This is a genomic window from Pelomonas sp. Root1217, assembly GCF_001425705.1.
Classification (GTDB): domain Bacteria; phylum Pseudomonadota; class Gammaproteobacteria; order Burkholderiales; family Burkholderiaceae_C; genus Pelomonas.
The window spans coordinates 56,133-103,891 of record NZ_LMDC01000032.1 but is presented as its reverse complement, the minus strand read 5'-3'; the positions used below and the strand labels follow the sequence as shown (position 1 = coordinate 103,891).

The following is a 47,759-nucleotide window of genomic DNA, read 5'->3' as shown; positions in this document are numbered from 1 at the left end:
AGCGCCTGCTTGAAGGCGAGCTCGGTGTCACGCTGCTGGACCTGGGCGAGCAGCGACTGCACGGCTTGCCGCGTCTGCGGGTCCAAGGCGTCCAGTTGCTGCGCACTGATCATGGACAGCCATCGTGCCGCATCGTCGCTCTCAACACATCGGCACATCCAGCAATTGCCCGTGCCAGGGCATTGCACTTCAGATCGTGCGGATGACGCCGGCCTCGCCCAGACGCTGCCACGGCAGGCCCAGCACCAGCGCGTCGAGCTGCACGCGCGTCAGGCTCTGCGTGCTTGCGTCATCCAGCGGCCACACGAACTTGCCGGCGTTGAGCCGCCTGGCTGCGAGCCACACGCCGATGCCGTCATGCACAAGGACCTTCATGCGGTTGGCGCGCCGGTTGGCGAACAGGTACGCATGGTGCGGATGCGCGGCACCGAAGATGCCGACCACGCGGGCCAGTGCTGCTTCCGTCCCGAGTCGCATGTCCAGCGGTTGCACGGCCAGCCAGACAGCGTCGACTCGGATCAACCCAGGACCTCGCGCAGCCAGGCGGAACTGYGCGCATCCAGCGGCAGCTCAGCCTGCACCGTGGTGCTGCCGCGGCGGATCTCCACGGAGATGCGGCTCGRCACTTGCACCGATGCGGACGGCAAGGCGGGCGGCACCTCTTGCGGCATGGGCAATTGAACGAACGCCGGCACCCCGGCCGCATCCTTGTGTGCTCGGCNCACTTGCACCGATGCGGACGGCAAGGCGGGCGGCACCTCTTGCGGCATGGGCAATTGAACGAACGCCGGCACCCCGGCCGCATCCTTGTGTGCTCGGCTCGGCACGCACTCATCAGCCTCCCGAACCCAGCGGCGCAGCATGTTCGCGTTGAGGCCGTTGGCCAGAGCCACCGCCGCCGTCGAGACGCCGGGCTGGCGCGCCAGCTCGATGACTCGTGCCTTGAACTCTGCCGAGTGCCGGCGCCAACTCCGCCCGGCCGGTGCCTGCGCCTTTATCAGGCTGAACGCGCCCAGTCGCTGCAGAAGGTGCTGGCGTCCGCACCNCGTTGGCCAGAGCCACCGCCGCCGTCGAGACGCCGGGCTGGCGCGCCAGCTCGATGACTCGTGCCTTGAACTCTGCCGAGTGCCGGCGCCAACTCCGCYCGGCCGGTGTCGTCGGTTCCCCTGTGCTCAAGTCTGAAGTGCCCATATGTCCACGCATGTCGTCGTGGACACAAGCATCCAAGTCCGGCTACCGGACATCAAGGTGACTTGGGCGGACGCATACGTTGGTGGGCATCGAGCGTGTCGAGATCGTCGGCAATCACGAGTGGTGATCCTGCCTGCCGTTGGCCTCGCCAACCATCGGCAGATGCAGCAATGGACGCGGCCTAGAGCAGCGTGATGACGCCGGCCTCGCCTACGTGCTGCCAGGGCAGGCCAAGCACCAGAGCGTCGAACTGAGTGCGGCTCAGGCTCAGCGTGCCGGTCACGTCGCGAGGCCAGACGAAGCGGCCCGCGTTGAGGCGCCGAGCTGCCAGCCACACCCCGATACCGTCATGCACGAGCACCTTCATCCGGTTGGCTCGACGGTTGGCGAACAGGTAGGCGTGGTGAGGGCGCGCTGCGCCGAAGACAGTGACCACGCGCCGCAGAGCGGCCTCGGTGCCGGCGCGCATGTCCAGCGGTTCGACCGCCAGCCACACGGCATCCACCCGGATCAACGCGGCATCTCGCGCAGCCAGGCGGCGCAGGAAGCAGCGCCCGCCATGGGCCAACGAACCCGAACATGGACCGGACCGCGCTGCAGTTCCAGTTCGATGGGCTGCGGCGGCTCGCACGGTGGCGCCTCGGTGACCACCGATACCGGGACGAATGCTGGGGAGCCAGCAGGCTCGCCATCGTGCCCAGCCAGGCGCCGCCACTTGTGCACGAGGTTGGCGTTGAGGCCGTAGCTCATCGCCACCTGGGCCACGGACGCGCCAGGTGCCGCACATGCGGCGATGACTTGACGCTTCAGGTCTGCATCGTGACGTCGGCGACTGGCCGGCTTGGCGTCTGACATGGTGTCCACCTAAATGACTTTGGTGGACACCATCCTGGTCGTCGTCGACGAGACGTTCAAGGTGAGTTGGCCGGACGCATACACAACTTCTTCACGAATCTCCGTGGGTTGATTCGATGTCAGTGGGTGATCGCAAATCAAATGTTCGAGCCGATCATCCTCGGGACACCGTCGTCCCAATCGTCGCCGATGAAGACCCTTCGCCCACTATCCACGCCGGCGCCGTTGCGCATGCGTGACGTCTTTGAACTCGAGCGTGGCACGGAAATCCTTTCGGATGATCCCTACATTGGCACCTATCCACACCTGCTGGCGTTCTTCGAGCGCAAGTCGTCCTTCGACGCCAGTGATGTGGTCTGCGGCGCGCACATGGTCTACGGGTGGATGCCCACGATCCTGGAGCTGTACCCCGACGCCGACCGGTGCGACCTGGCCGCGGCCGCGGCGATGCTGACAAGGGCCAAGCAAGGCCATCGTCTGGATGCCTGGGAGCTGGAGGCGTTGGCAGGCCTGGTGAACAACTCGGTTGTCGGCGTCTCCAAGCTGCTTCATTTCGTGGCGCCGCAGACCTACGCGATCTGGGACTCCAAGGTCTTCGCGTTCGTGCGCGGCGAGAGGCCGCATCACTACCGCGTCAACAGTGTCCACTTCTACCAGAGCTACCTTGAAGAACTTCGCAACCTGGTGGAGCGTCCAGGCTTTGAGCAATTTCACGCGTCGATGAACAAGAAGATCGGCTACGCGGTATCGCCGCTGCGCGCGCTCGAACTTGTCATGTTCCTGAACGCACCGATCTATCGGGCATAGTTGCTGTCCAGAGCACTACCTCCACTCTCTCCGTTAGCTCCCACAAGCGTCAGGTATCACGACCAACGACAACGAATCCCACCTGACTGAATGACTAGCTCCTTGGTCCCCAAATGGCTTTTAAAACTGCTGGATTTGGTGCCACGAAGTGATTCTCTGAAGGAGATTCAAGAGGCCAAAGATGCGCAAGCAGACGCGGAGGCCGAGGCTGATGCGGAAAGGAAGAAACGCTGGGAGGTGGAGCGGCGCCTGGAAAAGTTGATTGCCGACAAGTCGCGGGTCGATCGCAGCTTGAAGCTCAGCGAATGGATGGCCTCCCACCTGGTGGACTTCTACTCATCGAGCGAGCTTCCCCAAACCTATATCGACCACACGTTGAGGGTGCGGAAGGAATTCGTTCCCTTGGACATTGGCGGAAAGCTCCATGAGGTCGATGGCTATCTGGGTGGATCCAACGTAGCGGGCCTGTTTTGGGCATTGACGCACGCCTCGAAGAGGGCCTACGACGACATCCGCAGGCTGCTCGACGAGAACACATCGACCTTGAAATTCGTCGAGGGTCTCAAGGAAGAGATCGCGACTGCCCAGCGCCTGCTCGGTGCTGACTTGCAGGTCGGCGTGGGCCAGATCCTCAGTCATCGTGTGCCTGCGCTCAAAGAGGCGTCCGTAGGCGCCGATCTTCTGCTGCTGATTTCAGGAAGCGGGCTGGTTCCCGACGGGGGTGTGCGATTGTTCTGGATCCAGTTCAAGCTCGCTGACACTCCGAAGTCGCTGAAGCTTGATGTCTATAGGAACAGGAACGCTAAGAACCAGTCGCAATTCGAGGCGCTGACAGCTGTGCACCGCCCAGCAAGGGGGTCTTATTCCTTGTATGCGCTCGGCTCGTCGGGCTACCCGTTCTATTCGGCCATCCCGGTCAGCCACCTTCGTGACGTGAATCCAGACGATCCTGCCACCTGCAAGGTTGACCTCGGAAAGAATGGCCTTCGCTTCCAGGAGCTGATGGTCTACCTGGCGGCATACAAGCAAGGTGCGCTGGCCACGGGCAACAGCGGTGCTGGACACGCGGTCTTCAACTCCTTTGTCAACGAGACGGACGTACTGCAGTTTGTCGACGCCGCCGCCTCAGAACAATCCATCGTTCCCCTGTCGGTTTTGGGCGTGGCTTCCGGCGACGAACTGGTGAATAGCAAGAAGCTGGTGAAGCAGATCGCTGCTGCTTGGGACCGTCGACTCGACGAGTACGTGAGGTCACAGCCGAGCGCCGACCGCCCGGATCCCAGCCGACCCGGTCCGCGCAGACCGGCGCCCGGGCGCGGAGGCTGGGAGAGGTAATCCGGCAGCCTCTCGCCGGCACCTCCGGCACGGGGCTCGCTGCCGGCCCACCGGCAACTTCGAAGACCAGGGCAACGGCCGAGGGTTATCTGGTGCTGATGGGCATGCTGGACCTGAAGGTCGAGGACCATCAGATCCTGGTCGAGCGGATGCTGCAGCTGCTCATCGAGCGTGGCCGTTTCGACCAGGCCTACGAGTTCGCCCGGCGGGCGCGCATGCTGTCCATCGAGCATCGGCAGCAGATACGCGACTTCATCCATCAGGCTTGGCGGGCGCCAGGATCCGTGGCCTGGACGCGAGATATCGCGCCGCGCCTGAACGAGGCGCGGCAGCACATCCACGCCCGCCAGGAAGAAGACCGGCGGATGGAGGAGTCGGTCAGGGAGCAACTCATCCAAGTGACGGATCCGCAGGCCCGCCAGCAGCTGGGGCGCCTGGATGAGGTCTTGAAGAGCGCCAGCAGCGTGCGTGCCCATCTGCAGGTCGACGTCACGGGCGCGGGCGACAAGTTCATGAGCGCCCAAGCGGGCGCGTTCCGGTCGCGCAGGCCGTCCTCGTTCCCCGATCTCGAGACCGGGTTGCTACCAGACGCGCTGGCGACCTCACAGCATGAGCTGGTGAAGCATGTCGACGAGCTGGTGCTGAGCCTGTATCCGGCCGTGTTTCCCAAAGCGCCGGACCTCTCCGACCTGCTGGCTTTGCTCCTCACCAAGCGTGAGTTCGATGCGCCAAGCGACGAGATTGGCGAGGTCGGCGAGATGCTGCCGTTTGTGGTCTATGAGGACCCATTCCCGGAAGAGATGGCGCAGGCCGTACAGGCCTGGATCGGCCGGAAGTTCGCCATCGGCGGCAGCTGGACGATCGACGAGCTTCTCGCCGCCGCTGAGGACGAAGACATGTCGCTGCTGGAGCGGCAATGCATCGTCTACGCGCTGTATCGCAGCTTCCCCGAGAGCGAGAACCTGTTCGGTGGCATGAAGGCCCGGGCCGATGGCACCTTTGATTCGGATGTCGCCGCGGGCGACAACCTTCGCTTTGATCCTGTGGAGACACGATGAGCAGCACTCACCGCGACGCCAACACCTTGCTCTACAAGGCGATCAACTTGACGGGGTCTCCGTCTCGTGACGTCGAGTACCGCGAGCTCCTGTCCAGGTACCGGTCGGACACGGCGTTCGCCAGCGCCGTGCAGGAATCCGCCATCGGCCTGCAGCTGTCGATCCTTGACGTCAGCGAGCGGGGGCTCATCGTCGCTCCGTCATCGAAGGACAGTCGGTTTTCACTGCGGATGTCGGACCTGCGCCAACTGTTCACTCCCGAGCAGCGGGTGGCGCTCGCGATGGCCCACTTGGCAATCGCAGCGGTGTTCTTTCCGACGACGGACCGCCTGGACGACGACGTGAAGGCCCCGCTGCCAGCCACCTTGGCGCGCTTTAGGGACACCCTCCTTGCGGTGGTGGGCCGCCTTTCGGACAGCCACGAAGCCGGGGAGGGCGGAGAGCAGGCGGAAGAGTTCGTGCCTGGCTGGCAGTACCTCAAGCGCCTGCCCGCGGTGAACCCCAAGGCCGAGCGAGCCTCTTCATCGTCGGTCGACGGGATCGTGCGGATCGCCGTCAACAAGATGCTCGAGTACGGCCTGCTTCGGCTGGTCCGCGACAGTGAGGACGAGGCGCAGTCTTTGTTCGGCCCCACCTACCGGCTGCGAGTTCACCTACGTGAGCTCACGTTGCCACGTTTGTTCCACGTGACCCGCGACGCGGCCCTGGCCGCTGGAGGCCACTGACATGCAACGGATCTCGCGAATCCACGTCAGCCACTTCGGCAGCCCGACGGCCTGGTACGACAACCACGTGTTCGACCTGAACGATCCCGACACCGATGAGCCGACGGACACGGTCTTCAACCTCGAGAACGCCGGCGGCAAGACGTCCCTGCTGTCGTACATCTTCAGCTGCTTCGAGCCCAAGCTGGATCGCTGGCTGCAACACCTGCAAAAGCGCAACCACCGCTTCCACGAGTACTTCTCACGGGATGGCCGTCCATCCTTCATCCTGATCGAATGGCACATGCCGGGGAGGGCGGCGAACGCGCCCGACTACAAGCTGCTGATCGGCCAGGTGGTCACGATCAAGGACACCGTCGAGAGAAGCGCGGAGGTGGACCGGTCGTTCTTTGCCTTCGAAGTGACGGATGGCTTGTCGCTGGACGACGTGCCCGCGCCTGGCCTGACCGACACACCGGCCCGGTCGATGCCGGAGTTCCAGCAATGGATGCATGAAGCGACATCGCGGTCACGGGGTGACTTCTTCCGCACCAAGACCCAGGACGACTGGGTCAAGCATCTGGCCAACGTGCGCATGCTCGACATGGATCTGCTGCGCATGCAGGTCGACTTCAACAGCAATGAAGGGGGCATGGAGGAAGGCTTCCTCACCTTCAACACTGAGGCCGACCTGCTGCGCCGCTTCCTGATCCTCACCCTCGATCCGGAGCGATCGGCCACCGTGCGCGATGGCCTGGCACAGACGGCAGACAAACTCAAGGCGCGGCCGCGCTACGAGAAGCAAAAGACCCAGCTGACAAAGCTGCACGGAGTGATGTTGCCCTTTGTCGATGCGGCTGCTGATTACGAAGCGACTCAGCGCGACCATGATGAGACGCGGCGTTCCGCGGCCAGCCTGGCCGCCGCTTTGCGACGCACCGGGCAAGAGAAGTCGGAGGCGGCCGAGAGGGAGCAGAGTTACGCCTCAGCCCAGGACGGCGTTGCACAGGCTTCGGAGAAAAATGCCGAGCACCACCTCGCGTTGTCGGTAGCCATGAAGGGCATGCAGCTCGACCGTAAGGTCGTGGTCGCAGAAAAGGCCAAGAACGACGCGGCGGATGCCCTTGCTGCCGGCGAGACCCGGTTGAAGATGCTGTACGGGGCTAAGGCGTTGGGCCATCTGACGGCGCGGATCGCGGACGCCAGTTCACCGTTGGCCACCCAGCGCGAGGTCGCCAGCTCGCGCACCAGCTTCGGATCAATGGAGGGCTGGGCCTCGAACTCGAAGCCCTCCAGCGTGCGCACACAGGGGAACTTGGCGATGGACATGCCCATCTGGATGCGCCGCTCGTCCTTGCGGGCCACCTCGGCGGCGCACAGCATGGTGAGCGCCGCCGGCCTTCAACGGCAAAACCGGGGTCACGAAGGCGTTCCAGATGGTTTCCTTGAACGTCCCCAACTCCACCATCGACGTGTCGGCCGAGAACTTGGTTCGTCTGGATCGCGTCGCTAGTCAGCAGGGGTTGCCGCTGGAAGTCTGCCGAAACGCCGATGGCAGCGCCACCCTGACTAACATTCAGGTGCTTTGGCACACGTTGGGCGACACGGGTTTGGTGGAGCTGTGGTCGGAGTCGTCCGATCCAAGGACGTACGATGAATCGCATCGGCCTCAGTTTCAGACATCTCCGTACGAGAAGATTTTTCGTGTGCTGGGCACCACGGGCTTGCGTGTACCACTGAAGAACAGCGGGCTGCAGGTGAGAACAGGCAGCAATCTCCACTGCCTGGAGCTCAGTGGGCTGCACTTCGAAAGCAATTCCGCGGTGCTAAGCGAGGACGCGAAGAAGGACCTGGCCCAGCAGTTGGCGGCTTTGAGGGACTCTCTTACTGCGAACAAGGCGAAGGACGGCAAGGTGGTCGAACAGGCGGCGCGCTTCGAGATCGTCGGTCACGCCGATCCCCGCAAACGACAGAATGGCACCAACGAGGAGTTGGCCAGCAAGCGAGCGGAAGCCGTGCGCGACATGGTCGAGGTCTGGGTCAAGGACAACGCGCCGCAGTGGTCCAAGGCCACGATCAGGTTCCGTTCGGAAGGCGCCCGGGAGCAAGCGCGAAAGTGCGACGCCATGACCGGCACGGAGAGCGAGGCCTGCAACGCTTTCAATCGGCGCGTTGTCCTCCGGCTTACGACAGTGGGACCCAGCTGATTGGGACGTTGGTTGTGGGCAACTCGCCGATGTTTTGCGGCGGCGAAAATCTGCCAGGTGGTCTCGGGAGGGTCGACCTTTGGCAGATTTCTACCGCTGCGGTCTCGACTTTTCTCGGCGCTGCGCTGCGTGTGGGACGAGGATTCCGCCAGCGCCGCTGGCCGGCTCCGGAGCGTCTGCGTCGTCGGCTTCATCGAACACAAGGCGCAGCGCATAAGGCACCGAGCGCGGCCGGGTCGTGCCAGCGAACATCACCAGCAGCCGCTGGACCTCGTGGCGGAAGAAGCCCGCCGGCGGCACATGCAGCTCCAGCCGCGCGGTGAGCATGTTGTTGTCGTCCAGGGCGGGATCCTTGCGTTCAGCCTTCCCGCGGGCCTGGCGTAGCTGCGTGGCTAGGGAATGGGGCGGGGTGCCGTGGCCTGGGGACGCGACCGAATCGGCCAGGCGCTGCTCAGTATCCGGCGGCTGGGGCGCCGGCAAAACATCTTCCAAAACTGGCCGCCGGACGCCGCAGGCCCGTCCGGCGGCTCCGCCGCTGAAACCGGACGGACGGCTGTGACGCCCTCCAGTGGCGGCTTGCCTAGCGAATACTGAACGCAACCGCAGTAGCAAATGGCATATCGGGCGGGCACACGATGACCAAGCCGTCGGCCTCCTGGCGCCAGGTGAGTGCCTTGCCCTCGTAGCCGACCAGTGACACCGAGCTGACTGGTTTGCCCAGCAGGTTCGCGTCCGACCCGAGCGAACGGATCTTGAGCGTCGTGCCAGGCGCTGGAACCATCATGGTGAACGCGTACAGGGAACCGTCGCGACCGACCGTGAAGCGGAAGTCGTGGGGCCCAAACTTGAAATCGGCCTGGGTTCGATCCAGCTTCCCGCCGGGCAAGGTGCGCAGCTTGCCACCCTCGCCTTCGCCCAGCTTCACCCAGGCCTTGCTGCCATAAATCCCTTCGCCGTTCACGCGCATCCAGGCACCGACTTCCTTCAGCATGCGGAGGCTGCCCTCGTCCAGCGATCCGTCCGGCAGCGGAGAGATGCAGAGGGCCACATTCCCGTCGCGCGCAACCTGCTCAAGAAGGTAGCGAATGACGGCGCCCGAGTCATAAGTGAACCAGGGGGCGTAGTACCAATCGCCCACAGGCGTTTCGGCGATCCACGCTTCATCGTCCCTGATGCCTACCGGGATCGTGCCTTCTTCCGTGTTGACGGTGCCGTTGAATTTCGGGTGGAACTTGACGACGCTGAACGTATCGACCTTGCCGCGCTTCTTCAGCGTTCGATTGTAGAAATCGGCCATCACGAGCTGCATGGCATCGGACTTCATCCCGGTCCCGGTCAAGTTGCCGCTGAAAGGCTCGTCGCTGGTGCCATCGGTATAGATGAAGTCCGGGTCGTAGCGCTCAGCCACATCCATCATGCGCAGCGCCCAGCGCTTCGCGTACCACTCGGCATAGGCCGTGTGGCGGCTGAAGATGCCAGCGGGCGGTGGATTCCAGTCCGAATGTGCCGCTGCCGTCACGCCCTTGTATTCCCGCAGATCCGGGCCATAGAGCAGGCGGGGATCGAGCCCTTCCCACCACTTGCCCTTGCCATCCTCAAGGGTCAATGCGCCGTCGTACGGCTTACCGGCGTAATCGCCTGTCGGATCGCTGCCGAAGGCGGTTTGCCACCACCACCAGGTGTACTCATGGTGAAACGCCACGCCATAGCGCAGCCCGGTCGCCTTGGCCGCCGCCGCCCATTCCCCAAGCAGGTCACGTTTGGGACCGATGCGCATTGAATTCCACGGCTGATAACGGGAATCCCACAAGTCGAAGTTGTCGTGATGCACACCCTGGATAAGGAGGAAGCGCGCGCCGGCTTCCTTGTACAGCGCCACCAGTTTGGCCGGGTCCAGCTTGCGCGGGTTCCAGTCCCGCAACAGGTCCTTGTAGCCGACCTGCGACGGATGGCCATAGTTCTTGAGGTGGCTGGCATGGGCGGTCGTGCCGGGAACGTACATCCGGCGCGCGTACCAGTCGCCGCTCATGCCGACGGCCTGTGGACCGAAGTGGACCCAGATGCCGAACTTTGCTTCACGCAGCCACGCCGGCGTTCCCGGGTACTGCTTTGCGATCGATTCCCAGGTCGGCTTGAACGGGCCGGCAGTAATCGGCAAGTCCAGATGCACGACCGGCGAGGATTGCGAGTCGCCCATGGCGACGCTGTCGGAGGGCAACGGGACCGGCAGGGACGGCATCGGACCCAGCTCCGGCAGGGCCGCATGAATGGGGAGAGCAGCGAACAGGATGCTGGCCAGCGCCAGTTGTCCGGGCAGGGAGGCGAACCTCTTGAAAATTGGCTCCACGGGGATCAGACCGCCGACTGCCGCGACAAAGTTATTTGTGCTCATTTGCTTGAGAGTCATTACTTCACATTGAATGCGGACCAGCGCTGGCAACCGACGCACATGAGTGCGGGAAATGCACGGCGAGTCAACATCAATGTCTCCAGTCTTGTACTCCGCCTGGACGCGCACCTCAGGTGCGCGTCGGCGGTTCATCTCCGGCACAGGGTGCGGATGGTGTTGGGGGCTGTAGCGGTGATCAGGCCCAGCCGACGGCCCACGCGGCGAGGCAGAGCCGCAGGCCGGGAAAGAACTGCGCGTTCAAGCGGTTGGCGGCTTTACGAGGCCGCATGCTATGGCCGGGCCGGCCATCCGCTGATGAAAAGCGCTCGAGGTCCGATGCCGGTTTTGGCATCGCCTTAGCTTGATTGCGTCGCTGGCAGTGGCGCCGCTAGCTTGCCGCCGTCGCCCGGTAAGCGGGGCGTGTCGGTGATGGCAGCCTCTTGAACGAGGCAACGTCGGTGACACGGGCGAGCGTCATCGCCGCAGCGTAAAGGCTGCACTATCGGGCAAACGGTACCGCCCGAACCCTTGCCAACGACCGAGCGAATGCCATGCTTTTCGTCCACTGCCAAGACGCCGACGGCAGTATTCGATGGAGGGCAGAGCTGTAGAGCCCGAACTTGAGCCAATCCGTTGACAGCACGCGGCTGTGCGCGATGCTGTATGCAAATACTGCTGAGGCAAGCGGGGGCTTGGCAATGGTGCTGACGCTGCCCAGGTCGAATCTTTACCCAGGCTAACCTTGGCATAACGCAGCTAACGGACGCCCTTCCTAGCATCGCCGCTTCGTCAGCAGTTATAGCGAAGTGCGATGAGAAAGCTCACCCCCCCGCCCCATGCCTTCTGGCGGGACTAGCTGTTGCTGACCGCACGAATCTTCATGCGAATCCTGCTCTGCCTGTGCGTGGGCTGTTCGCTGTTCGCTTGGCTCCTCCCCCCATTCGCTCTGCCGCCGCCTCCAGCGGCGTTCTCTTCTGACACCGGCCTTGATCCTGCGCCTGCGAGGCAGGACGAGTGAACGCCGCGATGGTATTGCCGCTGGGCCATCTGAGCCGCGGCGGCCCAAGCATCGCCGCTGGCTGCGTTTGCCGTGCTCGGTGCGCATCTGGTGCTGCTATGGGCGCTGTGGCAGCTCAATCAGCCGGTGCGGCCTGACAGCCAGGTCAGTATGTCGATCCCGCTTCGCCTTGTTCCCGATCGCAAGGCACGTATCCAGGCTGCGAGTGAACAGGCGACGCCGACGCCCGCACGCATGCGGACGTTTCCAGTCCGCTCGCCGATGACGGTCACACCGGTGGTGCCCAGTGTTGAGGCTGCCGCTTCGACGGATGGCGAAGCGGCCCCGTCACAAGCGGCGATCGGCCCAAGCGGACCATCGGCATCAGCGCCGGGCAGTTCAGCCTTCGCGTCGGGAGCGCTGACGCTGACGCCGAGCCGGGAAGTGATGCTCGGCTCGTTGTCCAACCCTGCAACCAGCGATCCGCGCAGCAACACGCCGAGGCCGACGTTTGAGGAGCGCATCGCGATGGCGCTTGATCCCGAGCGTCAAGCTCGAGCGATTGCCGAACGGTGAGATCCGGCGCCGCATGGGCAAGATGGTCAACGCGCAGTCGGCCATCCAGAACACCCATGGCACCGGGCCGCACGGTATCAAGGTGTGCCAATGAAGGAGACCACCGATGCCTCGATCACAGGAGGCCCGCGGCCGCGCTCTTCCAGGAAGCGAAGCGACTCAAGCCCACCAATGACTCCTCACGTATACCGAGCAGGGCGAAGGTCCAGGCTGCAATGCTATGCAAAGGACAGGCGAAGCTCTCGGCGATGGACTCGAAAGTGAGGCCTTGATCCACGAAGCGGTCACCGTTCCTGCGTGCGAAGTTGAGCCCCCGCTTCTTGAACTCGTCCCTTTCGTGACCACATTAGCAGGTCGTCCACACAGGTGAACACCACCGGAATGACGAGCAGGCTAAGAAATGTCGACGTCACCAGTCCACCGATGACGACGATGGCCATCGGCTGGCGGAAGCTCGGCTCGGCGCCCAGGCCCAGCGCGTTGGGCAGCATGCCGGCGCCCATCGCGATGGTCGTCATGACGATGGGGCGGGCGCGCTTGTGGCAGGCGTCGACGATGGCGTCGAAGCGCGTCATGCCGCCTCTGCGCGCGACGATGGCGTACTCCACCAGCAGGATGGAGTTCTTCGTCACGATGCCCATCAGCATCAGCACGCCGATGACGACCGGCATCGAGAACGCCTGGCCCGTCATCCACAGCGCCAGCAGCGCGCCGCCCATGGCCAGCGGCAGCGCGCACAGGATGGTGGCGGGCTGCAGGAAGTCGTGGAACAGCAGCACCAGCACCGCGTAGATGCAGAAGATGCCGATGGCCATCGCGACGCCGAAACTCGTGAACAGCTCCGACATGCGCTGCAGCTCGCCCTGGTCGACGAAGCGCACGCCGGTGGGCAGCGAGCGAAGCGCCTGCAGCGCCTTGGCCTCCTTCTGCACCTCGCCAATGGCGCGGCCGTTCAGTTCCACGGTCAGCGTCACGTTGCGCGAACGGTCGATGCGGTCGATCTGCGACGGGCCGCTGCCCATTGAGACGTCGGCCACCGACGCGAGGCTCACCGTGCCATTGCTGCCGGCCACGCGCAGCTGGCCGATGGCGGCCAGGCCTTGCCGCACCGTGTCGTCCAGCCGCACGCGGATGGGGATCTGGCGCTGCGGCAGGTTGAGCTTGGGCAGCGACGTCGAGTAGTCGCCGTAGGTTGCGAAGCGCACCGCGTCGGCCAGCGCCTCGGACGTGACGCCCAAAGCGGCGGCCTTGACGGTGTCGGGCCTGATCTGGATCTCGGGGCGCTGCAGCGCGGCGCTGGACGTCACATTGCCGATGCCCTTCAGCGTACGCAGCTGCACCTCGGCCTGCGTGGCGGCCAGCGTCAGCGCCTCGGGGTCGTCGCTGGCCAGCGTCAGCTGCAGCGACTCGCCGCTGTTGCCGCCGCCGACCGAGATGCGCGCGCCCGGCAGCGTGCGCAGCAGGCTGCGCATCTGGGCCTCGACCTGCGACTGCTTGAGCTTGCGGTCGCCGCGGGCGACGAGGTCGACGGTCAGCGTCGCGCTGGTCAGGTCGGCCGCCGACGAGGCACCCATGCCGCCGCCGGTAGAGGCCGTGCCGGCCGACACGAACACGCTCTGCACTTCGGGCAAGGTCTTCAGGAGTTCGGCCGCGCGCACGCTGGTGGCGGTGGTCTGCTCCAGCGTCGTGCCGGGCGCCATCTTGATGCTGATGCTGCTCTGCGCCTTGTCTTGCGCCGGGATGAAGGCCGTCGGGATGAAGGGCGCGACGGCCAGCGACAACACCATGAACAGCGCCGCCAGCGCAACGGTCGTCTTGCGGTGCTTAAGCCCTGCGCGCGCCCAGCCGAGGTAGCGCGTCATCGTCGGGCCGTCGGTGGACACCTCGTGGTGACCCGGCTTCTTGAGCTTGAGCAGGTAGGCGGCCATCATCGGCGTCAACAGCCGCGCGACCAGCAGCGACGCGAGCACGGCGACCGACGCGGTGATGCCGAACTGCTTGAAGAACTTGCCCGGTATGCCGCCCATGAAGGCCGTGGGCAGAAATACGGCGACCAGCGTGAACGTCGTTGCAATGACGGCCAGGCCGATCTCGTCGGCGGCTTCCATCGCGGCCTGGAACGGGCTCTTGCCCATCAACAGGTGGCGTTCGATGTTCTCGATCTCGACGATGGCGTCGTCCACCAGCACGCCGACGACCAGCGACATCGACAGCAGCGTGATTGTGTTCAGCGAATAGCCCAGCAGCCACATGACGAGGAAGGCCGGCACGATGGACAGCGGCAGCGCCGCGGCGGACACCAACGTGGCACGCCAGTCGCGCAGGAACAGCCACACGACGATGACGGCCAGCACGGCGCCTTCCAGCAGCAGGTGCATGGAGCCGTGGTAGTTCTCCTGGATGGGCTCGACGGTGTTCGATGCTTCTCGCACCGTCACGTTCGGGTGCGCGGCGGCGAAGGTCTTCACGGCCGCGCGGATGTCGCTGGCGACGCCCGTGTCCGAGAAGCCGCGCGAGCGCGTGACCTGGAAGCCGATGACGCGCTTGCCGTCACGAAGGGCGATGGTGGAACGCTCGGCATGGCCGTCGGCGATCTTCGCGATCTGGTCCAGTCGCACGATGCGGCCGTCGGCCAGCGGCAGTGTCAATGCGGCGATGTCGGCCGGCCGGCCCACGGTGGCCAGCGTGCGCACGGACTGGCGCTGACCGCCTAGCTCGCCCTGGCCGCCGGAGCTGTCCTTCTGCACGGCCTTGAGCTTTGCCGATACGTCGGACGGCGTCACGCCCAGGCCGGCCATCAGCGTGGGCTGCAGCGTCACCAGCACCTCGCGGTCGACGCCTCCGACGCGCGCGACGGAGGCCACGCCCTTCACGGCGAGCATGGCCTTGGCCACGTCGTTATCGACGAACCAGGACAGGTCCTGCTCGTCGAGCTGCGTCGATTCGACGGTGAAGGTCAGCAGCGCGGAGCCGGCACTGGTGATCTTGGATACGGTGGGCGAGGCCATGCTCGCGGGCAGGTCGGCCTTGGCGCCGTCGATGGCGTTGCGGACCTCGCTGAGCGCTTCCTCGGAGTTCTTGTCGATGTCGAAGGTGACGCTCATGCTCACCGAGCCATCGGTGATCGTCGTCGTGACATGGTCCAGCTTGGACAGCGACGCGAGCTTGTCCTCCAACTTGCGCGCAACCTCGGTTTCCAGCTGGGCCGGCGCCGCGCCTTCCAGCGAGGCCGACACCTGGATGGTCGGCAGGTCCATGTCGGGGAAGTCCTGCACCTGCAGCTTGCTGAAACCGATCAGGCCGACGACCGTCAGCAGGATGAACAGCAGGATGGACGGGACCGGATTGCGGATCGACCAGGCGGAGACATTCATGGTGCGGCTCCGATCAACGCGAGGCCGCTGACGCTGCCGCAGCGGCCACCGTCACCTGGGCGCCGTCCGATAGGAACGCGCCGCCACCGGCGACGACGCGCGCGTTCGCCGGCACGCCGCCCAGCACCTCGACGCGCTGTTGCTGGCGCCGGCCCACCGTGACGACGACGCTGTGTGCCTTGCCGCCACCGTCGACCGTGTAGACATAGTCACGGCCGTCGCGCGATACCAGTGCGCTCTGTGGCAGCGTCAGTGCGGGTGTGGACGGCAGCTCCACGCTGCCGCTGGCGAACATGCCCACTCGCGCGGCGCTGTCGGTCGGCAGCGCGACGTAGATGAGCGCGCGGCCGGTGTCGGTGCTCAGCACCGGGCCGAGCAGGCGCACCTTGCCGTCCACGGTCTGCGCGGTGGGCAGCGTGACGCGGGCGTGCTGGCCTTCCTTGATGACGGCCAGCTGGCGCGCATCGACCTCGGCGCGCCATTCGACGCGGCCCTGCCCCACGAGGCGGAAGAGCTCCGTACCGGCTGACACGACGTTGCCGAGCACGCCGGTGCGCGTCGACACGAGGCCGTCGTCCGGCGCGACGATGTGGGTCTGGCGCAGCTTGAGCTGCGTCGCGTCCAGGTCGGCCTTGGCCGACGCCAGCGCGGCACGCGACGTCGCCTCGGTGATGCGGTACTGCTCGATGGTCTGCGCCGACAGGCCGCCGCTGTTCTCGGCGGCCTTGGCGCGCTGCACGTTGGACGTGGCCTGGTCCAGCGTGGCCTGCGCCTGGGCGACGAGCGCCTGCTGCTTGTGCAGGTCGTTCTGCAGGCTGTCGTCGGCCAGGCGGGCGAGCAGCTGGCCCTTGCGGACGCGCGTGCCCACGTCCACCGCCAGTTCGGCGATGCGCAGGCCGCCGGTCTCGGGGCTGACGATGATTTCCTGCCAGGCTGCCAGCGCGCCGTTGGCCTCGATGGTCTGCGGCCACTGCAGCGTGCTGGGCGACGTGATTTCCACCGTCAGCACGCTGGGCGCGCTGGCGGCAGCGGCGGGGCCGCCGCCTTCGGGCTTGCTGCAGGCCGTGAGGAGGAACAGCGCGGCAACGATGGCGCCGGGTGCGTGGATGCGGGTGGGCCGGTTCAAGGCTGGGCTCCGTTCTTGTTCGTGGAGACCGTGGCGCCGGGTGTCCAGCCGCCGCCGAGGGCCTTGTAGAGGGCGATCCAGTAGCTGACCTGGCTCTGTTTCAGCGTCAGGTCGTCGATTTCGGCGGACAGCGCGGAGCGCCGCGCTTCCTCCAGGTTCAGCAGGCTGGCCGTGCCGGCGCGCCAGTTGGCCTCGGTGGCGTTAAGGTAGCGGCGGTACTCCTCGGCGGCGCGGTGCGCCTCGGTGGCGCGCTGGCGCGTGCTGTCGAGGTTGACGAGCGCCTCCTCCACCTCGCGCACCGCGCTGCGCACGCCCTGCCGGTAGCTGGCCAGCGCGCTGGTGTAGCTCGCGTTGGCGCTGTCCACCGCAGCGCGCTTGGCGCCACCGTTGAACAGTGACGCCGCCAGCGCCGGCCCGAACGACCAGGTCGTCAGGCCCTGGCCGAGGCTGCGCGTGATGGAGCCGCTCAGCGACAGGCTGGGGTAGAGGTCTGCCTGCGCGGCGCCGATCTCGGCGCTGCTGGCGGCCAGCTCGCGTTCCAGCGACGCCAGGTCGGGCCGCTGGCGCAAGACCTGGGCCGGCACGCTGTCCACGCCGAGATGCGCGGGCTGCGGCACGGCCGTGCTGCCACCGGCCATCGTCGCCAGCAGCTCGGGTTCGTCGTGGCCGGTCAGGTAGACCAGCGACTTCAGCAACAGTGAGCACTGCGCGCGCTGGCGCACGGCCGAGGAGCGGCTGCTGGCGAGGGTGGCCCGCGCGAGCGCGCCGTCGGACGGTGCCGTGAAGCCGGCCTGCACCATCGTCGCGGTGGTGGCTTCCGTCTTCGTCACGGACGCCAGCTCGCGCTCGTAGGCGTCGGCCAGCAGGCCACAGGCGCGGTACTGCACATAGGTGTCCGCGACCTCGGCGGCCAGCGACACGCGGGCCTCGTGCCAGTCCGCCTCACGGGCCTCGATGCGTGCGCTCGCGGCCTCGGCGTTGCGGCGCACGCGGCCGAAGAGGTCGATCTCCCATGACGCGTCAAGCCGGGCGCTGCGCGTCGTCGTGCTGGTCGTGCCGGAAGCGCCGCTGCGCGCCGCGCTGCCGGAGGCGCTGGCCGCGGGCAGAGCGCCAGCGCGCGTCGTCGTCAGCGTGGCGCGGGCTTGCTCGATGCGAGTCCACGCCTGTGTCAGCGTGGGGCTGTCGGCCTCGGCCCAGATGATGAACTGCGTCAGCGCGGCGTCGTTGAACTGGGCCCACCAGTTCTGCAGCGTGGTGGACTGGCCGTCGTGCGGCACGGGAGCGTGCCAGGTCGTCGCGGCGGCGGGCGTGGGGGCCTGGTAGGTGGGCCCGACGGCGCAGCCGGCCAGCGCCAGCAGCAGTGTGGCGCAGGCAGTCGAAAGGGCGTGTGGAGTCAGTGCTTTGGGCATGGGATACCTGTGCAGCCCATGCTAGGAATCGGGTCGGTTAAGCGCCTTCCGACAGGGTTAAGGTGGGTAAAACGGCTCGCCGGGCGCGCGTTGCGACGCGGATACTCCGGGCCGATGAACAAGGTTCTGCTGGTTGATGATGACATCGACCTTACCGCCATGCTGTCGCAGTACCTCGTGCGCGAGGGCTTCGACGTGCATGCCGTGCACGACGGCGAGGCCGGTGCGCTGGAGGCGGTCAGCCGGCCCTACAGCATCGTGGTGCTCGACATCATGATGCCGCGCGTGTCCGGTACTGAGGCGCTGCGCCGCATCCGTTCGACGAGCCAGGTCCCGGTGCTGATGCTGACCGCTCGCGGCGACAACATCGACCGCATCGTCGGCCTGGACATGGGCGCCGACGACTACGTGCCCAAGCCCTGCACGCCGGGCGAGCTGGTGGCGCGCATCCGTGCCATCCTGCGCCGCACCGAGGGTCGCGAGCCGGCGTCCACGCCGGTGGCCAGTGGCGCGAAGCAGCTGCAGGTGGGGCCGCTGATCCTGTCCCCCGGCAGCCGCAGTGCGACCTGGCAGGGCCGGCCGCTGGAGCTGACCGGTACCGAGTTCACGCTGCTGGAAGTGCTGGCGCGACAGGCGGGGCAACTCGTCAGCAAGCAGGACATCTCGCTGCAGGCCTTCGGCCAGCCGCTGGCGCGATTCGACCGGCGCATCGATGTGCACATCAGCAGCATCCGCCAGAAGCTGGGCCTGCGCAGCGACGGCCAGTCGTGGATAGAAAGCGTTCGCGGCCGCGGCTACCAGCTGCTGGTCGACTGACGATGGCGACCTCGCGCCGCCCCGGCCGACTGTTCTGGAAGTTCTTCCTGTCGCAGTGGATCGGCATGGTGCTGACGCTGGTCAGCGTCGTCAGCTATTTCCACCTGACCGGCCGGCCGCCGCCGCCCGACAGCGGTGATCTGCTGTTCGGCGTCGTGCCGCTGGTGCCGTTCACGGCCGGGGTGCTGACGATGCTGCTGACCAGCGCCGGCCTGGCGTGGTACCTCTCGCGACCCATCCGCCATCTGAGCTGGGCGCTGCGCCAGATTGCCGACGGCAACCTGGACGCACGGGTGCGGCACCGCATGGGCGGGCGCGATGACGAGATCGTCGACCTGGCCGGCGACTTCGACCGCATGGCGCGCCAGCTGCAGCGGCTGACCGAATCTCGCCAGCAGCTGCTGCACGACATCTCGCACGAGCTGCGCTCGCCGCTGGCGCGGCTGCAGGTCGCCATCGGCCTCGTGCGGCAGGACCCGGCCAGCTTCGCACCCATGCTTGACCGCATCGAGCGCGAGAGCCAACGCCTGGACGGCCTCGTCGAGGAGCTGCTGACCTGGCACCGCCTGGAGGCCGGTGCGGCCGTGCCACCGGCCAGCTGCGTCGATGTCATCGAGCTGCTGCAGGCCATCGCCGAGGACGCGCAGTTCGAGGCCCAGTTGCAGGGCAAGAAGGTCCGTGCCGACCTGCCTGGCGAGTTCGTCATGCACGCCCATGGCGAGCTGCTGTACCGGGGCTATGAAAACGTGATCCGCAACGCAGTGAAGTTCACGCGGCCAGGCAGCCTCGTCAGCGTGACGGCGCGCATCGACGAGGCATCGGCGTGCCTGACCTGCACCGTCGAGGATCACGGACAGGGCGTGCCGGCGGACATGGTCGAGGCCATCTTCGAACCCTTCGCTCGTGTGGCGGGCTCGGAGAACGTGCAGGGGGTTGGCCTGGGCCTTGCCATTGCCCAGCGGGCCTTCGCGCTCCATGGCGGGAGCATCCGGGCCGAGACGCGGCAGGGGGCGGGGCTAACGATGGTGATGGTGCTGCCCGCGTCGCTGACAGACGTCAGTCGGGCCAGCGCTAAGCCGGCGACAGCGCCTGGGCCCTGGTGATGATCTTCTAACGCAGCCGCTGCTTGGGCGAATCGAGATCGCGGTAGCGGTTCCGCTGCAGCGTCCCGAGCAGGCGTGGCGCTTCGAATCGAGGCGAAGCGTGTGCATGTCCCGAGACGATCAGATCAAGTGCGGCACGGTTTACCCGTATACGGGTTTGCATGAGGTCCATGACTGAAGTCGTCGCCTAGTTTTGCGCCCTACAGCCTCCTAGCATCTGTCGCATTGACGGTAGACAAGAACGCGGCGAATAGCCGACAAAACCGGAGACAACGATGACCCAGAACTTCCACTGCCGCAGCGCTCAATCTCGAACTGACGTCGGCTCTTGATCCTCCGAGCCGCTGCTGGCCTGGCCGGTCAGGCGAGCGACTCGGCGCCTTCATCCAAAACAAGGTCCTGCCCGGTCAGCGCCCGTCGCCGACCGAAGGGCGGTGTTGACTATTAAAAGGAGACAACGATGAAACAACGATATGCCAAGGTGAGTCGCCGTGCTGCGCGCAACGGTTGGCCGACGCTTCTGCTGACAGGCGCCTGTTGCGTGCCAGCCTATGCACAGGAGGTTGCGGCAGCTGTGGCTCCGGCCGCTTCTGCCCCTGCGGCTGATGCCCCGGCTCCTGCGGCTGACGAGGCCGCCTCCAGTGCCAAACTCGAGACGGTCGTGGTCACGGCTCAGCGGGTGAGCCAGAACCTGCAGAAGACCTCGATTTCCACGGCCGTGGTGAGTGGCAAGGAGATCCGAGAGCAAGGGTTGAACCGCCTGGACACTGTGATTCAGGGCACGCCCGGCGTGGTGGTGCAGACTCAGCCGCGCGGTTATCTCGTGGCGGTGCGTGGCCTGGGCACCGACCTGTCGCCGGGCGTGGGGGACGGCGCAGTCGCCATCAATGTGGATGGGGCTTACAACGCCCGCCCCGAGGGTACGCAGGTCATGTACGACCTGGCCCGGGTGGAAGTGCTGCGCGGCCCGCAGTCCACCTTCTATGGCCGCTCCGGCCCCGGTGGCGTGGTGAACATCATCAGCAATGACCCAGGGTTCCACAACGAAGGTGCACTGGCGCTTGAACTCGGTTCCTACGGCACCCGTCGCGTGGAGGGCATGTTGAACCGCGAGTTGACGGACAACGTGGCCATTCGCGTGTCGGGCAGTGTGCTCAAGCACGACCCGTACTACAACAACGGCACCAGCGATGCCGACCAGAAATCGCTTCGCGCCAAGCTGTTGTTCGAGCTGAGCGAGGACATCTCCGCCCTGTTTGGCTTTGAGTACGTGGATCTCGGTGGCGCTGGTGCGGGCTACGTGCCCGCCTTCGCCGGCAACTCGGTGAAAGACCCGTGGAAAACGGCGAACCCGATCACGGGTCCGTCTGAGCGTTACATCGGCACCAAGTACTGGGCACAGCTCGACGCGAAAACCAGCCTTGGCAAGCTGACGATGCTCACCGCGACAAGCGGAGGCCATAACCACCAGTTCATCCCCACAGGTTCTTGGCTCATCGATGACGACGGGGAAGACCCCCACTCGCTGAGGCAGAACACGCTGGAAGTTCGCTTGGCGTCGCAACCCGTCGAGCACATGAAGACGCTTGTCGGCCTGTACTACTACGACAACGACATGCGCATCATCCAGCGACCGCTGACCGGTCCATTGGCTGGTGGGACGATCCACCAGAACTCGGGCGCCCGCTCGAAGGCAGTCTTCGGCAACGCCACCTACTCACTGACCAGCACCACCCGCGCGGTCGCGGGCGTGCGCTACACGATCGATGACAAGTGGCAGACAACGGACCGTTTCCCGGCCACGCCCGGCAACTCGTCGGGAACTTGGAAACGCACGGACTGGAAGCTCGGCCTCGAGCAAGACTTCGGCCCCAAGACCATGGGCTATGCCACCATTTCCACGGGCTATCGCCCCGGCGCCTGGAGCACGATGCCGCCGGACTACCCGGGCATCCGGCCGGAAAAGCTGCGTTCCTACGAACTGGGATGGAAGACCCAAAGTGCAGATGACCGTTGGCGCTTGAACACCGCGGTGTACTACTACGACTACCGCGACTATCAGGTACAGGACTTCTACGTCGATCCGGCGCTTGGCCCGGTGCTCGCGTTCTCCAACGCGCCCAAGGCGCGCAACATGGGCGCCGAAATCGAGGCGCAATGGCGGCCTGCCGAAGCCGATGCGCTGGGTGCTCGTGTGGGATACATCAACTCGCGCTTTCGCAGCACGATCGTGATCCACCCGGACGGCCAGAACGTCAGTGTCGACCTCAACGGCAGCACCCTGCCGCACTCGCCGACCTGGACGATCGGTGCGTATTACCAGCGCACCCTGTCTTTCGACAGCGGCAAGCTCGTGGCACGCCTTGATGGTCGCTATGTGACCAAGTACTACGTGTCGCCCAACGAGCAACCGCTTTCGATGCAGGACAACTTCTGGACAGGCGACTTCAACCTGACTTGGCGTCCGTCCCAAGGCGACTGGTCGATCAACGGTTACGTGAAGAACATTCACAACGTGTTCGTCAAAGACTTCTACAGCTCGGGCTGGCTGCGGGGTGGAGCGCCTCGTACCTACGGCATGGTCTGGAACAGGACTTTTCGGTGAGGCAAGTCTGATGTGACAGGGATTCTGCATATTTCGCTCACGCAGGATCTCTCTTGGTATTGCCGTGACGCACCCGAATTCGGTCATCGCCAGGAAGAAGGTCCGACCGGCTCAATCTGCCGTCTGGTTTGATCTGGTTGACCCGCGTAAGGTGCAGACATGCTCCGGAAAAGACTCCGGACGCACCAACAGGAGACAGTAGTGACCAAGCCCTTTCCCGCTGCATTGGCGGAAGGAATTGATGAACCTTGCCGCTTTGACATCGACGTCGCTGACCTCGAGGTGATCGACGGTGAGGTGCCCGCCGACATCGATGGCCTCTTCGTTCAGGCCGTGCCGGACCAGATGTATCCGCCTGAAGTCGCGCAGCTTTGGCCGATGACCGTGGCCGCAGGCGGTGACGGCGCGGTGCGGGCGTTCCGCATCAAGGACGGGTGTGTCGACTTCAAGACGCGCCACGTTCGCACCCAGCGGTACCTGCTGGAACAAGCCGCCCGTCGCTCCTTGTTCGGCAACTACCGAGACCCGTTCACCGACGACCCCAGCGTTGCAGGCAAAGACCGCACCACCGCCAACACGGCCGTGTACATGCACGCCGGCAGGCTGCTCGCTTCGAAGGAGGACGGGCTGCCCTACGAGATCGATCCGGTGACCCTGGATACCAAAGGGGTGTGGAATCCGGGCGGGAAGATCACCAGCAAGACCTTCACGGCCCATCCGAAGTGGGACCCGGCGAGCGGCGAAATGCACGGCTTCGGTTACGCGGCACGCGGCGAAACCACCCGTGACATAGCCTACTACGTCTTCGATGCGAACGGCGAGATGGTCCATGAGGCCTGGTTCGAGGCGCCGTACGCCGCGATGATCCACGACTGTGCGTTGACCGAGCACTACATGCTCTTCCCGTTGATGCCGTTGACCACCGACCTTGAGCGCCTGAAGGCCGGCGGCCAGCACTGGGTGTACGACCCCGACTTGCCCACCGTGATCGGCGTGATGCCGCGCAAGGGTCATTCCGACCAGGTGCGTTGGTTCCATGCGCCGCCCACCTTCACGGGTCACACCATCAACGCCTTCGAGGAGGACGGGCGCATCGTCTTCGACGCCTACGAGTGCGATGGCAACGGCTTTGCCGCGGTGATGCCGGACAAGCACGGTCGTATGGGCGACCCGTCAAAGGTCACGACCCGCGCTGTGCGTTGGCGCATCGATTACCACGCCGCCTCGGAAGACCTGACCGAACACCAGGTGCTCGCTGTCGTTGATGGCGAAGGTCCGCACATCGATCCGCGCCGGCTGTGCCAGTCGTACCGCCACGTGTTCGCGCCGACGCTGAACCGTTCGCGCCTCATCACCGATCGCAACGGTCGCGTGGTGCCCGTGTTCTTCAACCAGCTCACGCACTTCGATCTGACCACCGGTCACCGCGAGGACTGGTATGCAGGTGAAGGGGCGACGCTGCAGGACCCGGTGTACTTCCCCCGCAGCGCCACCGCCGATGAGGACGATGGCTACCTGATCGTCGTCTTGAACCGGCCGCTGGAAAAGTCCAACGAGCTGGTGATCCTTGAAACCCGCCGGCTCGCTGCCGGGCCTGTGGCTCGCCTCAAGCTGCCTGTGCGCCTGCGCCTGGGCATCCATTCGAACTGGATTGACGGTTCACTCATTCCGGCCTGGAGATAAGTTGATGACTACCCCTGACCATCCCTTCCACCTGGCGGATGCGTCCAGCACCGCAGGCACGCAGCAGCAGGCCAACAAGGAACTGGTGCTCAAGATGATGTCTTTGCTGGTGAACCCCGACACGGCCGAGCAGGTGCGCCCGCTCCTGACCGAGAGCTACATCCAGCACAACCCGAACATCGCCTCGGGTGTCGACTCGATCATCGCCTTCACGCGAACGCCGGAGGCGGCACGTGCGCGCCAGAACATGCGCCCGGCATCCGCGCCGCCCGTGCTTATCGCGGAAGGCGACAAGGTCGTGATGATGCTCGTGCGTGAGTTGCCGGACCCGCAAGATCCTTCGCGCACCTACAACTCGTACTGGTTTGATATGTGGCGCGTGGAGGACGGCAAGTTGGCCGAGCACTGGGACGGCGCCCTCAAGGAAACGCGCTGAAGCCAAAGGCGCCGCACTGCTGGAGCGGCGCCGAGCAGGAGACAAAGATGAGGAATTCGACCCGCATGCTCGCCGCACTGGGCAGTGGCGTTTGCATGGCGCTGGGGATGTCGGCGGTGTTCATGGGGTCGTTCCCCGTGTTCCTCGAGTCGGTCTCCGCTTCGATGGGATGGGGGCTGTCGGTATTTCCGCAGATCGTCCTGGTGGCCTCGGTGACCGGAGCGATTTGCAACCCCATCGCCGGCCGCTTCATCGACCGGGTCGACGTGCGCTGGCCGTTGCTCGCCGGCACGCTGAGCCTCGCCTTCGGCTTGTTCCTGCTCTCCACCATCGAAGCCCCGGGGCTGGTGTTCATAGGCGCGGGTGTGCTGATCGGCATGGGCGCTGCTCTGGGAGGCCCGCTGGCACACATCAAGGTCGTGTCCTCCTGGTTCGACCGGCGGCGCGGCATCGTGATGGGTCTCGTGCTCGCGATGTCGCCGATGCTGGCGCAGGCCGGCTTCGCCCCCTTGGTTCGCTGGCTCGTACAGGAATATGGCTGGCGCCAGTCCTACCGGTTGCTTGCGTTGGCCGTGTTGTTGATCGCGGGGGCGGCCGTGCTGGCGTTGGTTCGCACGCGACCGGCAGCTGCGCAGCCCCAAGAAGCCGTAGGCGGTCCCATGGCAGGCAGCGCTGGCTGGACCGCGCGGCAAGCGTTTCGTTCGCGAACCTTCTGGACATTGACCGTAGCTGAATGCCTCGTCGCCGGTGCGTTGATTGGGGCACAGGCTCACCTCGTGTCCTGGCAGCGTACCCGCGGAGTCAGCATTGACGTGTCGGCGTTGTTGCTGTCGGCTCAGGCGGTTGCAGGACTGGTGGGTTCGTTCGTCGTGGGCGCGATGCTCGACCGCCTTCGCTCTCGGTGGGCGACGGCCGGCATGTACCTCTTGCCTGCTGCTGCACTCCTCTTGATGGGGGTGGCCGACGGCCTGCCGATGCTGGTGACGGCCTCGGCCTTCATGGGCATGACGATGAGCGTGGTGGTGTTGCTCCTGCCCTATCTCGTCACACGGTTTTTCGGTCAGCGCGCGTCGGCCGAGATCCTCGGATTGGCGTTTGCTTGCAGCATGACGGCGATCGGGTGCGGACCATGGCTGATCGGCTTGGCTTTCGATGCCTCGGGTTCCTACAACGCTCCGATGATGGGTGCGGTCGCCGCCGCCGTGCTGGCTGCAGGTTTGATGGCCACGCTGAGCCCAAAGGCGTTCAAGGTCGTTCACGAGGCTGAAGCTCTGGACCCACTGCGTACCGGCCAGGGGCCGTTTGTTGCGCCGAAAGTCTTGTCCTGATCGGTTCCCTTGTCATTGGAATCTCACATGTCCAAGACCCCCCACAGTCCGCCAGTCTCGACCGACGAAGAACGCGAAGGCCTGTCCGTTCTCTACGCCAGCGTGGTGGGGGACGAAGCGGTCCGCACGAAGCTGCCGTTGACGGTGGCGCATGAACTTGAAGAACGCTTCATTCGAGAGGGCTGGCCCCACGGCCGGCTCTATGGCACCGAAGCCGAATTGGCGGCCTTTTACGGTGTCGGGCGCGACGTGATGCGTGAGACGGTGCGAGTCCTGGAGGTCAGGGAGACTGCCGTCATGCGCCGAGGCGCCCAAGGCGGGCTGGAACTGCGGGGACCCACGGCACTGCACGTGACCCGCATGCTGCAAGGCTTCTCGCATATCGCTGCGTTGCCTTGGTCAGACCTGCTGGACACATGGTGTGCGCTGCACGTGGCTGCCATGCGCCAACTGACCGAGTGCAGTGACATGTCGCTGCCGGTGCTGGATGTGGCGCCCGGAGAGAGCGCGGTCGCGGCGCTCCGACGCTTTGCTCAACGCCTGATGGCCTGCGCTGGCAACACCGTGTTGACGCGATTTGCCGAGCTGCTCGGGCCCATGCTGCCTCCGGTGATGAACTGCCGGCCGAGCGCCTGGTTTGAGCCATTGCTGCGTGCGGTGATTGCCGACCTTCGGCAAGGACGTGCGCTCGAAGCGGTTCGCCGGGCCGAACGGCTCTTTCGCGCTGTCGAGCGGCACAACCTGCAGGCCTTGAGGCGGCAACAGGGTGACCGTCCTGTTGACATGGCACTTCCCCCGGATGATCTGGCGCGTCACCTGCGCATGCCCGCATTGAGTGTCATGCGTGGGTTGATGGACAGCGTTGATCCTCGAGACTGGGCGCGTGGCGTGCCCATCGGCAACGAGCTTGACCTGTGCGAACGGTTCGGAGTCGACCGCAGCGTGATCCGCCAGGCCATCCGGATGATGGAAGACGCCGGCACTGCGGTGACGCTGCCTGGTCGCGGGCATGGCCTCGTGACGCGCCGGCCCGGCACGGCCTCGATCAGCAGGTTGTTGTGCATCTTCCTCGTGTCGCAGCGGGTGCCAAAGACCGACGTCGAATCGGCCTTCCGCCAGCTCTCCATCGAAGTGGCCGTGCTGGGTGCGGGCAAGGCCGTTCGGCGTGGTGATGCCGCGGCGGTGCGCGTGGTGGAGGAGCATCTGCAGCACCTGCTCAGTGGCCAACAGAGTGTTTCGGCGCTGCAGCCCATCGAGCGTCTGCAGGGCTGCCTGGCGGGCAACGACCTGCTTGTCGCCTGCCTGGATGGCGTCAAGGCCTTCCTGTCCTGGGACATGGGTGAGCAACTCATGCTGCCCTATTGGGCGGTCGACCTGTATGTCGCCGCGACCCAGGCGGTGCTTGACGCGATTGCCGATGGCGACAGGGCCGAGGCTGCCCGCCTCCAGTCTCAAAAGCTTGATGTCATGAAGCGTTGTCGCGACCGGATCGGTTCGGCGCTTCCTTCGCAGCCCGCCGCTCCGGCAACTGCAAATTTTTCTCACGAAGCAAAGGATGAATCCCATGGATCAGCTCAACCCCTCGTTCGCAAAGCTCGACGCCTCGGGATTGTTGGCGGCCTCGACGTGGACGGACAAGACGTTTGATGGTGCCTGGCATGACGCCAGCAGCGGACGCATAGAAGTCGCGGAGCCCGCGACCGGCACGTTGCTGGGCACGGTAGGCGCGAGCAGTCCGGCTGCGGTGCTGGCCGCTGTGCCAGTGGCACAGCAGGCCCAGCGCGCGTGGGCGGCAACCTCCACCGACGAACGTGCGGCGTTGCTGCGGCGTGCGGCGGCGTTGATGGAAGAACACCGGGACACCTTGGTGGAATGGATCATCCGCGAGACCGGTGGTTTGCCTGGCAAGGCACAGACCGAGATGGCCGGCACCATCGGCGAGCTGTACCACTCGGCCGCGCTGCTCATCGAGCCACAGGGTCATGTGCTGCCCTCGCACGATCCGGACCGCATGAGCCTGGCCCGGCGGATCCCTCTCGGCGTGGTGGGCGTCATCACGCCCTGGAACTTCCCGCTGCTGCTGGCCATGCGTTCGGTGGCCCCGGCACTGGCGCTGGGCAATGCCGTCATCCTGAAACCCGATCCGCAGACGCCGATCACCGGCGGCGTGGTGCTCGCCCGCGTTTTCGAAGCGGCCGGTCTGCCCGCAGGCTTGCTGCAAGTGGTGAACGGCGCGGCCGACGTCGGTGAGGCGCTGGTTACCGCGCCTGGCGTGCGGCTGATCACGTTCACCGGCTCAACCGCGGTGGGGCGCCGAGTCGGCGAGTTGGCGGGACGGCACCTGAAGAAGGTGTCGCTGGAACTGGGCGGCAAGAGCCCGTTCATCGTGCTCGACGATGCCGACATCGATGCTGCCGCCTCCGCCGGCGCCTGGGGCTCATTCCTGCACCAGGGCCAGATCTGCATGGCCTCCGGCCGCCACATCGTCGTGCGCAGCGTGGCTGACGCCTACCTCGAGTCGTTGTCGCAGCGTGCCGCGCGCCTGCCGGTCGGCGATCCCTTCCGTCAAGAGGTCGCGATCGGCCCGATCATCAACCGCAAGCAGATCGCCCGCGTGCACGAACTCGTCACGCAAACGGTGTCGGCCGGCGCGACTCTCTTGGCCGGGGGCAACTTCGAAGGCCCGTACTACCGTCCCACCGTGCTGGCCAATGTGCGCCCTGGCATGCCGGCCTACGACCATGAGATCTTCGGTCCGGTCGCGCCGGTGATCGTCGCGGACGACGAAGAGCATGCGATAGCACTGGCCAATGACACCGATTACGGACTGTCCGGCGCGGTGTACACCGCTTCGCTGGATCGCGGCCTGCGCGTCGCTCGCGCGATCCGCTCGGGCATGGTGCACATCAACGACCAGACCATCTCCGACCTGCCTGGCATTCCGATGGGCGGCATGGGTGCGTCGGGCAACGGCTCGCGGTTTGGCAGCACCACCAACTGGGACGAGTTCACCGAATGGCAATGGATGACGCTGGGCACCAAACCTGCGCGTTACCCGTTCTGACGTACTGAGGTTCTCATGATTCCCCTGTTCGAAAGAGCAGGGCGGCGGCCTCTGGTCGTTGCCCTGGGCGGAAGCCTGCACGGCTCATCATCCACGCAGAAGGCCTTGCAGCTTCTGCTGGACCAGGCAGCCGATGCCGGCTGCGACACCTGTTTGATCACCGGCCAAGCCTTGGACCTGCCGTTCTACACCTACGGTGCGGATAAGCGGACCGAGGCAGCACGCTACCTGGTGGACAAATTGCGCCGTGCCGATGGCCTGTACATCGGCTCACCGGTTTACCACGGCTCCATCTCCGGCGTGGTGAAGAACGCGCTGGACTATGCGGAAGACCTGCGCGACGACGAGCGCGCCTATTTCAGCGGCCGCGCGGTTGGCTCGTTGACGACGGGTGGTGGTTGGCAGGGATGTGTGGGCACGCTCGGAGCGCTAAGAGACGTGGTGCATGCACTGCGAGGTTGGAACACACCGTTCGGCGTACCGATCCACACCGGAGGCGAACCGGTATTTGATGCCGAAGGACGTTGCCTGAGCGAATCGATTCAGCGCCAGCTGACTCTTCTCGGTCAACAGGTGCTCGACAGCCTCGGCATTGCTGCCAAAGCGACGTCTAGTTAAGTCAGCGCCTGTTTCCTAGCATGGCTCCATAAGCGTTGGGCGCGCAGGGCAGTCCCGACACAACACCACGTTAGGAGACAGGAAAGATGATGGACGAACCGGCATTGCACCGGCTGGGTGAGCAATACCTGCAGGCCTTACGGCAGGGGGACTCCGAGTTGGTCCCATTGGCGCGCCACCACCGTGCCACCGAGAACCTCAAAGAGGTGCCCGTGGGTGCGGGGCTTTGGCGGGGTGCCCAGGCGTTCTTGGGCGTTCAGGCCTTTGCCGATGCGGTGCAGCACCAGTGGTGCTGCCTGGGCGTGGTGGTGATCGAGGGCCAGCGGCGCCCGTTTGCCCTGCGCTTGGGTTGTGGAGACGGCCAGGTGTGCGAAGCCGAGGCCGTGGTGGGCTCCGATCCGAAGGGCCACTTCGCCGACGTGGACCAACTGCTGCGCCCCGACGTGCTGTACGACGCACCAGTGCCGCCGGCGCGGAGTGTGGACCGCGCTGGCCTGCAGCGCGCTGCCGACAGCTATTGGAGCGCGCTGCAGGAGAGCGATGGTTCGATGGCGCGCTTTGACTACCGCTGCGACCGCTACGACAACGGCAAGAAGATCACCAACAACCTTTCCACGCTGCTGTCGCCGGATGCCGCCGTGCACACCGTGGCCAGCTGCGTGAACGCCACGCGTGGTGCGCGACCGCTGGCGCGGGGACGCAGCTATCCGGTGCTTGATGTGGGTCGTGGCGTGGCCATCAGCCTGGTCACGGTGGACTTTCATCCGGTGCCGAACAGCCCCCGGCCGGACAACGGCTCCTTCTACATGATGGCCGTCTTCAAGGTGGTCGATGGGCACATCCGCCAGATCGACGAGATCCGGGAAATCTTGCCGCTGGGCGTCGCGCTGGCGTGGTGAGTGGCCCCCTTCGTTCTACGGCGTCACGCCTCCTCAACTTCAGGAACATCCATGTCCACAGCTTCTCAAACTTCCATTCACGAGTCTCCTTACAGCACCCCGGCAGGGCGGCGCATCCGCGATGCCGTGGCCGAACTGGTGCCGTTGATCCGCAAGAACGCCCTCGAGGGTGAGCGACTGGGTTGCCTGCCGCCCGAGACGCTGCAGGCATTGCACGCGACCGGTCTTTTTCGCATCTCCGTGCCGCAAGAGTTCGGCGGCGAGGCGCTTGGAGCCCGCGACCTGGCAGAGATCGTCAGCACCGTTGCGCGCGGCGATGGCTCGGCCGGCTGGACCACCATGATCGCCAGCGGCTTCGCCCGCGTGATGCTGACGTTCCCGGACCAGGCAGTGGCCGAGGTCTACGGGCGCGCTCGGGAGTGGCCCGGCCCGGTGGTGGCCAGCGCGTCGCTGTTCTCCGACAAGATCCAACGCGCCCGGCGCGTCGAGGGCGGCTACATCGTTGCCAAGGGCAATCAGTGGGGGTTCGGCAGCGGCAGCAAGCATGCGGCCTTCGTCGTCGTCGGAGCCGAGGTCGAGTCGGCGGACGGCCAGGTTGAGCGGCTGATGGTGCTGCTGGAGAAGGGCCAGTACGAGATCGTCGACGACTGGCAGGTGATGGGGCTGAGCGGCTCGTCGAGCAACAGCATCCGCACGGTTGACGAGGTGTTCGTGCCCGAGCACCGGGTGGCGGCTCTGGCCGAATTTCCGAAGCGCCTGGATGGCTTGCACAAGCGATTCAAAGGCCCGGGCTATGCCCTGGTCGACGGGCGCGGGCTGATGCTCATCGTCGCGATGGACACGATGGCCATCACATTGGGCATGGCGCAAGGCACGTTCGATTGCTTCGTCGAGCAATCGCGCAACCGCAAGCCGTTCAACCTGCCCTACGACACCGTGGCCGCAACGCCGTCCGTTCAGGTCGTCGCCGGCAAGACCCGCGCCATGATCAATGCGGCACAGGCGCTGATCTTCTCGCGCGCCGACTACATCGATCGCAAGGCCGCTGCGGGCGAAGCGTTCGGCGCGGCCGAGGAGGCCGAAATCATGATGGACCTCGTGCATGCCGGCAACGTCTGTGGCGCGGCGATCGACATGATCCAGATCGCGGTCGGCTCTGCGACGGTGAGCCTGAAGAATCCGATCCAGCGCTTTGCACGTGACGTGCGCGTCGCGCTCACCCACGGTTCGACGCGCCTGGACCCGGCGGCCGAGATCAGCGGCCGGCAGCTCATGGGCTTGCCTCCGTTCTCTTCCGGCATGGCGGCCGTTCCCGGCGTCGACAAAGCCCACCGGAAGGCCGCCGCGATCGCGGCCTAAGCCTGCCCCTTAGGTTTCACCTTTCCCACCTTCATGAACCTCGATCTTTCTCAACGTCGCGCCCTCGTCACTGGTAGCAGCTCGGGCATCGGCGAATGCATCGCGATGTCGTTGGCCAGCGCCGGCGCCCATGTCATCGTGCACGGCCGGGATGCCGCGCGCACCGCTCGCACCGCCGCTGCTATCCGCGAACAGGGCGGCAAGGCCGATGAAGTGCTGGGCGACTTGAAGTTGCCCGGTCAAGCCGACGCCGTGGCTCAACAGGTACTGGACCTGGGCGGCGTGGATATCCTCGTCAACAACGCCGGAGGACGTCACGGACCCTGGACGCGCGACGGTTGGTTCCATACCGACGAGCACACCTGGATCGAGACCTACAAGCAGAACGTCGTGGGCACCGCTACGTTGATTCGTAGGCTGGTGCCGGCCATGACCGAGCGCAGCTGGGGACGGGTGATACAAATCGCCAGTGCGGTGGCCTTGCATCAGCCGCCGCATTTCCCCGACTACCAAGCGGCCAAGGCTGCCGAGATCAACCTGTCGCGCAGCCTCTCGCGCAGCCTCGCAGGCACCGGCGTCACGGCCAATGCGATCAGCGCCGGGATCATCCACACGCCCGGGTCGGATAACGAGCTGGTGAGCATCGCCGCAGAGCTGAAGATGGAGGGCGGGTGGCAGGCCCACGAGCGAAAGATCGCCGTCGACATCTTCCGTCAGAGCGTGCCGCGCATCGGTCGCCCCATGGATATCGCCGCGGCAGTGACTTTCCTCGCGAGTCCCAGTGCCGACTTCATCACCGGGGTCAACCTGGTGATCGACGGCGGCATCTGACGCCCTGAAAGGCCAGTATGTTGACCATCGGCGCCACGCTGAAACGTCTGGTTTTGGCTTCCAGTCAGGCGGAGTGCGTGTCCGCCTTTTACAGGGACGCATTTGGCTATGAGCTCAGTCGCGTCGGAGAGATGCATCGCTGCGAGGCCGGCCAGAGGTCGATCTGGCTGAAAGCAGGTAGGCCCAACCAATTGCTGGAAGCGCACTGGCAGTTTGCCGAAACAGACGACTTCGCCCGATTCACGGAAGGTCTGATACGCCGAGGCGTTGGATTCGTGCGTAGCAGCGACGAGGAGGGTGATTGCGTTGTATTAACGGATCCCACAGGCTGCCATTTGCGTTTTCGTTGTGGAGGCCCGCATTCTCCGGTTGTGGGCGGTCGACTTCCCGCGCGATTGCAGCACTACGCCGTTCGGTCTCCTAAACCGGCTGAACTGGCGGATTTCTACATTCATGAGCTTGGATTCGTCCCGTCAGACTGGGTGTATGACGACAAAGGCGATGTGAGCGCTGTGTTCCTCCGGACCGATGATGAACACCACGCTCTGGCTGTGTTCCGAGCGCCCGCTACCAGTTTTGATCATTTCTCTTGCGAAAGCTCGGATTGGAACGGCCTCAGAGATTGGGCGGACCACATGAGCAAGGCACGCCATGAGTTGGCTTGGGGTATTGGCCGCCATGGCCCTGGGAATGACACGTTTTTCATGGTGCGCGACCCTGATGGCAATCTGGCAGAGATTTCATGCGATCTTGAGAAGTGCCCGGAAGATCGCGAGGCCGGACGTTGGCGCCATGAACCCCGCACCCTCAATCTCTGGGGGTCGGCCATCATGCGTAGTTAGGCCATTAAGCCCATTGATCGATAGTTAAGGAACTTAGAAATATGAAACTCATTTCGTATTCCCGCGATGGGGTGGCCTCATGCGGTCTTTGGGTGAGCGACGGAATCATCGACTTGCCACAACGCCTGGGAGCCCATGCGCAGGACCTGAAAACTCTGTTGGCCAACGACTTGCTCGAGCAGGCGGCGAAATACTGCGACGAGGCGCCTGACTTTGCGCTCGCGGATGTTCGGTTGAACCCCGTGATACCCAATCCGCGAAACATACTTTGCGTGGGCCTCAACTACGAAGACCACCGGGTCGAGACTAAGAGACCGAAGGTCGACTATCCAACGATATTCATGCGTGTGGCCGAGTCCTTGCAGGCGCATGGCGCGGCTCTGGTGATTCCGCAGGAATCAAGCCAGTTTGACTATGAGGGCGAACTCGCTGTCATTATTGGTAAGGAGGGTCGGCGTATTTCAGAATCGCAGGCTTGGCGTCATGTTGCCGGCGTGTCCTGTTTCAACGAAGGAACAGTGCGCGATTGGCAATACCACACGCATCAGTTTGGACCGGGCAAGAATTTCCCGAAAACGGGCGCCTTTGGGCCGGCACTGATTACGCTGGATGAACTGCCGGATGATCGGGTACTGACACTGGAGACCCGAGTGAATGGCGAGGTAAGGCAGACCGCCACGACTTCCCAAATGCTGTTTCCTATCCCCAAATTGATCGAGTACTGCTCGACCTTCATGACGCTGTATCCGGGTGACGTCATTGTTTCGGGCACGCCAGGTGGCGTTGGTGCGAAACGCCAACCCCCGAGTTGGCTGAGCGATGGCGATGTCGTGGAAGTTGAGATCACAAATGTCGGTACGCTGAGGAACGTCTGCCGGAAGGAGCTGCGCAACGACGCGTGAGGTTCGCCGATGTCTAGGAACTGCTCGCACCTTGAGTCTCGTGACGGGCAAGTTCCAGATCACCAGAGCGCGGCGCGCGCGTCAGGCACCAGAAACAGACCAGGGCCATGACGTCGAACGCGGCGCCCGCAAGCCCAAGCGCCTCATAGCCCGACAGCTTCGCCAAGGTGCCACCCAGCACCGGGCCGATGGCTGAGCCGATCATCACCATCGCCGGCGTGGCGGCGACCACGCGGCCTGTGACGTCCATCCGGGCGAGCGTGCCAAAGGCGAATGTGTGGGTGAACAACATCACTGCGACGAACACCGAAGCGGCGACGGCGAACGGCGCCACCGCGTGGCTGAGGGCGATCGTGAGCGCCAGAACGCCCTGAATCGCCGGCCCGGCGCAGAGCACGATCGTTGCATTGAGTCGACGCTCCAGGAACGCTGCCAGGCCACTTGGAAACATATTCACAAAGCCGATGGCGACCAGCAGCGCAGTCAGCGTAGCGGTGCCGAATCCGCGTTCCGAGCCCATGCGCTCGAGGAAGCTGTACACCATCGCCTGCACGAGTGCCATGGCCCCGATGCCGGCAATGCCGAACCACACGCGCGACGGGAGCCTCGCTCCCGATTCACGAAACGATCGTGACGCCTGCGTCTCGGCATCGGCCACCGGGAAGCGCCAGGCCGCAAGCAGCGCCGCGATAGCCATCGCCACGCCCAAGGCGTAGAAGAGCGCCGCCCCACCGAAGCGCATCATCAACTGGGGCGCGGCCCCGAGCAGCAGCACCGCGAAGACGCCGAGTGCCATGCCGGCCATGCCGAACAGGCGATGTGGATTCGCGCTGCGACCGATCGTGCCGTGCGTGAAAGATAGCCCGGCACCGGCTGCGACGCCACCGACCGCATGCAGCAACGCGAGCAGGTCGAAGCGTCGCAAGGTCGCCGATGCAAAGAAGCACGCCGAAGCAACGGCGAATCCGACCGTGGCGGCCAGGCGGCCGTCGATCCGATTGAAGCGTGGCGCCAAAAACAAGCTCGCCACGACGGCGCCAAGCAGAAACAGCGTGACCAGACCGCCTGCCTGTTGAGGGTCAAGCAAATAGGTGGCGACCAAGGTCCCCACCCAAAGCGGCAGCGCCACCATGTCCACCATGCCGGCGCAGTGGCTGGTCATCAGCACGAGCCGGCCGATGCCGCTCTTCGTTGTCGTTCTCATTGTTGTCTCCATGTGTGCAGAACGGCTCTGGCTACTCGTCCCCGACGAGGCCTCCGGCCAGGATGATCTCGGTCGTCTCGTTGAAGTGGGCACGGAGCAGTTGGCACGCGAGGCCCGCGTTGCGCGACATCGCAGCGTCCATCAGGCTTTGGTGCTCGGCTGCCACGTCGCGCCCGCGTTCACGTGTCGTCTGTTTGGCGAGGTTGCGGTAGCGCTCCGACTTGTCGTACAGCAGCGTGCACAGCCGCAGGGTCCACGACGACGAGCACCCGCCAACCAGCGTCTCGTGGAAGGCACGGTGCACCGCCGACCATTGGGTGGCCAGTTCCGGCGAGGTCGGCGCCGGTGCGCGCGACAGCCTGTGGAAGGCGCTCAGCAGGCGCGACTCCCACTCGATGTCGCCGTGTTCGATGGCCAACTGCAAGGCCATCTGCTCGATGCGCACGCGGGTCTCGGTCAGGTCGAGCAAGTCGGCTCGAGAAACCGACGTCACGCTGAAGCCACGCTGGTCTGCACAGGCGACCAGTCCTTCGGGAACCAGACGCGACAGCGCCTCGCGGATTGCGGTGGCTCCGACTTGATAGCGCTCGCTCAGCGCCTGGATGGGCAGCCGTTCACGGGGCAGCAACTCGCCGCCGAGGATGTCGGACCGAAGCCGCTCGAAGGCGATTGAAGTGAGGCTGCGCGCGGACGCAGCGATCGGCGGAAGTTCCATGGGGCGATCGACAAGCAAGGCCGCGATTTGGCCGGATCTGCCCGCCGCGCACATCGTTCATTTGGACCAGTCGATTCCACCGTGGTTTGTCGACGATCCGATACCTAGCATGCGCCGCAATCGATTCGTCGATTTTCCTCAGCACCGTTGAAAACAAGATCGCATGGAGACAGCCCAATGAAGATGACGACCACAACGCTTGCCGCCGCGTGCGCCGCGTTGCTTGGCGCGCCGCAGGCGCAGGCAGGCGAAATCGACGTCGGCAATCCCGACGTCGCGCTGCGCTGGGACAACACCGTGAAGCTCAGCGCCGCTGCACGACTCAAGCACGCCGACCCTGTGCTGCTGACGAATCCGAACAACGACGACGGCGACCGCAACTTCGACAAAGGGCTGATCTCCAAGCGGCTCGACTGGCTCACCGAGGCCGACGTGGTCTGGCGCAAGCAATGGGGTGCACGCCTCAGTGCCGCCGCTTGGTACGACAGCGCCTACAACACCACCAACGACAACCCCGGTTTCCCCGGCGGGGCGTTCCCGAACCAGGTCTCGGTGCCGGCCAACGAGTTCACCGACGCCACCCGCAAGCTGCATGGGCGCAAGGCCGAGGTGCTCGATGCCTTCGTGTTCGGCCGCTTCGACATCGGTGACATGAGCGCCAGCGTGCGGGCCGGCCGCCACTCGCTGCTGTGGGGCGAGAGCCTCTTCTTCGGTGCCAACGGCATCGCGGGCGGCCAGATGCCGGTCGATGCGGTGAAGCTGGTTTCGGTGCCGGGCACGCAGTTCAAGGAGGCGATCCGGCCGGTGCCGATGGTCTCGGCGCAGCTACAGGTCAACGACCGCATCAGCGCGGGCGCGTACGTCCAGACCTCATGGGCCGCCAACCGCGTGCCGGCGGTCGGCAGCTACTTCTCGAGTTCCGACCTGGCGATCGAAGGTGCCGAGCGCATCCTCACCGGCCCGGCATCCGCCGCACCCCATGAGGCCGATCTGCGTCCCAGGAACTCGGGCCAAGGTGGCCTGCAGTTGCGCCTGCGCGGCGAGGAGACCGACTTCGGCTTCTACGCCATTCGCTTTCACAACAAGACCGCGCAGCTCGTGCCGCGCATCGTCCTGCTGACGCCGCCGGCCGTGCCGGTCCCGACCGCCGTGCCTGGGGCCTGCTACCTCGCCTACCACCAGGGCATCACGGCACTGGGCGCCAGCGCAAGCCGCACCTTCGGCGACTTCAACGTGGCCGTCGAGGTGTCGCTTCGCCACAACCAGGACCTGGCGAGCACCCAGGGGGCCGACACCAGCAGCTTCACGTCGGCGCCGGCGACGAACAACACGGATAACCCGGGGTATGCCGTCGGGCGCACCGCGCATGTCAACCTGTCGACGCTCGCCACGCTGCCGAGGACGCCGCTGTGGCGCGAGGCGACGCTGGTGGCCGAAGTCGCATGGAACCGCGTGCTCAAGGTGACGAAGAACGCCGCCGCGCTCGACCCGAACGGCACGCGCGACGGAGCGGCGTTGCGCCTCGTGCTGGAACCCATGTACCGCGGCGTGCTGCCGGGCATCGATCTGGGTGTGCCCATCGGGCTGGGTTGGGCACCGAAGGGGTCGCGGCCGTTGGCCATGACCAATCCGAACATGTGGGTGGCCGATGGCGGCGGCGACTTCACGATCGGCATCAACGGCAGCTGGCGCGACAGCCTGCGCTTCAGCCTCGGCTTCACGCACTTCTTCGGCGATGGCGCCACTTTCAACGATGCCGCTACCAACGCCTTCACGTGGAAGCAGGCGCTGCGCGACCGTGACTTCGTTGCCGCCTCGCTGCGCTATTCCTTCTGACCCGGAGCCGAACCATGTTTCCGATGAACTTGCATCCCATGGCCGCTGCACTGGTAGCCGCACTGATGGCCACGCCGGCCATGGCCGGCGTCACCGCCGAAGAAGCGGCCCAGCTGAAGAGCACGCTCACGCCGATGGGCGCCGAGCGCGCCGGCAACAAGGAGGGCACGATTCCCGCGTGGACCGGCGCTGCGACTGCAAAGTCAGGTATCACTTCGGACGGCCGCCGGCAGGACCCGTTCGCCGACGAAAAGCCGCTGTTCTCGATCGACGCCAAATCGATGGCGCAACACGCGGCGCGCCTGACCGATGGCACCAAGGCCATGATGCTGAAGTACCCCGACTTCCGCATCGACGTCTACAAGACCCATCGCACCGCCATCGCGCCGCAGGCCGTCTACGACGCGACGGCCAAAAACGCGATCTCGGCGAGCCTGATCGACGGCGAGGCCGGCCCCCAGCCCAAGGGCGCCATCGGCGGCGTGCCGTTCCCGCTACCCAAGAGCGGCGCCGAGGTGATGTGGAACCACAAGCTCGCCTGGCGCGGCACGGCCTGGAACTGGGAGTTCCGCGGCTACCAGCTGTCCGCCGATGGGCGCTGGGTGCTGGCCGGCGACAGTGCCAACGACACCACCATGCCCTACTACGCGAAGGATGCGTCGGCCGAGAAATTTGCCGGCGAATACTGGATGGTCCGCTCGCTGACGCGCGGCCCCGCCATCCGCGCGGGCGAGGCCATCACCGGACGACTCAACCTCGACGAGAGCAAGACTTCATCGTGGGTCTACCTCACCGGCCAGCGGCGCGTGCGCAAGCTGCCCAACGCCTGCTGCGACACACCGACACCCTTCTCCGCCGGCATCACGAGCTTCGACGAGGTCGAGGTCTTCGCCACGCGGCTGGACCGCTTCGACTGGAAGCTGGTGGGCAAGAAGGAGGTCTTCATCCCCTACAACAGCAACCGCACCCACACCCCGGCCAAGGACGCCGACGTGCTTGGCTCGCGCTTCCTGAGTCCCGACCACGTGCGCTGGGAGCTGCATCGCGTCTGGGTGGTCGAGGCGACGCTCAAGCCAGGCCAGCGCCACACCTCGCCAAAGAGCCGCTACTACATCGACGAGGACTCGTGGCAGGCCGTGCTTGCCGAACGCTACGACGCCAACGGACAGGTGGCCCGCGTGCCCTTCGGTCTGCCCACCGTCATGAGCGACGTGCCGGCCACGGCCATCGTCACCTGGGGGGTCTACGACCTGACCTCCGGCGCCTCGTACATCAACGGCCTGCTCAACGAGCGCCGCACACCGTACAAGCCGATGCCTGCGTACAAGGACGTGGTCTTCACACCCGACGCCATGGCCGGCGAAGGCGTGCGTTGAGCGTCATCCGAGCCATGCAGCACATGTACTCGCAAGTGCTTGGGCCGACGCGCCGTGGCGTGCTGGCGCTCGGCGCAGCCGCACTGGTGCCGGCGCAGGCCGCCGAGGCGGGCCGTTTCGGCGCCATCGCGCGCGCCGCGCGCAGCGTGATCCGGCCCGAACGGGCCGTGCTGCTGGCCGGCGCGCTGGCTGGCGAGCGCGTCGTCGCCGTTGGCGAGCGTGGCGTAGTCGCGTTGTCGGACGATGGTGGCGGCCACTGGCGGCAGGCGCGCAGCGTGCCGGTCAGCGTCACCCTCACCGCGGTTCGGTTTGCGGACGCCGCCCACGGCTGGGCCGTCGGTCACGGGGGCGTCATCCTGGCGACGCGCGACGGCGGCGAGCGCTGGGTGCTGCAGTCCGATGGCGCTCGGCTGGCTCAGGCGGCGGCAAGCGCCGCCACGAATTTTGGCGATGACCCGCGCGGTGCCCTGCTGGCCAGGGAGGCCGGGCAACTGGTCAAGGACGGTCCGGACAAGCCCTTGCTGGACCTGCACGTTGTCGATGCCCACCGCGTCGCCGTGGTCGGCGCCTACGGCCTGTTCTTCGAGACGCTCGACGGCGGCGCCAGCTGGACGGCGGCATTGGACCGGCTGGACAACCCGAAGGGCCAGCACCTGTACGCCATCGCCGTGCGCGGGTCCACCTGGCTGCTCGCTGGCGAACAGGGACTGCTGCTGCGCTCCACCGACGACGGGCGCCGTTTCGCGCGCATCGCGTCGCCCTACAACGGTACCTGGCTGGCGGCGTGTGCCACGCGCGACGGCGAGTGGGTGATTGCCGGCCTGCGCGGCCAAGCCTGGCGCTCGATCGACGACGGCCAGCGCTGGAGGCAGATCGAGGGCGCGCCACCGGCCAGCCTGGTCAGTGCCGGCGCGCTGCCCGAAGGGGGCGTGCTGTTGGCCAACCAGGCGGGGCAAGTGCTCGTCACGCGCGCAGGCAGCTCGCTCACGGTGCTGCCCGGCCCGGCCCTGCCGCCGCTTTCTCAAGCGTTGGCGCTGCCCGCCGGGGGGCGGCTCGCGCTCGGCTTGGGCGGCGCCACGCGACTGGACAAGCACGCATGAGCGCCACCATGACCGCTTCCGCGACCGGCCGCTTCGACGCAGCCAGCTTCGATCCGCACTCGGGTTCGTTCGTCGAACGCGTGCTTTTCAATCACCGCGCCCTGGTGGTCGCGCTGTGCCTGCTCGCCACCCTGCTGCTCGGCTGGCAGGCGACCCGGCTGCAGCTGTCGGCGAGCTTCGAGAAGACCATCCCCGGCTCGCACCCGTTCATCGTGAACTTCGTGGCTCACCAGAACGAGTTGAAGGGCCTGGGCAACGCCGTGCGCATCGCGGTGACCAATCCCACCGGCACCATCTACGACGCCAGGTACCAGGACACGCTGCGCCGGCTCAACGACGAGGTGTTCCTGATGCCCGGCGTCGACCGCACGGGCCTCAAGAGCCTGTGGACGCCCAACACGCGCTGGTCGGGCGTCACCGAGGAAGGACTCGAAGGCGGTCCGGTCATCCCGGACGGCTGGCAGGGCCGCCCCGATGATCTCCAGCGTCTGGCCAACAACATCGCCCGTTCGGGCGAGATCGGCCAGCTCGTCGCGCTCGACGCGAGGTCCTCCATCGTCTTCGTCCCGCTGCTGTCGCGCGATGCCGAGGGCAAGCCGGTGAGCCTCACGGACTTCGCCCGGCAACTGGAGACGCTGCGCACCAAATACGAGGCCCAGGGCGTCGCGATCCACATCACAGGCTTCGCCAAGCTGGTGGGTGACCTGATCGAGGGTGTGCGGGCGGTGCTGGGCTTCTTCGCCCTCGCAGTGGCGATTGCCGCGGCCATGGTCTACGCCTATACCCGCTGCGCCCGATCGACCCTGCTGGTCGTGGCCGCGTCGCTGGTCGCAGTGGTGTGGCAGCTCGGCCTGCTGCCCACGCTCGGCTACGCGCTCGACCCGTACTCGATGCTGGTGCCCTTCCTCGTGTTCGCCATTGGCATGAGCCATGGCGCGCAGAAGATGAACGGCATCATGCAGGACATCGGCCGCGGACTGCCCCGGCTGGTCGCCGCGCGCTACACATTCCGCCGCCTGTTCCTGGCCGGCTTGACGGCCCTGCTGGCAGACGCGGTCGGCTTCGCGGTGCTGCTGGTGATCGACATCCAGGCGATCCGCGAACTGGCCATCGCCGCCTCCATCGGCGTCGGCGTGCTGATCTTCACCAACCTGATCCTGCTGCCGATCCTGCTCAGCTACGTCGGCGTGGATCCGGCGGCCGCGCGACGCAGCCTGCGCGACGAGCTGGCGGACGAGCGCGGCGACGCGCGTCATCCGCTGTGGGCCTTCCTCGGCCGCTTCACGCAGCCGCGCTGGGCCACGGCGGCTGTCGTCGTCGGTGCACTGCTGCTGGCCGGCGGCATCGTGGCGAGCACCCGGCTGGCCATTGGCGACCTGGATCCCGGCGCGCCCGAACTGCGGGCCGACAGCCGCTACAACCGGGACGTCGCCTTCATGAACGCCGGCTACGGCGCGTCCAGCGACGTGCTGGCGGTGATGGTGCGCACGCCCGACGGCCAGTGCGCCAAGCTGTCCACCGTGCAGCAGGTGGATGAGCTGGAATGGGAGCTGCGGCAGCTCGACGGCGTGGAGAGCACGAACACGCTGGCGCTGCTGAACCGCCGGGTCGCCACCGGTCTGAACGACGGCAGCGCGAAGTGGTACGAGATGCTGCCCAGCCAGGACATGGTCAACACCGTGACGGCCAATGCGCCCCGCGGCCTGTACAACGACGCCTGCAGCCTGCTGACGCTCTATGTCTACCTGTGCGACCACAAGGCCTCGACGCTGGCGCGCGTCGTCGAGCACGTGCAGGCCTTCGCAACCCGGCACGATGGGCCGGACGCGCAGTTCCTGCTGGCCGCCGGTTCGGCGGGCATCGAAGCCGCGACCAACATCGTCGTCCACGACGCCTGGCGCACGATGCTCTGGTTGGTCTACGGCGCCGTGGTGTTGCTGTCCTTCGTGACGTTCCGCTCGTGGCGGGCCGTTCTCGTGGCCGTGCTGCCGCTGGTCGTCACCTCATTTCTCGCTGAGGCGCTGATGGTGGCGCTGGGCATGGGCGTCAAGGTCGCGACCCTGCCGGTGATCGCGCTGGGTGTGGGCATCGGCGTCGACTATGCGCTCTACATCCTGTCCATCGTGCTGGCAGAACTGCGCCAGGGTCGCAGCCTTGCGCAGAGCTACCACCGGGCGTTGCTGTTCACCGGCAAGGTCGTGATGCTGACCGGCGTGACGCTGGCCGCCGGCGTCATCACCTGGGTCGCGAGCCCGATCAAGTTCCAGGCCGACATGGGCGTGCTGCTCGCCTTCATGTTCCTGTGGAACATGTTGGGCGCCCTGGTGCTGCTGCCTGCGCTCGCCTGTTTCCTGCTGACGCCTTCCCGGCAGGCCGGTCGCGCTGCCGCAAGCCATCTCGCGGCCGATGGCCGTGTCCACCGCTGAATCGAGGATCTGCCATGAGTCCCATCCAAGACATCGCCTTCGTCCGCTACCAGGTCACCGACCTGGACCGGATGCAATCCTTCCTGGCCGACTTCGGTCTTCACGCCGTCATCCGCACGCCGCACGCGCTGTACTCACGCGCGGCCGGGGCGATGCATCACGTGCACATCGCGGAGCTCGGTCCCGAAAACGCCACGGTGGGGTTCGGCCTGCTGGCACGCAGCGCCGAGGCGCTTGCCGACGTGGCGGCGCGCGCCGGCCGGCCCATGGAAGCCAATCCCGAGCCCGGCGGCGGCCAACGCGTGCGCTTCACCGATCCGGCCGGCTTCGTCGTCGATGTGATCCACGGCCAGGCCACGCACACGCCGCTGCCGGTGCGCGGGCCGCTGGCGTTCAACGGCGCCACCGGCCGCCGACGCCTGGGCCAGCCGATCCGGCTCAAGCCGGAACCGTCATCGGTGATGCGGCTCGGGCACGTCGCGCTGCTGGTGGCCGATTTCCCGAAGACGCTGGCCTTCTACCGCGAGGTGCTCGGGTTCGAGCCGTCGGACACCTATTGGGCGGGCACCGAGACCAACACCATTGCGGCCTTCATGCACTGCGGCCTGGGCGATCAGTGGACCGACCACCACACATTGGCGCTGATCGGCGCCCAGGACGGCGTCAGCCGCTTCGACCACAGCGCCTTCGAGGTGCTCGACCTCGACGACGTGATGCAGGGCGGAGAGTGGCTGAAGCAGCGTGGCCACCGGCATTCGTGGGGCGTGGGCCGCCACGTCCAGGGCAGCCAGATCTTCGACTACTGGCGCGACCCCTTCGGTCACAAGATCGAGCACTGGACGGATGGCGACCTCGTCAACGACAGCACGCCGGTCGGCCATGCCCCCATCAAGCCCGACGAACTGCAGCAGTGGGCACCGCCCCTCAACCCCGAGTTCTTCGCCTGATTCAGGCTCCCCTTCGAACGAGATCACTGCCTCATGAAACTTGCCCGCTACACCCATAACGGCCGAACCACCGTCGGTGCCGTCGTCGACGACCACGTGGTCGAGATCGCCACGCTCGATCCCACCGCCCCGCGGACCATCCGCGGGTTGCTGGCTGCGGGCGTCGCGGGCCGCGCGCGCATCGCGCAGGCGCTGGAGGCCGCGCCGCGCGGCACGCCGCTGGCACAGGTGAAGCTCGAAGCACCGATTCCCGATGCGCAGAAGTACCTGGCCATCGGCATGAATTACCACGACCACGCCGAGGAAGCCGCGCGCGCCGGCGTGCCGGTGCCCAAGCACCAGTTGTGGTTCAACAAGCAGGTGAGCTGCATCACCGGGCCGTTCGACCCGATCTACAAGCCGCGCGTGTCCGAGAAGATGGACTACGAGGCCGAGATGGGCGTGGTGATCGGCAAGCGCTGCCGCTACGTCAGCGTCGAGCAGGCGCGCAGCGTGGTCGGCGGCTATTTCGTCTGCAACGACGTCACGGCGCGCGACTGGCAGTTCAAGAGCCCGACCTTCACGCTCGGAAAGAGCTTTGACAGCCACGGGCCTATCGGCCCTTGGATCACCACCGACGACGAGATCGCCGACCCGCATGCGCTGCAGATGCAGCTGTGGGTCAACGGCGAGCTGCGGCAACAGGCCAGCACCGGCGGCATGATCTACGACATCTGGCAACAGATCCACGAGCTGAGCCAGGTGATGACGCTGGAGCCGGGCGACCTGATCGCCACCGGCACTTGCGCGAACGTGGGCATCGCGCTCGGCAAGTTCCTGCAGGTGGGCGATGTGGTGAAGGTCGCCATCGAGGGCCTGGGTCACATCGAGAACCCGGTGCGAGCCGAACCTCCGCAGGCCTGAGCGATGCAACGCGCAGTCCTTCGCACCATCCTGTTCGCGCTCGGGCCGATGCTCAATCGCGCAGCGCGGCGACCCGCCTTCCGCGCCTTCCTTTCGCGCCACGACGCGGTGGTCCAGATCGGCCTGAAGGACGGCAGCGTCGTGCGGCACTACTTCATCGCTGGCGGCAAGGTCCGCAGTGTGGCCGGTGCGCATCCGAACCCGGTAGTGCGCATGGTGTTCAAGGACCTGCGCACCGCACTGGCCATGCTGAAGCCGGCGGCCGACATGGGCGAAGTGGTGCATGCGGCCAAGAACTTCAAGGTCATGGTGATGGGGCCCGACCCGCTGGCCACCTGGTTCATGCAGCTGATGAACCTGTCGCAGACCTCGGCCTTGAAGATGGGCACGCCGCTGCCCGACGGCTGCACCCGCTACACGACGATGACCAACGGCGGACCGCTGTTCGTGCACGTGAAGGCCGGGCGCATCGTGCGCCTGGTGCCGATCGAATTCGATGCCTGGGACGGCGCCAGCTGGACGGTGACAGCCCGTGGCCGGCGCTTCTCGCCGCGCCGCATGGCCACGGTGGCGTCGCACGCGCTGGCGCTGAAGTCGGCGGTGTACTCGCCCGACCGCATCCTCACGCCGATGAAGCGCGTCGACTTCGACCCGAACGGCGAGCGCAACCCGCACAACCGCGGCAAGAGCGGCTACGTGCCGATCACGTGGGACGAGGCGCTGGACCTCGTCGCCAGGGAGATCGTGCGGCAGAAGCAGGTCCACGGTGCCGGGGCGATGACGCTGGCGCACGGTTCGCACCACCAGTGGGGCAACGTGGGCTACTACCTCAGCGCACTACTGCGCTTTGGCAACCTCGTCGGCTTCACGCGTGTGGCGGCCAACCCCGACAGCTGGGAAGGCTGGTACTGGGGCGCCATGCACCACTGGGGCCATGCGCAGCGTGTGGGAATCGCCGGCAGCTACGGCACGGTGGAAGACTGTCTGCAGGAATCCGAGCTGATGGTGTTCTGGTCCAGCGACCCGGAATCCACGCGCGGCGCGTACTCCGCGCACGAGGGCACCGAACGGCGTCAATGGGCGCGCGAGCTGGGCATCGAGTTCGTGCACATCGACCCGCACCTCAATCCCACCGCCGCGTGGCTGGGCGGGCGCTGGGTGCCCATCAAGCCCGGCACCGATGCCGCGCTGGCCCAGGCCATCATGCAGGTCTGGGTTGCAGAGGATCTTTACGACAAGGACTACGTGGCCCAGCGCACCACGGGCTTCGAGACCTGGCGTGACCACCTGATGGGCGTGGACGATGGCGTGGCCAAGACGCCCGAGTGGCAGGAAGAGGAGACCGGCGTGCCGGCCAAGGACGTGCGCGCCCTCGCGCGGCTGATGGCGCGCAAGAAGCTCTACCTGGCCGCCGGTGCCGCCGGCGGTGGCTTCGGCGGGGCAGGGCGCGGCGCCACCGGGGCGCAATGGGCGCGCTGCATGGTGATGCTCATGGCCATGCGCGGCCTGGGCAAGCCGGGCATCAACTTCGGCAACCTGGAGTCAGGGGCTCCGGTGGATCTGGAGTTCTACTTCCCCGGCTACGCCGACGGCGGCATCTCCGGGGAGCTGAACTGGAACGGCAATGCGGTCAACAACTACCAGAAGATGCCGCACGTCATCACCGTCAACCCGGTGCGGCAGTTGGTGCCCAAGCAGAAGTTCCCCGAAGCCATCATCGAAGGGCGCGCCAGCGGCTATCTGTGGGATGGCCTGGCCACCGAGATCCAGTTCACGCCGTTCGAATACCCGATGCCGGGCTACCCGCGTATCCACATGATCTACAAGTACGGCGGCTCGTGGTTCAGCACACTGACCGAGTCCAAGCGCATGGAGGCGGCCTACCGCCACGAGAGCATCGAGTTCGTGGTCAACCAGTCGATCTGGATGGAGGGCGAGACCCAGTTCGCCGACGTGATCCTGCCGGCTTGCACGCAGTTCGAGCGTTATGACATCGGTGAATGGTGCAACGGCGGCGGCTACCTGCCGCACGGCTTCAACAACGTGAACCACCGTGTCGTCGCGCTGCAGCACAAGTGCATCGAGCCGCTGGGCGAATCCAAGTCCGACTACGAGATCTTCAGTCTGATCCTGCAGCGCCTGGGGCTGGGTGCCATGTTCACCGAAGGTTGCAGCGAACTGGACTGGTGCAAGCGCGTTTTCGAGTCCTCCGACGTGGCGCAGCACATCTCCTGGGCCGAGTTCTGCCGCAAGGGCTACTACGTGGTGTCGGCCGAGCAGGAGCCGATGCGCTCGCCGGTGCTGTTGCGCTGGTTCGCAGAGGGGCGCATGAAGGACATCGCCGAGGCGCAGCCTTTGCCCTCGCAATGGGCGGGCGAGTTCGGCCAGGGCCTGCAGACGCCCAGCGGCAAGCTCGAGTTCATGCCCACCACGCTGGTACGCCACGATGCGCACAACCCCGAGCGTCCCGTGCTCAACCGCTATATGCCGTCGTGGGAAGGGCCGCGCAGCGAGCATGTCCGCAGCTGGCCGCTGCAGCTCATTGCCACGCACTCGCGCTACAGCTTCCACACCCACGTGGACGGCAAGGGTGGCTTCCTCGACGACATTGAGGACCACCGCGTGCGCATAGCCGGCCATCCGTACTGGCTGGTTCGTCTGAACGTGGCCGACGCCGCAGCGCGCGGCATCGCCCACCACGACCTGGTGAAGGTGCACAACGCGCGCGGCGCGGTGGT

At 65.8% G+C, this 47,759-nt stretch carries 40 protein-coding genes (1 of these 40 only partly in view); 27 read left to right on the top strand and 13 right to left on the bottom strand.

Going from position 1 to position 47,759, the window contains the following annotated elements; all coding sequences use genetic code 11:
* Window positions 1–189: 189 nt before the first annotated feature.
* The 4 genes from tnpB (ASC95_RS29685) to ASC95_RS30295 form a co-directional block, all read right to left on the bottom strand.
* Window positions 190–522, bottom strand: a complete 333-nt coding sequence (gene tnpB, locus ASC95_RS29685; protein WP_057301310.1) for an IS66 family insertion sequence element accessory protein TnpB — start codon at window positions 520–522, stop codon at window positions 190–192.
* A 200-nt stretch (window positions 523–722) separates the two neighbouring features.
* A partial coding sequence (locus ASC95_RS32165) for a transposase (RefSeq protein WP_255355290.1) occupies window positions 723–998 on the bottom strand: 276 nt, incomplete at its 3' end.
* A 374-nt stretch (window positions 999–1,372) separates the two neighbouring features.
* Window positions 1,373–1,696, bottom strand: coding sequence for an IS66 family insertion sequence element accessory protein TnpB (gene tnpB / locus ASC95_RS29680; protein WP_235538094.1), 324 nt, complete (start codon window positions 1,694–1,696; stop codon window positions 1,373–1,375).
* A 5-nt stretch (window positions 1,697–1,701) separates the two neighbouring features.
* Window positions 1,702–2,046 carry a transposase gene (locus ASC95_RS30295; protein ID WP_082568239.1) on the bottom strand — a complete coding sequence of 115 codons (345 nt, stop codon included), beginning with the start codon at window positions 2,044–2,046 and terminating at the stop codon, window positions 1,702–1,704.
* Between the two features lie 189 nt (window positions 2,047–2,235).
* Between ASC95_RS30295 and ASC95_RS29670 the strand changes: the two genes are divergently transcribed.
* From ASC95_RS29670 to ASC95_RS29655, 4 genes are all read left to right on the top strand, one after another.
* A complete protein-coding gene (locus tag ASC95_RS29670; protein WP_235538093.1) occupies window positions 2,236–2,853 on the top strand; it encodes a hypothetical protein in 618 nt (205 codons plus the stop codon).
* 90 nt (window positions 2,854–2,943) lie between these two features.
* Window positions 2,944–4,188 (top strand): hypothetical protein, encoded by a 1,245-nt coding sequence (locus ASC95_RS29665; protein ID WP_057301307.1) that lies wholly within the window; start codon window positions 2,944–2,946, stop codon window positions 4,186–4,188.
* Window positions 4,189–4,292: 104 nt separating this feature from the next.
* Entirely contained in the window at window positions 4,293–5,246 is a 954-nt protein-coding gene (locus ASC95_RS29660) for a hypothetical protein (RefSeq protein WP_157256578.1), read from the top strand.
* Complete coding sequence (locus ASC95_RS29655; protein ID WP_057301305.1) at window positions 5,243–5,971, top strand: hypothetical protein; 729 nt, start codon at window positions 5,243–5,245, stop codon at window positions 5,969–5,971. Before ASC95_RS29660 ends, ASC95_RS29655 begins: the two co-directional genes overlap by 4 nt.
* Before the next feature lie 508 nt (window positions 5,972–6,479).
* Here ASC95_RS29655 and ASC95_RS31570 read toward each other — a convergent pair.
* The gene (locus tag ASC95_RS31570; protein WP_082568238.1) at window positions 6,480–6,839 is read right to left on the bottom strand and encodes a hypothetical protein; all 360 of its coding nucleotides are present in this window, start codon (window positions 6,837–6,839) and stop codon (window positions 6,480–6,482) included.
* 89 nt (window positions 6,840–6,928) lie between these two features.
* A complete protein-coding gene (locus tag ASC95_RS32400) occupies window positions 6,929–7,279 on the bottom strand; it encodes an ATP-binding protein (protein WP_304440605.1) in 351 nt (116 codons plus the stop codon).
* 116 nt (window positions 7,280–7,395) lie between these two features.
* On the opposite strand from ASC95_RS32400, the gene ASC95_RS29645 reads away from it, so the two are divergent.
* Complete coding sequence (locus ASC95_RS29645; RefSeq protein WP_162250887.1) at window positions 7,396–8,157, top strand: OmpA family protein; 762 nt, start codon at window positions 7,396–7,398, stop codon at window positions 8,155–8,157.
* A 90-nt stretch (window positions 8,158–8,247) separates the two neighbouring features.
* Here ASC95_RS29645 and ASC95_RS32160 read toward each other — a convergent pair whose 3' ends face one another.
* Together ASC95_RS32160 and ASC95_RS29635 are read right to left on the bottom strand one after the other, a co-directional pair.
* Window positions 8,248–8,649: a hypothetical protein gene (locus ASC95_RS32160; protein ID WP_235538092.1), complete on the bottom strand. Its 402-nt coding sequence runs from the start codon at window positions 8,647–8,649 to the stop codon at window positions 8,248–8,250.
* Window positions 8,650–8,737: 88 nt separating this feature from the next.
* Window positions 8,738–10,564, bottom strand: a complete 1,827-nt coding sequence (locus tag ASC95_RS29635; RefSeq protein WP_200960233.1) for an alpha-L-fucosidase — start codon at window positions 10,562–10,564, stop codon at window positions 8,738–8,740.
* A 1,072-nt stretch (window positions 10,565–11,636) separates the two neighbouring features.
* On the opposite strand from ASC95_RS29635, the gene ASC95_RS31075 reads away from it, so the two are divergent.
* Window positions 11,637–12,119: a hypothetical protein gene (locus tag ASC95_RS31075; RefSeq protein ID WP_157256577.1), complete on the top strand. Its 483-nt coding sequence runs from the start codon at window positions 11,637–11,639 to the stop codon at window positions 12,117–12,119.
* A gap of 284 nt (window positions 12,120–12,403) precedes the next feature.
* Here the strand turns inward: ASC95_RS31075 and ASC95_RS29630 are convergent, their stop codons facing one another.
* The 3 genes from ASC95_RS29630 to ASC95_RS29620 are packed head-to-tail and all read right to left on the bottom strand — an operon-like array spanning window position 12,404 to window position 18,028.
* Window positions 12,404–15,493, bottom strand: coding sequence for an efflux RND transporter permease subunit (locus tag ASC95_RS29630; RefSeq protein WP_057301300.1), 3,090 nt, complete (start codon window positions 15,491–15,493; stop codon window positions 12,404–12,406).
* 13 nt (window positions 15,494–15,506) lie between these two features.
* The gene (locus ASC95_RS29625; RefSeq protein ID WP_057301299.1) at window positions 15,507–16,619 is read right to left on the bottom strand and encodes an efflux RND transporter periplasmic adaptor subunit; all 1,113 of its coding nucleotides are present in this window, start codon (window positions 16,617–16,619) and stop codon (window positions 15,507–15,509) included.
* Window positions 16,616–18,028: an efflux transporter outer membrane subunit gene (locus tag ASC95_RS29620; RefSeq protein WP_057301298.1), complete on the bottom strand. Its 1,413-nt coding sequence runs from the start codon at window positions 18,026–18,028 to the stop codon at window positions 16,616–16,618. Before ASC95_RS29620 ends, ASC95_RS29625 begins: the two co-directional genes overlap by 4 nt.
* A 114-nt stretch (window positions 18,029–18,142) precedes the next feature.
* On the opposite strand from ASC95_RS29620, the gene ASC95_RS29615 reads away from it, so the two are divergent.
* From ASC95_RS29615 to ASC95_RS29555, 14 genes are all read left to right on the top strand, one after another.
* Window positions 18,143–18,844: a response regulator gene (locus tag ASC95_RS29615; protein ID WP_057301297.1), complete on the top strand. Its 702-nt coding sequence runs from the start codon at window positions 18,143–18,145 to the stop codon at window positions 18,842–18,844.
* Window positions 18,845–18,846: 2 nt separating this feature from the next.
* A complete protein-coding gene (locus ASC95_RS29610) occupies window positions 18,847–19,947 on the top strand; it encodes an ATP-binding protein (protein WP_057301296.1) in 1,101 nt (366 codons plus the stop codon).
* A 460-nt stretch (window positions 19,948–20,407) separates the two neighbouring features.
* Window positions 20,408–22,552, top strand: coding sequence for a TonB-dependent receptor (locus ASC95_RS29605; RefSeq protein WP_057301295.1), 2,145 nt, complete (start codon window positions 20,408–20,410; stop codon window positions 22,550–22,552).
* Window positions 22,553–22,753: 201 nt separating this feature from the next.
* On the top strand, window positions 22,754–24,235 hold the full coding sequence (locus tag ASC95_RS29600; protein ID WP_057301294.1) for a carotenoid oxygenase family protein: 1,482 nt from the start codon (window positions 22,754–22,756) through the stop codon (window positions 24,233–24,235).
* 4 nt (window positions 24,236–24,239) lie between these two features.
* Window positions 24,240–24,671: a nuclear transport factor 2 family protein gene (locus ASC95_RS29595; protein ID WP_056877419.1), complete on the top strand. Its 432-nt coding sequence runs from the start codon at window positions 24,240–24,242 to the stop codon at window positions 24,669–24,671.
* Window positions 24,672–24,718: 47 nt separating this feature from the next.
* Window positions 24,719–25,999 carry an MFS transporter gene (locus ASC95_RS29590; protein WP_082568235.1) on the top strand — a complete coding sequence of 427 codons (1,281 nt, stop codon included), beginning with the start codon at window positions 24,719–24,721 and terminating at the stop codon, window positions 25,997–25,999.
* Window positions 26,000–26,026: 27 nt separating this feature from the next.
* Window positions 26,027–27,646, top strand: a complete 1,620-nt coding sequence (locus tag ASC95_RS29585) for a FadR/GntR family transcriptional regulator (protein WP_057301293.1) — start codon at window positions 26,027–26,029, stop codon at window positions 27,644–27,646.
* A complete protein-coding gene (locus ASC95_RS29580; protein WP_057301292.1) occupies window positions 27,564–29,063 on the top strand; it encodes an aldehyde dehydrogenase family protein in 1,500 nt (499 codons plus the stop codon). Before ASC95_RS29585 ends, ASC95_RS29580 begins: the two co-directional genes overlap by 83 nt.
* Before the next feature lie 15 nt (window positions 29,064–29,078).
* Window positions 29,079–29,681, top strand: coding sequence for an NADPH-dependent FMN reductase (locus tag ASC95_RS29575; protein WP_057301291.1), 603 nt, complete (start codon window positions 29,079–29,081; stop codon window positions 29,679–29,681).
* Between the two features lie 86 nt (window positions 29,682–29,767).
* Window positions 29,768–30,580, top strand: coding sequence for a hypothetical protein (locus tag ASC95_RS29570; protein ID WP_200960232.1), 813 nt, complete (start codon window positions 29,768–29,770; stop codon window positions 30,578–30,580).
* Window positions 30,581–30,631: 51 nt separating this feature from the next.
* On the top strand, window positions 30,632–31,939 hold the full coding sequence (locus ASC95_RS29565) for an acyl-CoA dehydrogenase family protein (RefSeq protein WP_057301290.1): 1,308 nt from the start codon (window positions 30,632–30,634) through the stop codon (window positions 31,937–31,939).
* 33 nt (window positions 31,940–31,972) lie between these two features.
* Window positions 31,973–32,770 (top strand): SDR family NAD(P)-dependent oxidoreductase, encoded by a 798-nt coding sequence (locus ASC95_RS29560; RefSeq protein ID WP_057301289.1) that lies wholly within the window; start codon window positions 31,973–31,975, stop codon window positions 32,768–32,770.
* A 17-nt stretch (window positions 32,771–32,787) separates the two neighbouring features.
* Complete coding sequence (locus tag ASC95_RS30280) at window positions 32,788–33,612, top strand: VOC family protein (RefSeq protein WP_082568234.1); 825 nt, start codon at window positions 32,788–32,790, stop codon at window positions 33,610–33,612.
* A gap of 41 nt (window positions 33,613–33,653) precedes the next feature.
* On the top strand, window positions 33,654–34,514 hold the full coding sequence (locus ASC95_RS29555; RefSeq protein ID WP_057301288.1) for a fumarylacetoacetate hydrolase family protein: 861 nt from the start codon (window positions 33,654–33,656) through the stop codon (window positions 34,512–34,514).
* A gap of 13 nt (window positions 34,515–34,527) precedes the next feature.
* Here ASC95_RS29555 and ASC95_RS29550 read toward each other — a convergent pair whose 3' ends face one another.
* Both ASC95_RS29550 and ASC95_RS29545 read right to left on the bottom strand, forming a co-directional pair.
* A complete protein-coding gene (locus ASC95_RS29550) occupies window positions 34,528–35,718 on the bottom strand; it encodes an MFS transporter (RefSeq protein ID WP_057301287.1) in 1,191 nt (396 codons plus the stop codon).
* A gap of 31 nt (window positions 35,719–35,749) precedes the next feature.
* Window positions 35,750–36,451, bottom strand: a complete 702-nt coding sequence (locus ASC95_RS29545) for a GntR family transcriptional regulator (RefSeq protein WP_235538090.1) — start codon at window positions 36,449–36,451, stop codon at window positions 35,750–35,752.
* Between the two features lie 159 nt (window positions 36,452–36,610).
* On the opposite strand from ASC95_RS29545, the gene ASC95_RS29540 reads away from it, so the two are divergent.
* The 7 genes in view from ASC95_RS29540 to ASC95_RS29510 are tightly spaced (at most 33 nt apart) and all read left to right on the top strand, a layout consistent with a single transcriptional unit that may run on beyond the window.
* Complete coding sequence (locus ASC95_RS29540; protein ID WP_057301285.1) at window positions 36,611–38,269, top strand: DUF1302 domain-containing protein; 1,659 nt, start codon at window positions 36,611–36,613, stop codon at window positions 38,267–38,269.
* A gap of 23 nt (window positions 38,270–38,292) precedes the next feature.
* Window positions 38,293–39,645: a DUF1329 domain-containing protein gene (locus ASC95_RS29535; protein WP_057301284.1), complete on the top strand. Its 1,353-nt coding sequence runs from the start codon at window positions 38,293–38,295 to the stop codon at window positions 39,643–39,645.
* Window positions 39,642–40,745, top strand: a complete 1,104-nt coding sequence (locus tag ASC95_RS29530) for a YCF48-related protein (RefSeq protein WP_157256576.1) — start codon at window positions 39,642–39,644, stop codon at window positions 40,743–40,745. Before ASC95_RS29535 ends, ASC95_RS29530 begins: the two co-directional genes overlap by 4 nt.
* Before the next feature lie 8 nt (window positions 40,746–40,753).
* Window positions 40,754–43,171 carry an RND family transporter gene (locus ASC95_RS29525; protein WP_200960230.1) on the top strand — a complete coding sequence of 806 codons (2,418 nt, stop codon included), beginning with the start codon at window positions 40,754–40,756 and terminating at the stop codon, window positions 43,169–43,171.
* A gap of 14 nt (window positions 43,172–43,185) precedes the next feature.
* Window positions 43,186–44,118 (top strand): VOC family protein, encoded by a 933-nt coding sequence (locus tag ASC95_RS29520; RefSeq protein WP_056877417.1) that lies wholly within the window; start codon window positions 43,186–43,188, stop codon window positions 44,116–44,118.
* Between the two features lie 33 nt (window positions 44,119–44,151).
* Window positions 44,152–45,021, top strand: coding sequence for a fumarylacetoacetate hydrolase family protein (locus ASC95_RS29515; RefSeq protein ID WP_056876433.1), 870 nt, complete (start codon window positions 44,152–44,154; stop codon window positions 45,019–45,021).
* A gap of 3 nt (window positions 45,022–45,024) precedes the next feature.
* Window positions 45,025–47,759, top strand: partial view of a molybdopterin-dependent oxidoreductase gene (locus ASC95_RS29510; RefSeq protein WP_057301282.1) — the 5' portion only. 262 nt of this gene lie beyond the right edge of the window; 2,735 of the gene's 2,997 nt are visible here — the first part of the coding sequence; it begins with the start codon at window positions 45,025–45,027; its stop codon lies off the right edge, out of view.

Bases quoted from the DNA above. Each gene is read 5' to 3' on its own strand.
- ASC95_RS32400 (WP_304440605.1), bottom strand. From the start codon at position 7,279: ATGTCCATCGCCAAGTTCCCCTGTGTGCGCACGCTGGAGGGCTTCGAG.
- ASC95_RS29610 (WP_057301296.1), top strand. From the start codon at position 18,847: ATGGCGACCTCGCGCCGCCCCGGCCGACTGTTCTGGAAGTTCTTCCTG.
- ASC95_RS29620 (WP_057301298.1), bottom strand. From the start codon at position 18,028: ATGCCCAAAGCACTGACTCCACACGCCCTTTCGACTGCCTGCGCCACA.
- ASC95_RS29635 (WP_200960233.1), bottom strand. From the start codon at position 10,564: ATGACTCTCAAGCAAATGAGCACAAATAACTTTGTCGCGGCAGTCGGC.
- ASC95_RS31570 (WP_082568238.1), bottom strand. From the start codon at position 6,839: ATGGTCGCGCTGAGTCGCTTCGTAATCAGCAGCCGCATCGACAAAGGG.
- ASC95_RS29515 (WP_056876433.1), top strand. From the start codon at position 44,152: ATGAAACTTGCCCGCTACACCCATAACGGCCGAACCACCGTCGGTGCC.
- ASC95_RS29670 (WP_235538093.1), top strand. From the start codon at position 2,236: ATGAAGACCCTTCGCCCACTATCCACGCCGGCGCCGTTGCGCATGCGT.
- ASC95_RS29585 (WP_057301293.1), top strand. From the start codon at position 26,027: ATGTCCAAGACCCCCCACAGTCCGCCAGTCTCGACCGACGAAGAACGC.
- ASC95_RS29595 (WP_056877419.1), top strand. From the start codon at position 24,240: ATGACTACCCCTGACCATCCCTTCCACCTGGCGGATGCGTCCAGCACC.
- ASC95_RS29525 (WP_200960230.1), top strand. From the start codon at position 40,754: ATGACCGCTTCCGCGACCGGCCGCTTCGACGCAGCCAGCTTCGATCCG.
- ASC95_RS29565 (WP_057301290.1), top strand. From the start codon at position 30,632: ATGTCCACAGCTTCTCAAACTTCCATTCACGAGTCTCCTTACAGCACC.
- ASC95_RS29555 (WP_057301288.1), top strand. From the start codon at position 33,654: ATGAAACTCATTTCGTATTCCCGCGATGGGGTGGCCTCATGCGGTCTT.
- ASC95_RS29560 (WP_057301289.1), top strand. From the start codon at position 31,973: ATGAACCTCGATCTTTCTCAACGTCGCGCCCTCGTCACTGGTAGCAGC.
- ASC95_RS29580 (WP_057301292.1), top strand. From the start codon at position 27,564: ATGGATCAGCTCAACCCCTCGTTCGCAAAGCTCGACGCCTCGGGATTG.
- ASC95_RS29550 (WP_057301287.1), bottom strand. From the start codon at position 35,718: ATGAGAACGACAACGAAGAGCGGCATCGGCCGGCTCGTGCTGATGACC.
- ASC95_RS29605 (WP_057301295.1), top strand. From the start codon at position 20,408: ATGAAACAACGATATGCCAAGGTGAGTCGCCGTGCTGCGCGCAACGGT.
- ASC95_RS29575 (WP_057301291.1), top strand. From the start codon at position 29,079: ATGATTCCCCTGTTCGAAAGAGCAGGGCGGCGGCCTCTGGTCGTTGCC.
- ASC95_RS29665 (WP_057301307.1), top strand. From the start codon at position 2,944: ATGACTAGCTCCTTGGTCCCCAAATGGCTTTTAAAACTGCTGGATTTG.
- ASC95_RS30295 (WP_082568239.1), bottom strand. From the start codon at position 2,046: ATGTCAGACGCCAAGCCGGCCAGTCGCCGACGTCACGATGCAGACCTG.
- ASC95_RS29540 (WP_057301285.1), top strand. From the start codon at position 36,611: ATGAAGATGACGACCACAACGCTTGCCGCCGCGTGCGCCGCGTTGCTT.
- ASC95_RS29615 (WP_057301297.1), top strand. From the start codon at position 18,143: ATGAACAAGGTTCTGCTGGTTGATGATGACATCGACCTTACCGCCATG.
- ASC95_RS30280 (WP_082568234.1), top strand. From the start codon at position 32,788: ATGTTGACCATCGGCGCCACGCTGAAACGTCTGGTTTTGGCTTCCAGT.
- ASC95_RS29590 (WP_082568235.1), top strand. From the start codon at position 24,719: ATGAGGAATTCGACCCGCATGCTCGCCGCACTGGGCAGTGGCGTTTGC.
- ASC95_RS29520 (WP_056877417.1), top strand. From the start codon at position 43,186: ATGAGTCCCATCCAAGACATCGCCTTCGTCCGCTACCAGGTCACCGAC.
- ASC95_RS29535 (WP_057301284.1), top strand. From the start codon at position 38,293: ATGAACTTGCATCCCATGGCCGCTGCACTGGTAGCCGCACTGATGGCC.
- ASC95_RS29660 (WP_157256578.1), top strand. From the start codon at position 4,293: ATGCTGGACCTGAAGGTCGAGGACCATCAGATCCTGGTCGAGCGGATG.
- ASC95_RS29630 (WP_057301300.1), bottom strand. From the start codon at position 15,493: ATGAATGTCTCCGCCTGGTCGATCCGCAATCCGGTCCCGTCCATCCTG.
- ASC95_RS29570 (WP_200960232.1), top strand. From the start codon at position 29,768: ATGATGGACGAACCGGCATTGCACCGGCTGGGTGAGCAATACCTGCAG.
- ASC95_RS29655 (WP_057301305.1), top strand. From the start codon at position 5,243: ATGAGCAGCACTCACCGCGACGCCAACACCTTGCTCTACAAGGCGATC.